This window comes from Methanosarcina sp. UBA5, from assembly GCF_002505485.1.
Taxonomy (GTDB): Archaea; Halobacteriota; Methanosarcinia; order Methanosarcinales; family Methanosarcinaceae; genus Methanosarcina.
The window spans coordinates 1-47,642 of sequence record NZ_DAVG01000085.1; the positions used below are offsets into that span (position 1 = coordinate 1).

The window sequence follows — 47,642 nt, forward strand, 5'->3', positions numbered from 1 at the left end:
CTGCAAATTATAACAACGGAATAAATAAGCACGAAAATATAGTAAGCAATATGTATATTCAGTCCACTGAGGAAACTCAGGGTGAGAGTTTGAGTATGTTTGCTCCAAGTTTAATACTTGTTGTCGTCGCCGGTGCAGGTATGCTAGTTTACAGAAAGAAGAAGCAGAGAAGAAAATGAGTAACATGCTGATTTACAGAAGGGAGAAACAGAGCAGAAAATGGACACACCTAGAGGAACAAAAACCCTTGGAAAATTAACTTTTGTAAGTTTTGAATGTAGTACAGCTTAGGCAGATATCCTGAAACATTCGGGGTAGTTTCAGGCTGCACTCGACCTTTTCGATTCTATCCGGATAAAGTGTGCAAGATGGTTATTAATCCCAGTCTTAGCCAATCTCCTTTCAAATTATCTCTTTCTTATTCATAGGAAGAGTAAAGATAAACGTGCTTCCTTTTTCTCCCTTTGATTCCACCCAGATTTTTCCTCCGTGAAGATCTACGAAGTTTTTAGCAATATAAAGTCCAAGTCCGGTTCCACCGTATCCCCTGGTTGTGGAAAGATCTGCCTGAATAAAAGGCATAAGCATCCTTTCATGATCCTCTTTTGACAACCCCACTCCGCTATCCGAAACTTTAATCTCGAGCATCCCTTCCTTTTTGAGAGCATTTACAGTGACCTTTTTCTTTTCAGGAGTGAGTTTTATAGCATTATTCATTAGGCTGTACAGGATCTGTCTCAGCTTTGTCCTGTCAGCCTGGACGTTCTCAAGGGAGGCATCGACCTTTACTTCTACACTGACTTTCTTATTCGAGGCAAATGAGAGAAGACTCATTCTTATCTCTCCTAGAAGGCTGGCAATATCTACATCCTCATAGTTAAGGTTCCTTTCCCCGGCTTCGAGCCTTGAGATATCAAGTAGGTTATTAATAATTTCCAGAAGGTTATTCCCGCTTATGAGAATATTACTTACATATTTTGATTGCCTTGTGTTAAGGGACCCGAAAGCCCCTTCTAGCAGCAAATCGGAGAAACCTATAACCGAGTTAAGGGGAGTCCGAAGCTCATGACTCATGTTAACTATCAGCCCGTTTTTGATCCAGGTTGGGGCATCTATATCTTTTTCCACTTTGGGAAAATTATTTTTCAGCTCTATTTCTTCTTCCAGACTTCTCAAACGCTCCCATTTTCCATTTCTTTTGGCAAAAACGCTGTTTTCCTCCATTAACTCAAGCAGGGCTCTACCTGAAAGTTCTTCAAGAGGAAGGGTATAGAGAAGTGTGACACTTTTATTATTTTCTAAAGCCACCGTTTCAATGGTCTTTCCACATATCCCGAGACAGGACTTAAGAGAATTTTCAGTATTTTTAATCTCAAAATTCACTCTAAATCCTGAAAATCCTCCAGAAAGGGTTTTCTTATATCCTTTTTCTGCGAGTTCTGTTACTGCTGACGCAAGAATAGTAAGATTTTCCGGGAACGGGTTAGCCGGCAGAATTTCTAACTGAGATGAAGTGAGATAACGCTCGACATCCACTCCTGCCTTCTTAAGTTCATTCTTTGCCCCTTCAATGGCCAGTTTATCCGGGGAAAACCATAAGCAATACTCTCCCCCTTCAATTCCTTCCTTAAAATAGGTAACAAGTAGTTCTATCAATCCTTCGACGTCCTCATACACGGCAGAGATCTGGTGACTCTGCGGAGCTTTTGAAGAAAATCCGGAGTCTTCGACAATATTTTTCCTCAAAATCTTTCCCCTCCATATTCTAACTGCGTTTCAATGTTATGCAACTGGTCTTGAATGGAGTATGAGACAGAGTCTAAAGAAGCAAATTTTAATGTTCAGCAATTTCAGGCGACTTAAGCGATTTAACCCATCTAAAGAGTTTAGGGCAACACAATCCTCTTTCTAAACTTATGACACTTATACATACGCTTCATTTTTTATATGTATATTACGAACATATATAAGAAATATCCTAAATAGCTGATACAGTTCTTTTAAAAGCAGTTATATATTTGAGAATTTAGTATTTATTGGGTTTTGGGAACCTTACGAGATGAAATCTTAGGAGATGAAATCTTAGGAAATGAAACCTTAGGAAATGAAACCTTAGGAAACGAAACCGTACGAAACGGAACAGTACGGAATACGTCTTAATTTTAAATATTCGCAAACATATTCTGTATTTCCCTACCGTATCTGAAGATTGAAGCTCGGCTTACTTGAAGTTTCAAACAGAGTCACGGCATCAAGGGTGGAAACTTCCCTACCATAGTATAATCTGCATTCAAACTTATAGTATAATCTTGCATTCAGACTTATAGTATAATCTTGCATTCAAACTTATACAGGGCATTTTTTCTCTGGATAATTATGTCCTAATTTATATATTGATAAAAACCGGAATACTAATTATGTATCTTGAAAATAACTGAAAATAGGATTTTTCGATTTAATCTTTGCCGGCAGAATTCGGTACTATTAATTTAAGTCGATGCCAGTATTGATCTGCGCAGCTTTGAGGAGGACTAAAATACGGAGATTGGAGAGAAAAAGGCCATTGGAGCCAGAGATTTTCTTTACCCTATGCCCATTACCCTCGTAGGGGCTTGTGTAAATGGAAAGCCGAATTACCTGACAGTCGCTTTTTGCGGAGTCGTACAGTCAATCCCTCCCATGATCGCGGTGACCCTGGGGAAAATGCACCATACAAATGAAGGAATAAGGGAAAACCAGTGCTTCAGTGTAAATATTCCTTCCCGGGATATGGTGGAGGTTACGGACTACTGTGGTATAGTCTCAGGAAAAAGGACCGATAAATCCGAAGTTTTCGAAACCTTCTACGGAAAACTTGAAAAAGCCCCAATGATCCGGGAATGTCCGGTGAATCTTGAGTGTAGACTTGTAGATATCTTGGATCTAGGAGGCGCGAGCGAGGTTTTCATAGGGAGGATTGTTGAAAGTTATGCAGAGGAAAGGTATCTCTGTAATAAAATTCCTGATATTGAAAAGATTAAGCCTATAGTTTTTTCCATTTATGATAATAACTACTGGGCAATAGGTGAGCACCTGGGCAAGGCCTGGTCTGCCGGGAAAAGATTTGCTGAGGACGATAAAGAAAAAAGAGCTGAAAACAATGAGCTGAAGGAAGATAAATCTCCTCGCAGGTGTGATTGGAAGGAAATAAGTAAAAACGCATAAGTGTAAAATTGGCCTTTTATCGAAAAGGCTGTTGGGAACATTCTCTTCAGCTCACAGATTATTTATTCAAGGGGAAAGGGGGATTAGTACGTGAAAATAATAGTATTCAGCGGGAGCCATAAGGGCAGGGAAGGAAACACTCTAATTATGGTAGAGGAATTTCTGAAAGGAGCAGAAGAAGCCGGGGCAGAAACTGAAAACATTTTCCTGATCGAAAAAAGAATTGAATATTGCAAAGGAAAATTTGAATGCTGGCTTAAGACCCCTGGAAGTTGCACAATCAGGGATGATATGGATGATCTGCTTCCCAAGTTTGTGGCCTCGGACATTGCAGTATTCGCATGTCCCGTGTATTTCGATAATATCCCGGCTGTTATGAAAAACTTCATAGATAGACTTGCTCCTGTGCTTTTGCCTCATTTTGAAGAAGACGAAATTGGGGAATACAGGCACTCAAAACGCTATGAAAAGCTTCCAAAAATCGCCGTGATATCAAACGCCGGGCTGCCGGGCCAGATAAACTTTGAGGTCGAAAGCCTTTTTTTCAAGCGGCTTGCAAGAACTTTTCACACTGAACTCATTGCGGAGATTTACAGAGGGGAAGGAGAAATCTTCAGGGGAAAAAGCAATATCATGCTAAAACCTCTCCTGGGAAAATATAAGAAAGTTCTTAGATGCGCAGGAAGAGAACTTGTAGAAAACCAGAGACTCTCCGAAAAAACAATCCGAGAACTCGAAAAATCAATTGTGCCTGCAAGCCTGTATATAAAATTCGGGAACGAAGAATGGGATCGGCTTTGCGAAGAAAACAAGCTTGAGTAAACAACTCTGTAAAAAAAGAAAAATTGCAAACTTTAGGTACGATCAAAATAAATTAAAAACAAGCCTTTTGAAAAAAGGCTTGACAGAAAACGTCTCAATATTTGAATTTGAATACCTTATTCCCAAACCCTATCGGCGTGATCAACCGGCGCAACGGTTGCAGAACAACGGTTGCTAAAAACCTTCTGGTTGTTTATTAATTAGTCTCCAAACTACCTTCGACAAGGTCTTCCATGCTGTGTTCCATGTAAGGGGCATTGCTCCTGTTGATCAGTTCCTGACAGATTTCTGCCGGCTTTCCGTCCATTGAAAGAGCTCCGTTATCAATCAATACAGCCCTGTGGGAGACTTCCCGAACAAAATCCATGTGGTGGCTCACAAGCACAATGGTTGTGCCAAAGCGTTCATTAATTCTTTTTAAAGAGTTTGTGACATCCCTGAGGGTTACAGGATCAAGGTCTCCGAAGGGCTCGTCAAGCATGAGGTACTCGGGAGATGTTGCAAGACTTAAGGCAATGAAAGCCCTTACATGCTCACCTCCGCTGATCTGATAAGGAGTTTTGTCAAGAATTTCCATTGGAAGGTCAAGGGCTTCAAATACTGGCCTTGCATAGGCATCAACATCAGTTATTGGGATCGTCGGAAAGAGTTCGAAATAGATGGTATCACTCAGATTCAGTTCCTGCAGTGCGGTTTCTTTCTCTTCTTCGGGCATGTCAGGTAGGCGGTATATGGTATCAAGGGTCTCATCCGAAAGCCCCATCTCCCTGGCTTTACCCCTTGCATATTCGATTGCACCCAGCTTTTTCATGCTTAGCCTGAACCTGATCTGATCCCTGACCGTTGAGTTCACGGACATAGAGAATTCCTGGTTCATAATACTCATAATCCTCCGGAGCTCCACGCGCTTTTTGCTATACTCGGTGACATCTACCCAGTCCCCATTGCAGAGATACTCGACGGTTCCGCTCTTAGGCTTTACAAGCCCTTCCATGAGTTTCATAAGGGTTGTTTTTCCAGCTCCCGATGATCCGATAAAAGCCAGAATTTCTCCCCTGTAAATGTCGAGAGAAAAATCTTTGATATTAAGGACTTCTCCCATCCTGATGATGGAATAACGTTTTGAAATTTCCTTAACCTTGATGCAAGCTTCTTTCCTCGCGGGTTCCGCAAGCTCTTCCTTTGGCTTCATATCCCTGAGGAAATTTTTAAGTACCAGAGACGGTTCTCCGTCGGCTGCAATTTTTCCATTTTCAAGGAAGATTAGCCTGTCGGCAAGATAAGCGTGAATTTCCGGCAGGTGAGAAACTACTATAATTGGGATATTCAACTTCTTTTTCAGGCTCTTTATTACATCAAGGACTTCCTGTTTTGTGTCGGGCCCGGTCATTGTAACGGGTTCATCGAGGAGAAGGAGTTTCGGCTTTGCGGCAAGCTGTCTTGCCATTACAACTCTTTGTTTTTCTCCTCCGCTCAGTAGATTGGTGGAATGAAGCGCCTTATCCTCCAAACCCACGAGTTTTAGATACTCCATTGCTTCTTTAAACAGCTCGTCGTAGTCATTAGCTACGCTGTGCGGAAGATATTCATTCTTTGGAAGGGCTTCATACCCTACTCGAAGGTAATTTAACTTTCTTATAATATTTTCAATAGCAGGCCCGTTCCAGAGCCCGAAGTTTCGCTGGAGGTGTATTGCGCTTACGCTCTTCAGAAACTTTTCCCCTTCAATCCCTGAAGCAGGCGTTATAATTTTTCCATCTACTTCTACAGTTCCCTCCTGAAAGGGCTCAACTCCCCGAATGATGCGTAACAATGTCGATTTTCCGCTTCCGCTTCGACCTGTTATCCCGAGAATTTCTCCATTCTCCACCGTGAGGTCAATATGATCCAGCACTCTTATCTTTTCGGAACGTACCTCATAATCTTTAACCAGGTTGGAAACTCTGAGCATAATCATACCTTTTAGTGTTAATCGCAAGTTAATGCTGATCCAAAATATGTTCTGCAACTCTGCCAATTACGCGTAATAATTTGTCTTTTTTCGCTGCAATTTTCGGATGCTTTTACGTCAGTAGAATTTATACTAAAATAGGAGTCAGATATTACCTTATAACTATTTATTACAATCGGCTGCTATAACTTGACTTAGACAGTCTTAAAAATAACTATGGAAAATCAAAATTCTCAGAGGCCTCGCATCAATTTAGAACTAAAAGAAGAGCTTTCTAGAATGAAAGAGTTACTTACTGCTTGATTTTATCGATTTTGGCCCTAAAGGAATATGATTAAGCAAATAAGCATACTTTATATCTTTTCGAGTGTTAAAGAAAAACTGTGTTCCGGAAAAAAATAACTTGAAAGAATAAGTAATTTAGAAGAACGGCAGAATTAAATAAGAATTAAATAAGTCTTAAATAAGTATATCACGCTTAAAAGCAGGCAGCACGTCCTGAATCTTATTTTAAGGGTTCATCTTTTTATGGCTGACACAAGCTCAGCCACTTTTGCAGTAACGTCCCTTACTTCTTCAAGAACGGTACCGGTAACTATCATATCCGCACCTGCCGATGCACAGAGTTTTGCAGCCTCTGCATCTCTAATACCGCCGCCAACAATGAGTTTGTTTTCCCCAAGCACTTGCTTGACAGCTCCTATCATCTCAGGATTGATAGGCTTGTCAGCTCCGGATCCGGCTTCAAGGTAGGTATAATGCATTCCAAGGTATTTGCCTGCGAGGGCATATACTGCGGCAATTTCAGGTTTCTTCCTGGGAATCAGTTTTGCGTCCCCTACCCAGCCAACAGTCCCTCCAGGTTCGACTATAAGGTATGCCATGGAGATAGGTTCTATCTGGCTCTTGTAGACAAGCGGAGCTCCCAGCACCTGGTTTGTGATCACATACCCTAGATCTCTTGAGTTTAGAAGGCTCATGAAAAATACGGCATCTGCATACCTGCTAAGCCCGGCTGAACTTCCTGGGAAAAGAATGGTGGGGACATCTACTTTTTCTTTTATCTTTATGACGGTTTCATCAAGCAGAGTTCCCGACGCTCCGGTTGAGCCTCCTATCATGATGGCGTCGGTGCCTCCCTTAACTGCTGCAAGGGCGATTTCAGCGGCTCGTTCAGGCGTTTGGGAAGCGGGATCGATAAGGGTAAGATGAACTTTTCCTTCTTGATCAATGATTTTCTGAAGGTGTGCTTCCACCTGCAAAAAAGATCATGCTCCCTTGGATTCCTTGGATTTTACCCGAAGAGCACTATAGCCGCATTTTCTGCAGCGGGTTGCCCTTATTGCATTCCTAGCATTACATCTCATGCAAATTTTTTTATTTAATAATCTTTCTTCTGCTTCTGGAAAACGACCCATTTTTGTCACCTGCTATTATTTTTCAATATTGATAAGGTATATAGCCCGCTTAATGGATGTTAAGGAATATAACGTTTTTCATCAAAAAAGTCCGCCTTTTATTGAGTTTGCAAGCTTCTTTTCTTATATTTTTAGAATAATCTTCGTTTTTCCTATCCTGCTAACTCAAAGCTTATTTATTGCTTAGGTTGTTTATTCTCTGCCCTGCATGCTTAAACCAAGACTGAAACTGTAATTAAGTTGACATTGGACTGCGGTAAAGTTAACATTGAAATTATATAACGCTGATAACCATTTACAGCTAAAATCGTTATTTAAAATTAAAATCGTTATTTAAAGCCAAAACGTTCAGGTCCTAAGTGTAATTCTAGGGTTAATTTAACTCTTTAGGGTTTATTTAATTTCTTGTCTTATAAATGGTGATTTATGTGTTGATTCATCCTATAGACTACCGGTATGGTACAGCAGAAATGAAACATGTGTGGAGCCAGGAAAACAGACTTGCCAAGCTCCTTCAAGTCGAGGCGGCCCTTGCCCGCGCCGAAGCGGATATGGGTTTGATCCCCGCAGATTCGGCTGAGATTATATCTGAAAGTATCTCTTCCGTAAAAGCCGAGAGAGTTGACGAAATTGAAGCCGAGATCCATCATGATATGATGGCTGTGGTCACTGCGATTTCTGAACAGTGCAGAGATGACGCTGGAAAATGGGTACATTTCGGAGCCACTTCAAACGATATCCTGGACACGGCAACAGCTCTCCAGATTAAGGATGCAATTGATCTTCTGGAAGATAAACTCAAAACTCTGCTCGGGGTTCTTGTTGACAAGGCCGAAGCCCACAAGCATACGGTCTGCTGCGGAAGAACTCATGGACAGATTGGGGTTCCGACAACATACGGACTGCGTTTTGCTATATGGGCTTCAGAAATTTCAAGGCATCTGGATCGTCTCCATCAGCTCACACCAAGAGCAACTGTAGGGCAGATGACAGGTGCAGTTGGGACCCAGGCTGCGTTTGGAAAAGCCGGGATTCTTATCCAGAAACTTACAATGCAGTACCTTGGAATCGGCGCTGTAGATGTTTCCAGCCAGATCATTCAGAGGGATAGGCACGCCGAGTTTGTAATGTGGATGGCAAACACGGTCACGACTCTGGATAAGATCGGTATAGAAATAAGGACTCTCCAGCGCAGTGAAATTGCTGAAATCGAAGAGAGTTTTGGAAAAAAGCAGGTAGGTTCATCTACCATGCCCCATAAGCGCAATCCTATAAAGTCCGAGCAGATATGTGGGCTTGCAAGGATTGTAAGAGCTATGGTCGAGCCCGAACTCCTTAACAATACCCTGTGGGATGAAAGGGATCTGACCAACTCTTCCTCCGAGCGGGTAGTTTTCCCTGAAGCCTGCGTGCTTACGGATCACATCCTTAAGCTCGGGATAAACGTAATTGAAAACTTGAAATTCTATCCTGAAAACATTCGGAGAAATCTGGAATTGCTCAAGGGCCTCAATATGGGAGAAGCTGTAATGATTGAGCTTGCAAAAAGAGGAGTAGGCAGGCAGGAAGCCCATGAGCTTGTGCGGACTGCAGCAATGAAAGCTCACGATACAGGACAGCACTTCAAAACAGTACTTCTGGAAACTCCTGATATTGCAAGATATTTAACTGCTACAGATATCGAAAGTCTCGTAAATCCCGACAAATATATAGGAACTGCAGTTGAACAGGTTGAAGTACTTGTTGCAAAACTTCGTGAAACTTATTCCCTCTAACTTACTTTCTCTAATCTTTTTTAATCTTTCGTTTTTTCAAGAGGTTACAGGAGGTTATTTTCTCTGGTTATCGTAATCTCCGTTTATTTTCGTGTATTTCCGTTTATTTCCACTTATTTCCCCCTTAATCTGCATAAGCTGTCTATTACCCTATATTTTTTTGATTCCATTGGAGGATTTAGAAGTCGCCTGACCAGAGACCCTTAGTATACTTTCTCATGCCTCTAATGCCTGTTGTAACGGTTTGAATATTTTAAAGTTTTTCCAGTTGAATTTGTCTGGAGGGCAGGTCTTTATGCACTTCTGGCAATGAGCACCTTCACAAAGATCAGTACCTATTATAATCCTGTTTTCCTCGTCGATTGTTATGGCATTATTTGGGCAGACTCTTATGCACTTTTTGCATTCAGGGCAGTCGACAAGCATAGTCATATATGTTCCGGATCTTTCCATTATATGTAATCCTTCGTCTCCAAGCACTGGAATGTCTTTCTTTACGCGTTTCTCAATGACAGGATTATCTATAGGGTCACCAAGGCCTGGAAGTCCTTTCTTTTTTAGATATTTCTTAAACATCTTGAAGGGCATACCTTCTTCCCAATAAGCAATTTCTAAAATATACGCATCCCGAAACTGTGTGGTAGTCGCAAGCATTATATGTGTGTCCGCCATCTGGTTTGCAATATCCTGGAGTTCCCAGAGTCTTTCTTCCGAAAGCAGGATTTCACGAGCAACTGCAAGTGAAGTATTTCCAAGCTGGCAAATTTTTCCTGTAGTGTATGGGATCAAGCCGATTTTCTGAGCTTTTGCAGCATCCATGTAAGTGCCTGCAGCTCCTGCCATATAAGCAGTATCAATATCTGTCAGTTCGATACCTGCAGTTGCACACAGTGTAATATGCCCTGCACGAATAGCCCCTATAGCTTTTCCGGCTTCTTTCAGATCTCTTTCAGAGAAATCCATCCCGTTTTGAAGGTGAATCAGTCCGTCTGGTGTCTTAACTTTGGGGATCTCTACAAGGTCGTGTTTGATTGCTTTCTCTATGAGGGCTATAACACCTGTACCTGTAATTCCTCTGGCTTCGATTATGCCTTTTTCAATGGTGTTTCCTGTTTTTGGATCTACAAGATCTCCGGGAATAACTTCCATCTCTTCATTTAATACGTAGTTTCTTAATGCCCCATCCTCAAATTCAAAATCTGAAATTGAGTGGGGAGACGCAAGGTTCCCATGTTTTATCTGCTGTCCTTCAAGGGCTGGACCGGTTGCTGCGCAGCCCGTGTAAATGATTTCATTTACTTTCAGCGCAATTGTTCCGTAATCCGTAGCAATTGAAATTTCGTCACTATCAAGCATTCCAGATTTTACTATCAGGGCTAAGGCGTCGGCCCCAACTTCATGTTTTATTGCAGGGGGAATTACAGCTTCGCAATTAAATTCTTCAAGCCCCGGAATTTCACTGCTATGTACAATCCTTGCGTTCCTATTCTGTTCCTTTATATCGTATTTCTTTTTCTTTCGTTCCCCTGCATAGGCCAAGTCCTCAATGCTAATCCCCTGAAAGATGGACATATGGATAGGGTTTCCACAGAGAGAAATTCTCTCCAGCTCTCCACTTTCTAAATCAAGATTCTGGAGCAGATTCTTCACCGCATTTATAGAAAGTCCGTGCGCAAGATCCTCCCCGTAGCGGATTGCGAAGTCCACATGGTTCATCACGTTAGCTCCTGGGAGAGGATTTCTTAAAGTTATTGCCGTTCTTTTAATTTCTTTAGTATCGAGGTTAATTTTCTGAGCTCGATATCCACTTGTTCCCAAGTCAACTGCAACCCCATATCTCATACAAACTCCCCTACTAGTACATTGATTCCAAAATAAGTTTCTTGTTTAGCAGGAAATTTATTAATCAACAGACCAATCAAAAACTAAGATTTTATGAACGTACTTTGGAGTCAAAGCACTAGTTCTCAATATTTTGTCGGGTATTTTGATTTACTATACTAGCCGTTTGAGATTTATATTACTATTTTGAAAAATGAGATATAAATAAGGTGGTTTGTCCCTCCCTATATATTTAAGACTCGACAATTACCTTAATACTTTTTTTCAGTTTTTGAAAAATAGTTCCATTCTCTTCGTTTTTTCATTTAAGGCCGGATAAACATTCCGATCTCATTACTAAAAAACAGACAGCGGGAGGAATATGACTGGCATATCTTTATATATTAAAAGTGTCCTTGTATAGCTGATGAGCTAGTCCGGGTAGCCCGGCGTTACCTGTAACCCGAAATCGCCGATATGCGGGGGACGAAGCCAAGGGAAGATGCGTCGAAGGGACTCCAGCCTGGATTCTCAACGGAGAAGCCCCGTCCTGCTTGGACGGTGCAGGTATGCGGGTTTGCTGGAGAGCAGGTCTTCATATCCTAACTGCGGAAACCGGTCGAGGCCCGGAAGGGAGCAGACTCACTGTGGGCAACTATCGCTTGCGGGGCTGCGGGGTGGAGAAGAGATTCCAGTCTCCTGGTATCTCCAAGATTCAGCAACCTGAGGTGTGCTCATCGCTCAACATATAAGGTGATTCAGAATACATCAGGTGACTCAGTTTTATGGCACAACTATTATACTTCTTGTAAAATAGTCTTTGTTAAACCCTTCGCCTGGAAAAGATTAAATACATAAAATGCGTTTAAGGGGACGCGCTTCTTAAAGTCCTTTGTGACGAGATAGCCAAGCCCGGTATGGCGCGGGATTGCTAATCCCGTGATGCTCTGCATCCCGGGGGTTCGAGTCCCCCTCTCGTCGTTTTTTATTTTAAAGTTTTATCTAAAGGGATTATTTCATCTAAAGAGATTATTTCCTTTAATTCTCTATTTATTTGTAGTAGCCTGCGTCTTATCTATTTGTAACAGTCTGTATCTGGATTTTGTACACGATTTCATTCGAACATGCTTCCAACCTGAATTATTAATTAAGGATTCACGGTTGTTACTATCTGAAACCATCACAATATTTTAAAATATCGGAAACCCAGATTTTCCTATCTTAACTTCATGTAGCATCATATTCAGTTTTTATTATTTTTGACAGTTTACTATATAATAACATTTATATTATTTAAAAATTAATTTATATTGATGGCAACGAATCTTTTAACCGACCTCCTGATCATCTTCGGACTTTCGATTCCTGTAGTTTTTACTTTCTCAAAATTAAAAATAGCTCCACTAATTGGTTTTCTGCTTGCAGGTATTCTTGCCGGACCTTTTGGTTTTGGACTTATTCAGGATATTGAAAACATTGAATTTTTGGCCGAAATAGGAGTCGTACTCCTGCTTTTTACTATAGGCATGGAGTTTTCACTACGCGACCTTTTACAGCTTCGTAGAATCGTAGTTTTTGGAGGCGGTTTACAGCTTTCCATAACTTCAGTTGTTGTTGCTCTTATATTCATCTGGCTTGGAAATTCCAGAGAATCTTCGATTTTCCTTGGGCTTTTAGTGGCATTAAGCAGCACTGCAATTGTCCTTAAACTCTTACAGGAAAAAGGAGAAATATATAGTCTTCACGGGCGAACTTCCTTAGGAATACTTATTTTCCAGGATATCGCTGCAGTAATAATTATTCTCTTGATTCCGGTTCTTGCAGGCATCCCAGGAACCGAGAAGTCCTTTTTCGAGCTCATCCTGCAGGGACTTGGGCTTATCGTGTTCACCCTTCTAAGCGCCAGATATGTCGTTCCTTTCATCATGTACCAGGTGGCAAAGACACGGAATAATGAGCTTTTTCTCCTAAGCGTTATAGCAATAGGGCTTTCTGTCGCCTGGCTGACCTCCATGGTTGGGCTATCTCTGGCACTGGGGGCTTTTCTTGCTGGCCTGATTATCTCGGAATCTGAGTATTCGGTTCAGGCTCTTGGGAATTTAATCCCATTCAGGGACATGTTCATGAGTATTTTTTTCATTTCAATAGGGATGCTGCTTGATCTCAATATATTAAGAGAACATCTGCTCCTGATCCTGACTGCTACTCTGGCTGTGCTGCTCCTGAAGGCTCTGGCAAACAGTTTGAGCACCTTTCTCATAGGTTTTCCTTTACATACAATGATTCTGGTTGGATTTTCCCTTTCACAAGTTGGGGAGTTTTCCTTTATTCTTGCAAAAGTAGGTTTTGCAAGTGGATTAATTTCCTCTCTTATGTACCAGGAATTTCTGGATGTGGCAGTGCTTTCTATGGTGCTTACCCCTCTGTTTATGAGTATAGGGTATCGAACTACGACTTTTGCTGACTTGCTACCTTTCCCCCCAATATTAAAACAGGGTTGGTACAGTAAATTTAAAGAAAACGAATCTGAAGAGAAACCTGAAAACCATGTAATTATAGTAGGATTTGGGATAAACGGTAGAAATGTCGTGACTGCTGCAAAAGCAGCTTCAATTCCATACATAGTAATTGATATGAATCCTGAAGTCGTACGGATAGAGAAACAAAGGGAAGAGCATATTTTTTACGGTGATGCTGCTCAGAATGCTGTGCTGGAACATGCCGGCATCCAGACTGCGAAATCTGTTGTCGTGACCGCAGGTGATCCTCCGAGCGCCAAAAGAATAATTGAAGCTGCCCAAAGGTTAAATCCGGAAATCCACATCATTGCCAGAACGCATTTCCTGAGTGAGCTGGACAAATTTTATGATTTTGGGGCAGATGAAGTCATTTCTGATGAGTTTGAAAGCTCAATAGAGCTTTTCACAAGGGTGCTTCACAGATACTTAGTTCCCAGCAGTGAAATCAATTCCCTGACTTCAACATTACGTGCTGACCATTATAAGATGCTTCGAAGTCCTGACATTCCCAGGAAAAAAATCTGCGATCTGGCTCTTGATTTTGCAGATGTGGAAATCCGGAGTATCAGGGTTGGAAAATCTTCAAAAGCAGCAGGAATGACTCTTGGGAAACTCAATCTTCGGAAGAATTATGGAGTGTCTGCACTTGCAATCTCACGTAGTCATAGAATAATTCCCGGACCTGAAGCTGGGACTGAAATTCTCGCGGATGATATTCTGCTTGTGATCAGCCCACCGGAAAATCTCGATGAGGTTAGAAAGCTTTTTGAGGATAGTGTGGAATGATACTCAATCCTCTTTTAATGTTTTTACGTATCGATATATAAAATCCTTAAGTCTTTAGTCGAAGAAATAAGCGTTAATTCTTATGCGTATACGCTTTCCTTTGCAGTTGATACATCAGTGCTATTAGAATCAAATCAGGGAGCGTCTATAGAATTCCTCTCTGTAATTACAGAGCGAATCATGAGCCATAATCTTAACAGTAAGCTAGATGAATAAGTAGAACAGTGGCTTCTATTAAGGGAGAAAGAATTGATGAGAGGCTCTTTAAGGAGCTTAACCAAAAATAACTTGGAGAAATAATGGAGCATATAACGGTTATAGATAGCCTGCTAACCATAAAAGAAAAGAAATTAAGCATCCAGAAATCTGAAAACGATGAAAGAAATTAGTACCTTAAACAGATTTGAGAATGTGAGGCTCTAAAGTGTTTGAAGTCCTTCTTGATATTCCTGCTCAAGCCTTTTTGAAATCGGCAGATGAAATGACTTACTCCAGGGTCAAAGAAACTCTTGGTGAGCTTGCCCTCGATCCAGTTCCACCGCGAGCAAAAAGAATAATTGAGAGTAAGGAGAAGCTTTTCAGACTGCGATCCAGGCATTTAAGGCTGCTTTATAGAATTAATTATGAAAACCAGACTCTGGTAGTCATAATGATTGAGCCTGTAAATCGTATGTATCGTTGAAGAGGGTAAGGATTTAAATTCTTCTTCCGTCAAGTGTTACAGCAGGAAATTAGAAAAAGTATCATGAGGCAAACACAAAATACAATTTCAACGTGTCTTAAGAAATTATCTTGCATAGTTAATAATATGCAAGACAAGTATAAATTATTTTTTCAAGTTTGCCTTTTAAAACTCAGGTGTTTTTGATTGATTGGATAAGAATTTTAAATTTGTGTATATGCTTCCGATTTTTACATAATTTTTATCATTGGTACTATGAGTTAGACTATATTTTACAAAGTAATTGGACTAAACAGTAGAACTCATTAACAATTTAGTTTATCTATTTTTCCCCACCTTCCACATATGTCCTTTCAACTTTCACAAGATTTCATGCTATCGTTTTTTCTGAAAATCGCCCTGGTTACTCAAACATGTATTTTTGAAATTTTCTAAATTTTCGACCTTTTCGCCTTCATTGAAAACTTCCACACCTATTTCCCAAAGCTTCAGTTGAGATGATAACTGCAGATTTTTGAATAATTTTCAAAAAATAATAACAAGAAAAATGTTATTTTTTGAAGACCTTTACGAAAAGTCAGCGTAACTATCTTTTATTATTTTCTTTTATGCAGAATACAGCTAGCAGGCTAGCAGGCTAACAACTCCACAAATTATTTCAAAACTTCCATTAATCATACTCCCTGCTCCTCAATTAATATTCCAGATGTACACAGATGTAGAATTTATTCACTAGTTTGCCCGCTATTATCCGTTAAAGGCGAGATGCGCTTTTAAATTATTGCCCTGTGAGAAAATGGATGGTATTTTTAGGAACATCTATAGAAAGTGGGTTTTTGTAAGTTTTTAACTTTCTTCTAATGAGTATATACTTTCTACCCATTCTGTATTGAAATCTTGCTCTTCTAGTTGCCTCTCTATCAACCTTTATCCGTGTACTCTGAACAACCTCTCGACAATATTATATAGTATAATAAACTATTTACAATATGTAAAGTTTGAGTTACATATTGTCATCAAAAGTATACAATTTGTACACATATACACACATAAATATGCTGAGAGAATTAGGTTTTCATTGAAAAATCTTTATTTATGGAGGTTCTGAAAATGAAACGCAAGCAATTCAAAATAATTAACTTTCTTACTACAATGGTTATGGCAGCTGCCATTGGTTTTTCGATTTCAATAGGAAATCCTGCAATTGCCATAGCTTCCTTCATTGGGGGCATAGCTGTCGTATACCTATCAAAACGCAGACTGGAAGATATTGTGGAAGATGAGAGAATTCGCCAGGTAAGTCAAAAAGCTTCAGGGATTACACTCCAGTTCATAATTCTCAGTTTTGCCATCGGGGGTACAGTCCTTGTAGCAATGAAGGATACTTATCCAAAATATACAGATTTTGGTTTTTTCATGTCATATGCAGCTTGTACGAGTCTTGTACTTTACTCTATCTTTTATATGTATTTTAATATGAAATCAGGAGGCTAAGTTGACGGTTGGAGTTTACATATTTCCAGATTACTGGAGTATCTCGTCAGACATCCGTTTACATTCGCTTGTGAAAATATGGAGTTTTCAATGAAAAATAATATTAAAGTTTACAGGGCAATACACGATCTTACTCAGGAAACCCTGGCTGAAAAAGTAGGGGTGACAAGGCAAACCATAAATGCAATTGAAAAAGGTAAATATGATCCTTCGCTTGAACTTGCATTCAAGCTTGCCAGGCTTTTTGGCGTCCGTATTGAGGATATTTTCCTCTATGAAGGCCGTGAAGCCAAAAATTCTGAAAGAGAAGATTGATTCGCTTAATTCTAAGAGAAAAGATTTATCGTTTAAATTTGAGAATTTTTAAGGTAAAATTTCCCAGACAATTTCGAATTTAATTCTTTTTCATTAAAAGCCGGCCTCATAAGATTTCTCCAGATAAACTTAGCTTTCCCGAATTCTCTGAGCAAGTAAACCCGGAGAAACGAAGCCATATAACCATTTTTTATTTTCGGGAAAACGAGAACTAAGAACTATGCAGGCTCTGAGTAAGTAAGCTGATTTTCCTTTCAGAAATTAACGGCATTATACCCCAAAAGCAATTTTAGTTTCTAAATATATTTATATGAAATGAAAAGATAGTTACAATTAACGGACATCTGTGGATGTACAGACCGCCAGTTTCTGCCATCAAACAAACTAACAAGTAAATAAGCAAGTTACAAAGAAAATAAGCAGGAGAAAAAATCTATGATACAATCTTTTATAGTGGAACATTATCTCAACAAGGATGTAGATGTTTACTGCGGTGGGCCTGACATTTTCAAGGGAAATGTAGAAGCTTGTGCCGATAACGTTCTGACTCTCAGTAGCCAAGGGAAACTTACCCATATAGCCATCGACAAAATAATAGCCCTCTGGAGCCAATAAGCTCAAAATTTCATATTTCAATTTATTCCTGTATTATAGAGGACAAATGGATTAAGGAAAGATCTTGCGGTCTTCTCCTAAACCTAATTAGCGCTGAGAAACCTGATTAAAGCTGGAAAATTCTCTGGAAAGCTAAATTTAGTGCCTTTATCTCCATAAAATAAAGGTTATTCATTAGCGAGCCAGAGTTCAATACGTGAGAAAATACCGAGGTGTAGAGAAATGCAGCCTTTTATCGTAGAACACCTTCTAGGCGAAGTCGTAGATGTTTACTGTGGAGGCCCTGATGTTTTTAACGGAAGGGTGGAAGCCTGCGCAGACAACGTGCTCACTCTCGAGCAGAATGGAAAGTACACGCACATAGCGATTGACAAGATAATAGCCATTTGGCGCGCTTAACTGATTAAACAGCTCGTCGAATAAAAAAGATACTGGGTCCTAGGCATATTAGGTCTTGGACGTACTGAACCCTGGACGTAATGAGTCCTGAGGTATTGAACCCTGGAAAAGTTCCGAAGCTTTTTAATACTTCGTCTTTTCCAGCAGTTTTTTAAATTCAAAAGGTGAAAAATTGGAGTAATCCTACCGTAGTGTATTTTGGATCTCGGGATCACTTATTGGTTTTCTTATCTCACGTTTTTCTGCAACTCTTTGCATGGGAAGCAATAAATTCCCTCATCAATTTTGCCCCAAGCATGGCGGTTTGCCCGGAATCATATTCGGGGGCGATTTCTACGACATCAAAAGCCATTGAGAAAGGAGCAAGCATCCTTATCGCAGTCCTTACATCCCGCGCACTCAGGCCGAAAGGCTCAGGCGTGCCAAGACCGGGGGCATAAGCCGGATCTATTGCATCCATATCAAGGGAAAGATAGAGCTGGCTGCAGTCAAGCCACTCGAGGGCTTCTTTGAGGATCTCCACCATGCCTATGGATTCCACATCATCAGCTGTATAATACTTCAGGTTGTTTTCCCTAGCAAAAACCCATTCTTCTTCCGGGCCGCTTCTTATGCCTATGGAAACAAGATTCTTCGTAACGTCATTGAGAATATTTCGGGACACACAGGCATGGTTATGCTTAAATCCCCTGTACTCTTCCCGGAGGTCAAAGTGAGCGTCCAGAACAATAACCCCGAACTCCTCTCCTGCGAGTTCGGCGCAAGCCTTCACCGTAGCGAAAGTCAGCGAATGCTCTCCGCCAAGCATGATGGGAAGCTTTCCATCACTCAGGAGATCTTTTGTAGCTTCGTAGAGGCTTTGCAGGGTCTCGTCAACCAAAGCTGAAGTTTCCAGATTTCCGGCATCATAGATCGGAAGATCCACAAGATCTATGTCGAAAGTCGGGTTATAACTCTCAAAATTCGCAGAGGCCTGCCGCATAGCATCCGGAGCCCAGCGGCTACCTGCCCTGTAAGAAGATGTATTATCAAAAGGCACGCCAAAGATAACATAACGTGCAGATTCATAGTCTGCAAGAGCATCTATAAAGGAATTGGGTAAAAACATACTTTAACCTGATATGAAATTATTTGCTTAAAAAAGAGTGGCTCAGGATCTTAACCTGAGTTTTCACATTAATCTCGAAAATTTATGTCCGTATATCGAGCTTGACCTTGCCAAGGGCTGTAATGTAAGAAATCTCTTCGCCCTCTTTGACCTTATCCTTGTACTCATCAGGAATTACGATCTCAAAGGTTGAGAAATCTCCCATGTCCATGAGTTGGGCAATGTCACCGGTAATCGAGATTACCTGTGCAGTTTTTCTTTCCACAATCGGGACGTAGACTTTGGTTGCAACTGAGCCTATGAAGGAGCGCTTCTGGCCGTCAAAGAGGCCAATAGCCTCTACCCTTGCCTTTGCGGCTCCGTGTTTTCCCGGCTTGGACTTGGTAATGCTCTTTATGACGCATGCTTCGTCATCAATGATTACGTATTTCCCTTCTTTGAGTTCCTTTACTTCTACCTGCTGTTTCATAACGATTCTCCCATACGTTTTTAGATATTTATAAATAAGCTGTAAACGCCATTCCGGATTTGCCGGAGACTTCCACGGCTCCGGTAAAGTAGTATAAGAAGGCTTTTCTAATTTTTAAGCCTGACTCTTATTTTATTCATATATTGCTTAAGATCTGCATAGAAAAACTGGAAAATATTCCGAGCTTTAGTTGCCTGCAGAGCTAATCTACAGATCGAGAACTAATACGATTAATTTATCCTTGACTATATAACGCTTGTGCGAGATTTTGCGTCTTTAGACTGGATTTCGAGAAAACTGCCTGAAATCTCCGGAAAATCCGGAGAAATCCAGGTTAAAGGAATACTGGATTAAAGGAAATATTGGATTTCAAAGAGAAAATCTTTTACCTTATATTACTTTTAGGAGCGTGCAGTAAAGCAAAAGTCCCTTAAAGCTTCCCTTTTTTTACAAGCATTTACATATTACATTTCACAATTCCTACTCCATACGCATCAATTTTCCGGTTTTCTTATTAAAAGCTGAGTCCAAGCTCCTCTAACTTCTCCGACCGGGGTACTCCTTCTTCATTCCATCCACGGTAATGGTAATATTCCTGAATTGCAGCTTCAAACTCCTGCCTTGGAAGTCCGTAACCTTTGTTCTCTCCCTCGTTTTCAAACAGTCTTTCAGGAAGAGTATCGTCTTTCCGGGTAAATCCTGCTTTAAGGTTATACATTCTCTCCAGATTATAGATTCTTTCTCCTATTTTCAGGAGATCTGCAGGCGATATCTCCATACCCGCGGCCGAAAGCAGGAGAGCCGAACCAAGCTCTTCGTTAAAGACAAAACCTGAGTAAGGGCAGAACACAAAAGAGTCCAGAACTGCAGTTAGGTTTTCAAACACCTGGAGTATGCCTGCTTTTCCTTTAAGGCTCAGACGGTTAAGACTTAAAGGCTTTCCAAGTACCTCAGGCCCGACCATAAAGGCAGTCAGATAGTCTCCCCCATGGCTGGAAGTAGCATAGGCCAGAGCCTGACCCCTTATCCCTCGCGGCTCAAAACCTCCGAGTTCGAGCCCCTTCACATCCATGCTCAAGTCTCTTCTCCCAAGACCTGATAAATATCGTCTGGCTCCGTTTCCGAACTTCGCTCCTTCCCCTATTTTCGAGAGCAGGAATTCAAGTCCATTAGCTTCGAGTACTCCTGCTTTGAGTTCTGCGCACGCCCCGAGCACGGAGCCTGCCGAGATAGGATCAAGCCCGTAATCCTTGCATATAGTATCAGCCTTAAGCACGGAATTCAGATCAGGATTTTCAAGGTTAAATCCAAAGGCCCAGATGGAGTCATAATCAGGCAAAATTTGCTCCGTTTCTGTAAACATCTGTCCTCTTTCTTTAATTCTCTTTTTACAACCCAGAGGACAGCCAGGGCAACTCTCATTTTCAAGCTTGAAAGCGGATTTGATATGCTCTCCTGAAAGCGCATCTGCAAAGGGAGTCTTCCTTCCGGAAAAGTTTCTAGTGGGGATAAGATTCATATAATCCAACAATTTTACAAGTGCAGACGTACCGTAATTTGCAAGGCCTTTGGAAAGTACGGGGCTTGCATCGAAAAACTTCCGCAGTTTTATCCCAAGTTCCCGGAATCCCTCAGGATCGGAAGGTAAAAGTTCTTTTTCCCCTTTCACAACAACGGCTTTGAGCATTTTTGAGCCGGCAACCGCACCCAGACCTCCTCTTCCGCTATGTATGGAATCAACAACAAAGGAGGAGATAAGAACCTGTTTTTCTCCTGCCCTGCCAATGCAGGCCACGCTGCCTTTGTTTTCAAGGGTTTCATTACAGGCTTTGACATTTTTTCCCCAGAGCTGTTCTGCGGGCACAATTTCAACGTTTCCTTCCGTGATTTCCACATATGAAGGCCTGTTTGCCTTTCCGGTAACTACCAGAGCATCAATTTCAGCTTTCTTGAGTTCTCTCCCGAAGCCCCCAGTGATGTTCCAGCTAAATACTGTGCCTGTTAGAGGCGATTTCGAGGTGAGGACTGCACCTGAAGCCATCGGGACAAGGCCTGAAAGAGGCCCGGAAGTAAATATTAAGGGATTTTCCGGACAAAGAGGATCAATATTCGCATCTGCAAGTTCGGAAAGCAATCTTACTCCAAGCCCTCGGCCGCCAAGGTATTTTCGAATTAAGTTTTCATCGGTCCTGACTGTACCTACCGATTTGGAACCAAGGTCTACATATATTGTTTTTCCTGTCCAGCCAGCCATATCAAGTCCTCTATCTTTCTTTCTCTGATCCGGTTTCGTAATTCTGTTTTTTTCTAACGATTTTAATTTCTATTTTTATTTCTGTGTCATGTCCCCCTGCTTCTGTAGGGGTATGACACTGAAATTTTCTCTGTTTTTTCAATTTAAAATTTATTTTTTGGAAACTGTAATATATCCAGACATTGTTTTGGTGTTAATGCCTTTAGCATTCTTTACTGTTAAGCTGACAGTATATTTTCTTGCTTTACTGTATGTGTGTGCAGGATTCCTGGCTGCTGAATATGTGCCATCTCCAAAGCTCCATTTCCAAGAAGTTGGACTATTGGCACTTTTGTCAGTAAACTGCACCTTCAAGGGCGCTTTTCCGGATACTGAGGAAGCTGAAAAAGCAGCAACCTGAGCTTTAAGAGGAGATATAACAGTTATATACTTTGTTTTAATTTCCTTATCTCTTCCATATTCATTAATTGCGGTATGTTTTACCGTATAAATCCCGGCTTTTGAATAGGTATGCTCGGGTTCTGTTCAGTTACCAGAGTAGATCCGTCTCCGAAATACCATTTCCATTCAGTTGGCGAGCCTGTACTTGTGCTGGCAAATTTAACTTTCAGTGGGGCTTTTCCAGACAGAGGGCTTGCAGAGAAAACCGCAACAGGTTTTACTGGGGCTGTCACTTTTATATAATTTGTTTTTATTTCAGTATCCTTACTTGCTGCATTAATTATATCTTGAAGATCTTAAAAGAGCCAGCCTTTAAGATAAAGGAATCTCACATATTATTGTATGAATCTGGAGAAACCTTACATCGTTTCTATTTATGCCGTTCTACGGAACGAGAAAGGCGAATTCCTACTTCTCAGGCGGTCGGAAAACTCTCACAGCAATCCGGGAAAATGGGATCTGCCAGGGGGAAAGCTGGTCCATGGAGAGCCCCTTGAAGAAGCAGTTGTTCGGGAGACCTGGGAGGAAACCGGGATTTCAATTGTTCCCGGAGAAATTGCAGGATATACTACCTTTGAGCTTCCGGAAAAAAAGGTGATTGCCGTAATATATGATGGGGGATATATCATTGCCGATGTAAAGTTGAGCCATGAACATTTGGAATATGCATGGAGCTCTCTTGAGCAGATTCTGGAAATGGATGCTCTTCCGGATCACTTCAAGGAATTCTTTAAAAGATTCGCTGCAGAAAATAAGGAACCTCCAGAGCTATCGATTTAATCTGGACTTATCGGTTCCTTTATGATTAATTTCTGTTTGAAGTTTTGAGAGTCCTTAAGATTAGTTTTACTTGAAGTACTTATCCTCAAGGTTTTTCCTTTTTTTCCTGCTGCGCTGCCAGCTTACCCCGATGTACAGGAAAACTGAAAGAGCTGAAAGAGCTGCCATACGCAGTACGTGACTGTATTTGCTCAAGAGGAGAGGGTTTATATCTTCTCTTTGCTCGTACTCAGGATACATAATATCCCGCCTGTTGCTGCTATGTCCCAGGCCCAAGGCGTGCCCGAATTCATGTTTTGCAATAGAAAGCATTGTAGTATCCCCATACTGGCGCCAGGCTTTACCCTGATAGTTTCCTACCTCAAGCACTATATCAACACTTACAAATCGACCATTTGATACCCTGGGGCTTGCGTAGCCAGCAACGCCTGGGGAAGCACCTTCGACATTCTCCAGATTTTCAACCCATTTTATCCTGATATCAGCTTCTTTCGAATTCACGTGTTTGAAAACAGGCGTGAATTCAAGGTTTCCATTTCCTCCTTTCTCCCAGTATTCCATAGCCTTTTCTATCTGTGCGTAATAGGTGGAACTGTAGTGTTCAGGTACACTTTTGTTTTCTACATATACAGTGATAGGAGAATGGTCCCATGGATGGTCTAAAAGTGTTTCTGGATCCGCTTCAGATGCTGCCGAAGCGATAGGTAAAATAAGTACCATCAATAACAGGGCAAAGGAAAACCTTATTCCATACATACCGTTTCGATTGATATAAACCGGCCTCCACACATGGTAACTGATTGTTCGACTCCGAAAACCCCATGTAATATTAGTATCAAATAAAATCTGTTACAGAAGTGCCATCAATTTTGGTAAAAAATGTTATAATTCTCATTCAAAAATTAGTTTCTTAAAAATTAAAGTAAGTCTTGATAAGCCAATCTACACTCACAAAAATTGCACTTAAATATTCCTTAAATTTGTCTGTTTAATCTAGAGTAGCTCTGGATATATCGCAAATCTCACAGTTCGGATCACGGCAATGTTTCTCTTTTTCCATCTCTTCCTCTTCACCTTTTTCGTCACCCGGAAATTCGGAAGCAAGAGCTCTCGTACTTTCGGCAAGTACTGCAGCATTGGAAATGGATGCTCCTATCATAATGGCAGAAAATATGCTTTCTTTCTTGATTCCCTTTCTTTTCGCGACTCTAATATGCATTTTCAGGCAATGTTCGCAGCGAAGGGCAGAAGCCACACCTATAGAAATGAGTTCTATTGTCTCCGGGTCGAGATTCTTGAATTCCCTCATTATGGAATTCTCATAGAGTGTTTTCGGGATGAAAATCTCCGGAAGGTCTTTCATGAAGTTCATAATATAGGGAATTTCACCATACTGATTCCGGATATCTTCAAGAAGTTCAGGAATAACTTTTTCAGGATCCTTTTTCAAAATTTCCACAATATCCTCAAGTTCCATATGAAACCACCCAGCATAATTAACGTGGAAACAGTATTCAAACGCCGTTTTCAGGGCCAGACTTTACACATAAAGGATAAGTGAACAGACACGAACCCAGTAAAAATGTAAAGTGGATAGCTTTTACGCAGCAGAACCCGGATCAATGTAAAGTGGATAGCTCTTACGCAATAGAATCCGGGTCAAATTGAAAAACCAACGTCAGACTTAGATTTGATTTTTATCAATATATAATTTTTCATTTTTGATTTTGAAATATCTGCAAGCTCGGAAAGGGTAACCCCTTCATCAAATTCCAGTTTTTCAAGTCTTTCGTGGAATTCATCATAAGGCAGCTTAACCCTGAGCCCGTTAAGCTGGAGAGTAAGTGGGGCAGGCGAAAGTACAGTTCGGATTTCTGAGACCTGGTTTTCAATCTCTTTCATAACTCTGGCAGGAAGCACTGCGAGGGGGTCTTTTGCCTGCTGTTTACGAATATTATCAGCAATCTTTCCAATCCCTTCGTTGAGTTTATCAAGGGCATTAACCTCCTCGGTTTTCCTTAACCTGTGAGAAGTCCTTCCGATATTCCCAACATAAAGATCTGCTCCAGGAACTTCCTCGGTCTTCAGGTCAGGTCCGCCTGTAACTACGATTGGGATTTCTATGCCTTCAAAGAGCTTTGGCTTCTTGTTTATTATGCAGTCACTGAAAGACCCGAATGTGAAAACTGCAATATCGTGTTCGTTGATAAGTTTCCTTTCGTAATCCATGGACAGAGATACTCTGCGCCCCATTCCTCTTGCAAGTCCTATCATGTTTGTGTTGGCTCCGGGATGGCGGAGATACTCTGCTACGTCACAGGCTGAATGCGGAAGATGATGAGAAGCAAGGGTCGGCGAAACAACTGCAATCTCAACTCCAGTCAGGGGAGCTTCTACCATCATCCCAAGCAGTTCGTCAGATTGTTTTTTTACTACCGGGACATCTTTTTCCGGAATAAGCATTATAAGGTTGACTTCAGTCCCTGTAACTACTTTCTGGATTATGTAACCTCCAACGTCTTCCAGCAACTCAATTAAAAGTCCATGCTTGTGGACGCCACCGGTATAAAGATAGGGTCGGAGTACAGCCATCTTACTTTTTCCCTCCTTTCGTCAGTTCTTCGAGCATCGCTCCTGCCTCTTCGATCCATCTATGTTTTAGTGCTTCCTCGGACGCCACAAAAATGAATTGGTTACCCTTATACAGGTGATACCTAACCCTGAAACCCTCTGGAGTGACACGGATTGCGAAATCAACAAGGTTTTCGTGAAGCCTGTGCCTGGGATCTGCAACCATCATATCTTTAAGAAAAGCGACTTCTTGCTCTGGCTTATCCGTACTTATGGCTACAGTCCAGCGGTCCGGCTGGCTGATGTTTGCTTTCCCGTAGCGTTCCCAGAGTTTTCCCAGTAATTCTGGAATATACTGCTCTTTTTTGATCGAAATTATTATCTCACGAGCAACCGGTTTTGCTTCCATGTCGGCAATGTCGATTGTTGTAACTCTGGTGCCCACATCCCTCAGGAGAATTGCCATCTGAAAAAGGGAATCTTCAGGTCTCAACACTACCTTTATTCTCCCTATTGCCGGAGCAAGCTTGAGACTTGCAAGGTTATCCTCAATAATTTTCCTGTAAAATTCCTGCTCCGAAACAATTGCGGACTCGACATCAAAGACCTCAAGCGAATCCATCTTTCACTCACTCCTCCACAAAGCCCGAAGCAAGCAAAGCTGCTCCTACTGCTCCTATCATGTGGGAATTTTCGGGAACAAGGACGTCAATCTTGAGAAGCTCTCCAAGGGCTTTTGGGACTCCTGCAATTAGTGAAGACCCACCCACAAGAATCAGAGGCTCTTTAACATCTACTTCCTGTAACTGCTGCTCATATATCTGTTCTACCACACTATAACACGCAGCGGCAGCCACATCTTCAGGAGTAGCCCCTTTTGCAAGGGAATTTACAAGGGATTGGGTTCCAAAGACTATGCAATAGCTGTTCATGGACACATTTTCGTGCATCCCTTTAACTGCCAGGGCTCCCAGTTCGGTAATATCTACACCAAGCCGTTTTGAGATCATCTCAAAGAAACGTCCTGAAGCGCCTGCGCAGATCCCACCCATTGTAAACATTCCGGGAATACCGTCCTGAACCGAGATTGCCTTGTTGTCCATACCGCCTATGTCAATAACTGTTGCACTGCCTTTTTGCTTATCAGCAAGGTAAACGGCTCCTTTTGAGTTGACAGTTATTTCTTCCTGGATAAGCTGGGCCTTTAAATGATTGCCTATAAGGAAACGACCATATCCGGTCGTACCCAGAGCCTGAATTTCTTCCCTGGAGACCCCGGCTTCTTTTAGAGCCTGTGAGTATGCTTCCTCAGCACTTTCAAGGACTTTTGTTGTGGGCACCCAGCCCTTGCCTATTATTTTGTTATCCCTCATTACCACGGCTTTTGTGGTTGTTGACCCTGAGTCTATTCCTGCAGTCAATCCGGTCTGAACTTCCCTTGTAAGAAGGTGCCTGCGCCTGACAATTGTAGTAAGAGCTTCCAGGCGAGTAAGAAGCGTACCTGCACTGGTGCTTTCGGTAAAAGAATAACTGATTACCGGAATGTTGGAGTGCTCATGGATGTATCTTCGGATCTCATTTCGTACAATGGCTCCTTCGGCACAGCGGAAACAGGTGGTAATAAAAACCCCTTCCGCATTTGTTATGCCTTCAACAACAGCCTTTGCCCGGGCCATCATAAGCCTCAGGTCTCCACTAGCAACCTCAAGCCCGAAATCTCTGCCTATAGTATCTATGGATGCAACATCAATTTCCGGATAAATAAATTTTGCATTTACTTTTGCCGCGGCTTCTTCAAATTCGGGCTGAACTCCGGCATACTCAGAGCCGCAAGATACCAGTGCAATCTTGACAAGTGCAGATTCTTCAGAGCTCATTCCTTGTCCTCCTTTTCTGCCGATTCTTTCCCTTTCGACTTTTCCCCGGTCTCAGGCTTTTCCTTAGGCAAAGATTCCAAAAATGCTGCTATTTTGTATACGAAATCGCGAGCTTCATCGTCGGATTCCGGATACTTTACCTCGAGCACAGGGACACCTTTTGAGCGGACCAGATACTTCGTCAGCTCATTTGTGCGGTTACAACCCACGCAGCCAAAGTCCGTGGGTGGGTTTTCAACTATAATTGCAGCTTCTGTTTGTTCTATAAGGGGACCTATCAGCGCCATCCTTCCCCTCACTCCAGCCGGTACTTCAATTGCAGCATATTTAAGCCCCAGTTTAGGGTCTTCAGGAGTAATATTTATAGGAGGAGAATCCAGGCTGAGGCTTGTAACTTTTTCTCGGATCTGGCTCATCATGGTAAGGGGTTTGTGCCCGAAACGTTCAACCAGGTCAGCCAGAATAAGACTATTTATAGGGTAAATGAAAACCTTTGCCAAAAAACTCACCTCGCAAGTTCCTCTTCAATAACTTTTTTCAGGTCCGAAGTTTTAAGCCTGCATTTCGTTTTGCGTTTTTCTTTTACACATTCCTTTGCTTCCAGTTCATCAAGTGCAGCCCCTATAGCAGGAAGCATCTCCACTTCTTCCCTCAAAAAATGGAATCCAGGTCGTGGACCTCCACCCCTGCTTGCGCGGCAGCGTCTTTCATCTCCTGGAGGGAATCCCCTATCCTTTACAAAAATATGATTTTTATCCAGCTGCCGGATTTGTTCAACCAGGGTCTGGACATCATCTTTGGCTCCTGATATGATAAGTCCAAAACAGGTCTCCTTTACGGTAACTGGAAACTCTGACTCGTAGATCTTCATAGCTGCATCTGAAGGCAGCACATTATCCGAACTGATTACAATGTACTTTGTAATCTCTTCCTTTTTTGTTTCCGTCATCTTTCGTCTCTCCTTAGCCTCGGGAGACTTCACCTTCGATAAACTTACTTGAGTGCACTCAATTATCTGGATTCATTAAAGCAGCCGTGGTATAATGAGTTGATTTCCCTTTCAGTAAGGTTTTAACCTGATACCAGCGAACCAATTTTCAGCTTGAATTCTTTATTATTCGGGTACTTATAAGGCTACTTATATGACTACTTAATTATCACTGATTACTACACTCATGTATATTACTTCTTTTATATATTATATTTATTATGTACGCCTTAGTAGTTATCGCTTTACTATTCATGTTTTTAAGCTTACTCGCGTACAATTTCAGTTACGTATATCGCATCTCCTTCTTTGACACCAAGAAGCTTTTCAGGATTTACTATCCGACCGACAATATTTGTTGAGGAAAATCTTTCTCCGGTGGGGCCGAAAAGCTCGTCGTCTCCAATTCTTATTCCTATAGTCCCCATTCTCTTTGCCGCCTGATTTGTGATCCCTATTTCTCCTCCGAGTACTTTGTCAGTTGGGGTATTTTCTGGAAGGATTTCCTTGTACTTCACGACTTCCTTTTCTGTCTTAAAAAGGTAGGCGTCGTCATATATCATATAAACAGGCAGTTTCCCAACAGTTTTTGTTTTAAGTTCAAGGCCATGGAGGAAGAAATCAACAGATTTCGGGGCTTTTTCAGCGTAAAGTTCAATCTCAATCAATTTATCTCTGGATACTGCATACGCAGTCACCTTTGCTTCTCCAAGGATCTCAAGGGTTGTTGGTGGGTCCTGACTGACAATTACGGCATCCTCTCCGGTATATCCGTCTTTTACCAGTTCAACCCCTATGGAAGAAAGTACGGGCTCGACCTCTTCAAAGCTGTGTCCCAGAAGCACTATCTGGGGAGGAAGACTCTCGATCGAAATTTTCTGTCCTTCTTCTGCGAGCTTAATGAGTTCGATACCTTTCGTTACCTGTCCTACAACCGAATGTACAAGGCTTGAAGGCCGCTCCTCTTTTGAAATATAAGTTCTGCCCAACCCATATCCGACTGTACGGACTGAAATTGCACCTTCTCGTCTCGGCTCGAAATTTTCATAAGGAGTAGGTTCTCCCTTCAGGCCATCATCCGAGATAAATGAGCTGGTAGTAACGTCTACGTTAAGAGTTCCTTCACGGGTAAGGGCATAGAAATGTTCTGCCCCTCTTGGAGCATTCCTGGAAAGCTCGACCTCAAAATAAGTAAATATGCTGTTTCCATCTTCAAGCAAAATAGAAAGATCAGTTGTACAGGTCTTTTCTGAGATTTGCTCCCATTCTATAATTGGCTCAATACCAAGAATTGTATCCTCTCTGGAAAGCCTGGATAAAATATTTCTTCCGGTCACAACTTCTGCAAAAACTCCATCTTTAGGAGTCCCATATTCTGCAGTATGTCTTTTAAGCGAAAAAATAAGATGAGTGTTATGGGGATCAAATCCTCCTGCCCCAAACATCACCTCAAACGCTTCAAAGCTCCCTGGTTCACGTAAAGGTTTAATTTCAGCTTCAAAGGGCCCGAAAGCCAGAGCTTCAGGACTTGCCCAATGGATGGATTTCCCTTCGTATTCTTTAAAATGTTCAGCCCATAATTTTCCTGAAGGCGATTCAGGATTTTTTATTTCTATCCTGAATTCTCCTCTGGGAGTATTGATAGCGTATTCGGTGACTGTTTCTGTCTTTTCCTCAGCGGCCTCTTTCAAAATTCCGACCGCTGTACCGGCTATATAAGGGGCTCTGGAAACTTTAAGGGCATCTCCAAGGGTAGAGCCTGCAAGTAAAGCATATTGTTGCCCGTTCACCTCTACGCTGATCTCATTACTCGTAATCGGCACCTCATTTAGTATTTTTCCATACTAAGAGGTGGCAGCATATTTATATCTCTTCTGCAGCTTTGACCCTTTCGTCTTCGGTGAGTTGAGACAATATATTCTTCGGTTCACCGATGTCCACAATCTTCCCGTTACGCATAAGTGCGACACGGTCACATATCTCGTTTACGAAATCGATATCATGAGAAACTACAACAAATGTTTCTCCTATATCCTCTCTGGCCTTAAGGATGGAGTTCGTCACCGATACTTTGGTAATCGGGTCCATAGTCCCTGTAGGCTCATCCATAATGACAATTCTTGGCTCCTTAATCAGAACCTGTGCAAGTGCAATCCTATGCCGCTCCCCTTCACTTAGCTCATCAGTCATTTGGGGTAAAATAGCTTTTGCCTTGTTTTCCTCAAAACCAGCAGCCTTGAGAGTGATTACGGCTTTTCTGACCCCAAGTTCAAAAGGCAGATCAAGGCTAATAGATTCGGTGAGGTTATCTATAACTGAGCTATGAGTATAAAGACCATATTCCTGGTGCAGGAACCCCATATATTTGGTTGCCCTTCCTTTATTTTCCACTCCTAGCTTTGTCATGTCTACCCATTCGTCTCCCACTCGAACCTCAACCTCTCCGGATGTGGGAGGTAATATTCCCATCAAAATTTTTGAGGTTGTAGTCTTGCCAGCTCCGCTCACTCCAACTAGCCCGAAAATTTCTCCTTCATTTACATCAAAAGAGATGCCGTCTACAGCTCTTACCACACCTCGATCAACTGAAATATAACGCTTTGAAAGGTCTCTTACCCTGATAATAGGTTCACCGACCATGACATTCTTTTCCTGCCTCACGAGGGATACACTTTGCATAAAGGTTGCAGAAACCTCAAGTGGATCCCCTTCTTTGATTACCTCTCCATTGTCAAGCAGGATAGCTTTATTCGCCAGCTGTTCAATAACTTCAGGCCAATGCGAAGTCAGGACCATGCTCATATTATAGTTCTTGACTGCCCTGATCATAGCATCATGAACCAGCTTGGCAGTCATGGGATCAAGGGTACCTGTGGGCTCGTCAGCTAACAGGAGCAAAGGACTTCTTACAAGCTGCCTTGCAAGCACAACTCTCTGTTTTTCTCCACCTGAAAGTTCTCTTGCAACATGCATCATGCGGTGACTTAGATTTACTTCTTCCAGCAGTTCGACTGCTTTTCTCATTGAGTCTTTTCCGGCATATCCGATTTCATTCAGGGAATTTATGACGTTTACAAGAACCCTTTCGTCTCCATAAAGGGCAAAGGTGCGCTGAAGCATTATAGCGATGCGCTTTGTAAGATCTCTCCTTACCGAGTCATAAAGGGAAAGTTTTATGAAATCAGCTTCGAAAGCTTCCAGCGATTCTCCACAGACCGGGCACTTCTGGCCTGTTTTACTGGGGCGTTCTATGTATCCGCATTTCGGACAGCGGGCTAGATGATAAATTACTTCACCTGAGATATTCTCAAAAGATTCTGTGCCGCGCAGTACATGCATCAGGATTGTTTTCCCGGATCCGCTTTTTCCCAGAACTCCAACGATTTCCCCTTCGTTGATAGTTAAGTTTACGTTTTTCAGGGCCTTATGACCGTCGAAATCTACGGTTAGATTTTTGACTTCAATAAATACTGGCATGGATTTTCCTCCGCAATTATGAGCTGCAATATTTTCTGGTGGCTCTTGCCTGCCTGGGCATATCGCTCAAGAGTGAAAAGCAATTACTATAGATAAATAATACAATAGTATAAACAACAAATATCACATACTTAATGAATTTCACACATTTGGGCAACAACTACTAAGAGTAAAGATTACATAAACATAACGCATTATTTTTTCACTGTTAACATTTAAAGCACATTTAAAGTAAAGTCAAGTTCATATGACGAATGCGCTTAGTCAGTACCTTAATCTCGTCCTGCTGTACTGACTTGATATGTTATATTGATTTGTCTTATTATACTGACCGTCGTGTTATATTGATTCCTTTATATAATAATTCTTTTAATATCCTAGTTACAGCGCTTTTACTACATCCACAACTTTTATAATATCGTCAATTATCACGTCTGCGGCTTCTCTTAGTTCTTTGGGCCTTTTGTCGCCTTGCTGCGTTGTCATTATCCCTACATCTGCTGCCCTGAACGCCAGTATGTCATTGATTCCATCCCCTACCATGAGTACTATTTTATATTTCTTTTTGAGTTCACGCACTATTTTTTCCTTCATTAGAGTGTTTGAAAAGGCAAAGACTCTCTCCTGGGGAATATTTATGAACTCAGCCAGTTGCATAAGGGCAAGCAAACTATCTCCGGATGCTATGTACGTATCAATTTTCATGGAATGGAGAGTCTGGACCGTTTGTAACGTGGTACTGAATACGTGCCCTCCTGTGCTAAGCACATACGGCACGCTTCTCGCTTGAGAGTCAACTATCAGGCCTGCTGCAAGGTAAAAAACATTCGGGCAGTGGGATGCAACTGCTTCCAGTACATCATGTACGTCGCCCATTCTTGGGGATGTCCCTCTTATGATATCACATGCAATTTCCGGAGTAAAGTTTCCTTTTGAACAGCTTATACCTATTGAAACTTTGTACTCTCTTATAAACTCAAATAGGGACATATCTTTTCTTGAGCGCAGGAGTGTATCACTTTCGGCGTTCAGAACTACAAGCCCACATCCGTTCTTTTGCGCGACAATAGCAGTGCTCTCTATGTTTTCAAGGATATTCCCGGTACTGGCTTCCTTTGCAACCCTGTACATATGTAGAAGAGTTCCGGCACTGTCAAAGACCACTGCAATTCTTTTGGACATATCAAGTGATTAAGCTGTTAAATAAAAAAATCTTTGCGAAAATTGGAAAATAAAATAATAATTTATAAAAATAAAAATATGTGAAGAAAAATTAACTTCACAGGATTGAGGCCCCTGAGATCAGGACACCAGCAAAGAAACCCAGAATTACTCCGGAATTCAAAAAGGGAAGACCTGCCTGCGGTTTACCTTTCATTACCTGGATGGAAAGGACTGCGTGTCCTATAAGCGTGCCCAAGATGGCTCCAAGGACTGGATATAAATTACTTTTCATGAAGACGTCTGCTGAGACTACCAGCAGAGTAGGCATAACCGCATCTCCGAGCCCCATGAAAAAAGCCTCATTCTTTTCTCCCTTTTTGAAATCTTCCTTTAAGAAAGAATACTTCAGGTGTTTTGGAATTACGAACATGATTGGAAGCTTCAGATCCATTATCCCCTCAGCCATATCTACCATATGCTTTGTTTTGTATACCGAGATAGCATCGTAGATTGCAAGAAGCAGCAGGAGTATTATTATGGGAACAATTGAGAGGGAAATTCCTATCAGGGCACTGACCCCGGCTGAAATACAAACTCCCACAATGTCAACTACGTACCATTCTGGATATTTATAGAGCAGCACTGTTATTCCTGTAGATAGCACCGCTGAGGCAATGGCTTCAAATCCTGAAAGAGGCGGAAGAAGGGTAAACAGGGCCAAGAATACGTAATAGAGAGTGCTTATTATGGCTAGGTAAATAGAGAGGCTGATTACCCATTTCATATTCTTCTTTAGTGCTATCAGGACAAAAAGGGTGAAACCCAGGATCATTACAATATAATATATGGAATTAGACACCTGGGTTGGGTCTTCAAAAGCCTGCATTCCACTACCTTCCATTGGAGAGGATAAAAAGAGTGCAAGAATCTGCACTATGAGGATCAGTCCTCCCATGGAAATAATAGGTAAATAATCTTTAATTGATTGTTCGATGGAACTCAAGTGCTAAACTCCTTAATTCTTAACAGTATGCCTTTTCTATTCCTTTATAACAGTATGCCTTTTCTATTCCTTTATTATATTTACTGTATTTCCATCTCCGACTTCTCTTGACTGTTTATATATAACTTTACCTGAGAGCATCTTGTCTTTTTGTATTCTTTTCAAAGCAGGCAATTTTCCGCGAAATTCTTTGGACATATCTCTAAAATGCTGGCTCTTTTTCCGCAGGAGCGATAATCAAAAGTACCAATCAAAAGTACCAATCAAAAGTACCAATCAAAAGTACCGAAATAATTCCATAAATATTAGCCTGTGAAAAAATTATATATTATATTTCTTTAAAAATAAACAAAATAGAAAAAAGTAAAAAATAGAAAATCGTAAAAATAGAAAAGCAGTAAATACTTTAAAGAATATTTCGCTTGATAATTTTGAAACAGGCGATATTACAGAAAGCTTGCGTATGCGGAACAATTTTACAGGTATGTTAGAGGTATACGATGGAGACTAGAGATACAATATTTCTTGTTGTGATGGTTCTGTCATCCTTTCTTCTATCCTTTGAGTGGCTTAGAAGGTTTGCATATAGACCAACAAATCCCTTAATTATTCTTTCGGTTATGATTCTGGTCGGAACATTAGCTGTTATGCTTATCTCCGTTAACAACAGGCTTCAGGAACTCGAAAACAAAATGGAAGCAAAGGACCGTACCCTCAAGGCCAACATGGAGAGTACGGAAATAAAGATTGAAGAACGGCTGAATGAGCTATCAAGCAAAGTTGATAATGCAGTTTACGAATTCAATCGCAGAAAATACCACTAATTTCATCTATAATTTTTGATTTTAGGGCCAGGATTTTAAGTTTCTATATTTTAAAAAAGCATAGTTTGAATCCCAAATTTTGCAAATAATCAAATATAATTTTTTTTATTTAAGAGAATTTAACAGTTTGGCAGTATGCCCTTTATAGGGCAGGAATCTTCTATATGAACTGGGTTAATTAAAAGAAAAAACGGCTCAAGTATTTTTTGAATAGATTCTCAAGCTTCATTCAGTTCTGAATTTAATTTATTAACATTTATCCTAATTTTAATCCTAATATATGTTAATTTCTCTGATTTAATTAATACCCAATTAAAGTATTTCGAGCACAGAATCCGTGACCCAGCAAACTATATATATTGGTTATTCTGTACTACAGAGGAATATCTGAAGCTTAACAATTACAAAATAATTAATAAGATATTCTGTATCGCAAGTTATTATTACTCAGAGTTAGTATTATTTGATTACTTGTGTAAGCAGGTAAAGAAGGAAAGCTATATGCACCTTAGTCTGGAACCGATTGGCATTATTACAAAGGTTGCAAATAAGTCGGAAATTTTGATTTATTCTGATTTTGAACAGGTCATACGGAATATCGTGTCCAAAATAGGAGAAGGAGCTGAGAAAGGACAGAAGCTCCTGGTCGTCCATAAAAACAACAACCAGAAACAGATGGATGGTCACCAGGTCCAGGTCACGAAAGCGACTTTACTGGAAAGAAAAGGTAATTTGCTGACAATATCCAAAATAGAAGCAAATGAAGATTCAGTAATCGATGTTCGACTTGACCTTACCGCTTGATTTTCTGAGGTATATGTAAAGGCTATAAAGCCCATTAAGTTCTCGTCTCTTTTCTCTTCTCTTACTGGATAGCTTTGATTGGACCTCAGGAAGGGCTAACATGGTTAAGTTCAAAATCGGTTAAAATCTACGACTTGGACTGGTATTCCATGGCTTTTCTGGATTCTATGATTGGATGAATTCCATGAATTGGAATGAAATCACATTAAATTTCTTTACTCATTTCCTTCTGAATAGTACTGTCTTTCAACAGTGTATATTCATCGACAAGTACCTCAGAATAACTCTGAATACGCGGTAAATATAAGACTTCAATACCTATAAAACGTATTGAGCAGTAAATCACATGATCATTGTAGAGCACCTTTGATATTGACTTGCTGTAAAGAGTTTTTGAAATTGATTTGCTGCAAAGCGTCTTTGATATTGAGCCGCAGTAAAGCATCTTGATATCGACTTCTCACATAACAGTTGAAAAATTAAAAAGTAGAAAAAACTAAAAAAGAAAGTAATGAAAGCGCTGAGGCTTTCTGGGAAATTTCAGATACTCGAGGGAAAATATGGGCACAGATATAGGCGACCTGCTCCAGAAAAGAAAAGTTGAGCTTTCAGATCTTACAGACCAGGTGGTTGCAATTGATGCGTTTAACACGCTGCACCAGTTTTTGAGCATTATTCGCCAGCGGGATGGAAGTCCTCTTGTCGATTCCGCAGGGAGAGTGACCTCCCATCTTTCAGGCCTGCTCTACCGGACAGCGAGCCTTGTAGAAGCTGGTGTCAAACCTCTTTTTGTGTTTGACGGAAAGCCTCCTGATCTCAAGTCTGAAACCCTGGACCGAAGGAAAGAAATAAGGGAGTCTTCTCGGGAAAAATGGGAGAATGCAAAAGCGGTAGGGGATCTTGAATCGGCTTATAAGTATGCTCAGGCTTCTTCGAAGGTAAACCAAGAGATTGTTGAAGATTCCAAATATCTCCTCGGCATTATGGGAGTTCCCTTTGTTCAGGCACCCTGTGAAGGTGAAGCCCAGGCTGCACATATGGTTCTCAAAAAAGATGCCAACTGCGTTGCTTCGCAAGATTATGATTCTTTTCTTTTCGGGGCTCCGATAGTTGTCCGGAACCTGGCTGTAACAGGAAAACGCAAGCTTCCGGGAAAGAATGTTTACATAGATGTCGAACCCGAAAAAATAGAGCTGGATGAGACTCTCGAAACTCTGAAAATTACGCGGGAGCAGCTCATAGATATCGCGATCTGTGTAGGCACGGATTATAACAAGGGGCTGGAAAAAATAGGCCCTAAAACAGCCCTCAAACTAATTAAAAAGTATGGGGATATTTATGCTGTACTCCGCGAAAAAAAGGCAGAAATTGAAGCTGTGGACCAAATAAGAGATATTTTTCTCCACCCTGAAGTAACGAATGATTACGAAATAAGATGGGGAAAAACTGACTCTGAAAAACTTCTCGAATTCCTCTGCGAGAGTCACGATTTCTCGGTTGACAGAGTGGGAAAAGCTGCAGAACGCCTTAAAGCCGCATCAGGAACTAGACAGAAAACTCTTGACCAGTGGTTTTAAGGAATTATCGGTTCAAACCCCCTTTATTTCTCAAATTTTTTCTTTCTTTATATACGTTTATCCCTAACTCTTCAGTCAAGGAGATATGAGACTGACAAGGACAAGCTGAACTCTTTCCAGAAAGAACACTCACTTGCCCAGACGCATGGAATTGTGAACCATGAATTTCTCTCCACATCCAGGGAACTTTATGCAATCAAATGGTCCTTTCTAGACTGATGGCCGCAGCTCTTTTTCAGATCCTTATTGTTGGGCTTCGGGAAATGTAGCCCTTCTCGTTGATACGATCCATAATTTTGGAGATGCCGCAACCGCAGTTCCTCTGTGCTTCGCCTTTTTTCTTTCCTGGAAAAAGCCGAATAAGTGTTTCACTTACGCTACGGCAGAGGATATTGCAGAACACAACGATTTTTCTTTTCACTCTCACTGAATCTGTAAGGCTTTCAAACTCGGGATATTTCTGCGCCGTGGTTTCTTGCCCTAGTAAGCATGACAGTCCCGCCAACGGAGTCATCAATCATTTTCTGGACTTCAGCCTGAAGCTGCCTGCCTTCGGATTTGTTGTCTACGAAAGAATATACTACAGGCCCAAAGGAGCTTACCCCGGCTCCGTAGCTCCGGTTGCGCATGAAAGAAGCGATATTTTTCACAAACTCAGGCCAGATAAGGTTCTCCCTTTTGTTAAAACCGACAGTTTGGACATGATTTACTGCAGCTCCGAAACTCTCTATGTCATCTTCTATTACGGCAGGTATCATCTGCATAAGCACGACATGGGAAATTTCCCTGACTTCTTCTATAGGGAGGGGGCAGAATTTCTTGAAGGTATCAATTTCTTCCTGGTCATGCATCCCCTTTTCATTGGGGATTGCAATCACCATGTCCCATTCAGGGAAATCCTCTCTGAAGAGCACTGGCCCGGAGGGCACTTTGCTGGCAGCTGATGGCATAAAACCACCTTTATCTTTGAATTTGTGTCCTCCGTCAACTATAAATCCGCCTTTCTCAAAAGCAGCTACTCCTATACCCGAAGTTCCTCCTCTTTTTACTGAAAGTGCAAGTTCTCTAACGCTCTTCCCAAGCCCATATAGTTCATTAACAGCCGCTGCCGCGGCCAAGGAAGATTGAGTCCCTGATCCGAAACCCACATGGGCTGGATACACTTCTTGTACATTGATCCTGATCCCTTTCCCTTCAGGAAGCAGGGATTCTGCAGCTCTTTTCATTCGATCGGCAAAACCCTGCAGACCTTCTATACTGACTCCATCAGCTTCTTCAGCCGTAATTCTTATATTGGGAGAGGAAAGGGTTAGTCCTGCTCCTCCATCGACTCTTCCGATCTCCGCATTCATATCAATAAGCGTCATATGAATTCGGCAAGGAGTGGTTATTTTGATCATTCCTGTTAAACTCCAAAACTACACTTAAAGTTTTATGACTTCCTAAGTCCTGTGCTTCTTTTATTGTAGCTGCTGGTATTTAATCCTTTAAAAATTATCTTTTATCTAATCTTAATTTCATAGAAATAAAAAATAACAAAAGAAATGAAGTATAAAGAAAGCAGAAACAGAAGGGAAAAATTATAGAAGGAAAAATTAGTGTTTCTGAAATTTCACATCGTTTTTATTATTCAATAAGTTCAGGTTGTTTTTCTCCGTCTTTAATTATTGTTTTATAATAAGGGATTCTCCTGTCATCTCCTCAGGCTTCCGGACTTTGAGGAGTTCCAGAAGTGTTGGTGCAAGATCGCACAGTTTTCCATTCTTAAGTGCTTTAATTTCATCATTCCCTACATAAATACACTTTACCGGATTTGAGGTGTGTGCGGTATGCGGTTCTCCCGTCGTCGGGTTTTCCATCTGTTCGGCGTTCCCGTGATCTGCAGTTATAATTGCTACACCTCCTCCTTCTTTCAGAGCCGCTGAAATTCTGCCCACGCAGTTGTCTACTGTTTCCACTGCCTTTACTGCGGCCTCAAAAATTCCGGTGTGCCCAACCATATCCATATTTGCGAAGTTAAGGATAATCACATCATACTTTCCTGCCCGGATCCTCCCTATCACTTCCTCCGTAACCTCATATGCACTCATTTCGGGTTTAAGGTCATAGGTAGCAATCTTTGGTGATGGGATGAGGCAGCGGTCCTCTCCGTCATAGCATTTTTCCTGCCCTCCATTCAGGAAAAAAGTCACATGGGCATACTTTTCGGTTTCGGCAATTCGAAGCTGGACCAGCCCCTGCTTGCTCAGGACTTCACCAAGCACATTTTCCAGCTCCTCCGGCGGGAAAGCTATAGGCAAATCCAGAGTTTCATCATACTGGGCCATACAGACATAGTAAACTTTGGGGTGTTTTTCTCTGGGGAAGTTCTCAAAGTCTTTATTTACAAAAGTCCAGGTAAGCTGCCGTGCTCTGTCAGGCCTGAAATTGAAGAAGATTATAGAATCATTATCCTTTATGACTGCCTCGGGCTTTCCTTCTGAGTCTGTGATCACAGTCGGTTTTACAAACTCATCAGTTTCTCCTCTTTCATAAGCTTCAGAAACTGCAGTTTCTGCATCAGGAGTTTTGTAAGGCGCAGCTCCCATAGTCAGGGCATCATAGGCAAGTTTTATTCTATCCCAGCGCTTGTCTCTGTCCATTGCGTAATAGCGCCCTGATATAGTAGCGATCTTGGCATTTCCGTTCTCCTTACAAAAAGCATCAAGTTCCTTTATGTCTTTAAGGGCAGCTTTAGGGGACACGTCTCTGCCGTCCAGAAAAGCATGTATATATACTTTTTTCAACCCTTCCTGCTGTGCAAGTTTGATAAGGGCATAAATATGGGTCATATAGCTGTGAACGCCTCCGTAGGAGACAAGCCCCATAAGATGCAGGCTTGAATCGTTGGCTTTGGCATTCGAAATCGCATCCAAAAAAGCCGGATTCTTGAAGAAGTCTCCTTTCCTTATGGAGAGGTTTATTCGGGTCAGATCCTGGTACACGATTCGCCCTGCTCCTATATTCAGGTGCCCGACTTCGGAATTTCCCATCTGACCTTCCGGAAGTCCTACAGCTTCTCCTGAGGCTTCTAAGAAACACCAGGGATATTCCTTTTCCAGCCGGTCAAGATTTGGAGTTCGGGCTGCCAGGACAGCATTTCCTTCTCTTACTTCCCTGTAGCCCCAGCCATCAAGAATAATGAGCATAAGAGGTTTTTTTGCTTGAGTCATATGAAGCAAATTCCACACCTGTTCATAAATAGCTTATTATGAAAATTCTTAACAGCCTATGTAAAATTTTTATATTATATATTTATAGTGTATTGAAAATATATTTTACTGTCCTTAATTATAAGTATTAACAATTACATATTTCTGAAATGTGAAAAATGGACCTCAAAAACAATTGATTATCTTGATGTAATCTTTATTGGAAGTTCAGACTAAATTTCCGGGTAACGGGAAGGAGGATTTAATTTTATGAGTCAAAATATTAAAGACGTCATGAGTATTCGTGACATAAAAATAACGGATTTATCCGCAAACCCTGCTCCTCTGGGTTTGACAGCTTTTGGAATGACGACTGTGCTCTTGAACATACACAACGCAGGCTTCTATCCAATGAATGCGATGATCCTTTCGATGGGCTTCTTTTACGGTGGATTAGCTCAGGTCATTGCCGGAATTGAGGAATGGAAAAAGGGAAATACTTTTGGGGCCACGGCTTTTACCTCATTCGGGTTCTTCTGGCTCAGTCTGGTAGGAATTGTTCTGTTACCTAAAGCTGGTGATAACTTTACAGGGTTGGCTGCAGCCTCATTCCCGTTTGCTGCATACCTCTTTATGTGGGGAGTCTTTACCACTTTCATGTTTATAGGCACATTGAAAGGTTCACGGGCTCTCTCCGTCGTTTTCCTAACTCTTGCAATTCTGTTCTTCTTGCTTGCAGCAGGAAACTATCTGGGTGACGCCGGTGCCGGAATCCTAAAGATAGCTGGCTATGAGGGAATCTTCACAGGACTCTCCGCAATGTACACAGCTCTTGGTCAGGTATTAAACGAAGCATATGGAAAGAAAATGGTTCCTTTATAATATTTGTAATCCTTTTTTTTGGGCTTTACTGCCCTCGATTTTAATTTTTTTCTGCTTATCAGAGCTTTCCGAAAAAGCTTTTATTTCCTGTAATGACTAAATTTTTCGTAAATTTTCATTTTTCCCTGGGTCTTAGACTTCTTTGGGGACATTTCCTTAAATAGGGGGAATAATTTGAATTATTTTTCCGACTTCCATCGATGCCGCCCGGCAGATTTATTTAATTTTGACTCTTCGCTGTTTTGAGTGAGTAGTTTATATCCATTTTTTACTATGGAAATAGCATGCTTAAGTTTAAAACTGGTTATTGTTGAAATCACAGTCAGGCTCGATGGTTTCATTTTGGCCGGACAACTGTATACATAAAATAATATTTGACCAGTTTAAAGAGAACTAAATTCCTTAATATTAATACTAAAATTGGCAATTATTTAAACATGTTTTGGGATATATCCCAATCTTTTAAGGAATAGGGAGAACATAGTTTCCTTCTAAAGTAATCGTTAGTTTATTCAGCTACTGTTCGTTCATTTCTCTAAATATAAATGACTCCTCATATCTTAGAGACATTGTAAAATCTTATACTGGATAAATAATATTTAAAAGTGCTCCAATATTATTTTTATGAGCTCCAATGTATTTTTCGGAAGTTTTGAACGTTTTCTCAGGTACAGACGAAAGAATGCCCCGGAACTTGGGAAAAAGAGTGCTACACTCGAACTCTTAAAAAGTTCCGTTTTAGTTGCGTTTTCAGGCGCACTACGAATTCATATTGCTTTCCTCCTGCTTCAGATTCATTCGAGTATATTCACCTGCATTGCGGGAGGACTCGTAATTTACAGCGTATATACACTCGATAGGGCTCTTGGCTCAGAAGAAGATATTGTAAATCGGAAAGAGTTAAGTGGATCAAGAAAAGAAATCGGGCTTGCAGCCTCTATGCTCACCTTCGTGATAGGAAGCTATGTACTGACAAAAGAAGGAATGCTCGCACTTGCATTCTTACCTCTCGTAACTGGCTTCCTTTATAGTAAAGGCATTAAAATCGGAAAATTCGCTTTGAAACTCAAAGGTGGACTTGGAGTCAAAAACTTTGTTGTAGGTCTCACCTGGGGGGCTTTTATTTCAGGGCTTGCAGGCAGCACCTGTAGAAGCATGCTCCCTATTGTTTTAGTTTTCACTTTCTTTGGGGTTAAGCTCTTTATCAATTCTGCTATATATGATTTCAAAGATGTCAAAGGAGATACTCTCGCAGGTCTCAAAACCCTTCCTGTAAGCCTTGGGGAACAAAATACCCGTAATTTCCTTCTCGGATTGCATCTGCTATCCCACCTGATTCTTGGTATTGCCCTAATTAATGGAGTTATTGCTTTTGAGCCTCTCATTATCCTTTACAGTTTTATATGCGGGCTGATCTGCATCCAGAATTATACAAAAACTGATGACGTGGAGATTACTTCCCACGAGTTAGAAAGAACAATTCTTGTGGATGGAGAATCAACCTCAATTGTTGGGCTGAGAACGATTGTAAATGCCTTCCTAGCATAAAACAGATTTAAAACAAGATTTATGCGGAAGTACGAGAGCAATGAGACAGGTAAAATATCCAGAAAAAGCAATCCAATTATCCGGAAAATTCCAAGAAAAAGTCCAGATCCTGCAATCCCGATTTCCGTATTCAGTTTTAAGGTTTCTTTCCAGAAACCTTCAATAAGCTTTATAGATTCTTTATTTCAATTGAGTTTTCTTTATAATACTTAAAAAGATCCTCACCCCATTTGATTGAAGACGAGTCAAAACCTATAAGGTCGTTTCGAGGATCAAAGGTTCCGTTTTTGAAAAAGAGCGAAAGGGATAGGAAACAGTCTGTTACAACAAAGGCTATTTTTGCGTTGTCGTATACATAGAAACCCGCGTGCTTGAATTTAAGGAATTCTTCAATCTCAGCACTATGCTCACTTTTTATTTTAAAAAATACATTCGGAGTAACAATTATTGAAACCGGAATATTTTTGCGAGCTAATTCCAGAAACATTTGGGGATGACTTGGAAGAAAAATGGATGAAAAGCCATAGAAGTTTGTAGAAGACAGTATGTTATCCTTAAATGCCTTATGAGTATCATAAATATGTTCCTGTTCATCTCTTACGACTCTGCACTCTTTAAGTTCCTGAATCCTGTTTAACAATATTTCAGGAATAGCAGCAAGGTCATGCTCTCTCCAGAAAATTTCGTTTGCTTCTATAGCTGTCAGGGTATCAAGTAGGGGCTTGTAATATATGGCTGAAACTTTTCCGAGAGGTGCCAGCCGATACATACCCTCCTGCCTGACAATCAAATTTGCGGCTTCCATTTCTTTAAGGCGAGGCAGGATTTCAGGTGACCTTACATCAAAATAATCTTTGATGTCAGAAAGAGTTCTTGGATTCTCCTGAAGTAAAAATAGAATATCCTTCCTTTTTTCTGAAAAGGTCAGAATGCTTAAGAGTCCGCTGGCTTTCACTTTTATCAACCTACTATTTTTAGTATGTTTTTGGAGTTAATCGGGGCTTAACGTCCAAAGTAGGACCTTTGCTTCTGGGTTACAATATATAAAATTTAAGCTTATACCCCTCTCATTTTTTAAACAGATTAAAGATTAGCAGTTCTACTCAGATATTATATCATTGCTAGAATGATATACGAATTCAATATATATTATCTTTTTCGAAAGTGTAAATACCATTAGCAATTTTTCTTTCCTATTAAGAATTTTACATATCAGTCTTCCGAAAGCATAATATAACTCTTTAAATAACATTTTCCAAAATTAGAAGAAATTGTATATGTCAATGATATCAGATTATTTTACTAATATAAGCTCAATATTGATTTCCCTGAAAATAGAATGAAAATGATAATTAAAAAATTAATATTTACCATTGAGAAAAGCAATAATTAATTTAAAAAAGTACGTAAGGATTTTAAATGAAAAGTGTATTCAATCGGAGGATAAATAAATTTTATCTGTATACTAACCTTTATACATTTCAATTTATTAGTAGCATCAGTTAATTTCAATAGAAAGGCAGTTGGATTTAACTATATGTTTCTAATTAGACCTAGCAGGTCTATGTGATCTTCTAAGAACTATAAAAGTAGCGATTTTCTGTCGCGATAAAGTAGAAATATTCTGCCAAATTTGAAATTATCATTTTTCTTCGATAATCAAAACTGGTGACAATTGAGTTTGAAAACTTTTAAAGTTAAACATGAATATAAAGTTAAACATGAATACTAAGATTCCCTTCACTGGGGCAGCATAGACTCCAATCCAATATATTATTCAGTTCCTGCTATGAGGACCAAGCCCGTGGATATTAAAAACACACCGCAGCTAAGTAAGAAGAAGCCCGAGAGTGATTCAGTCCGTTTTCCGTATCCCCCAATACAGCCGCTTCAGAAGTATGCTCCCATCTAACATATCCTGAAGCACGAACCGCTGGCTCCCGGGCAATTCTGTCACAATCCGCTACTTCGCTATTCAATCATACCCTTTCTCTCCAGCTCCATAATATAGTAATGAAATAAATTATTTTAAATTAATTATCCGAAAAATTACCTGTTAATGAAAAATAGTTCCGTGGAAAATATTTCAAAGCCAAAAAAGAACTGTATAGAAAAATGTAGAGGTATAGAAAGTCTTAACAAAGAAATTATTAAAAAGTAGAATATAGAGGAAAAGAATATTTCTGAAAACTAACACGAAAAAGTCCTGATCTGGCACAAAAATTAAGTACAAGAATTAATCTATAAGTAAAAGCTTTAACATGCAGTCCTGTAGGGTAGTGGTCAATCCTTCGGGCCTTTGGAGCCCGGGACAGCGGTTCGAATCCGCTCAGGACTATAAAAACATTTTTAATAGTTCTAATTAATCCTACTATTTTTCAAACTTATTTTCTCAAACTCTATTTTACTGCACACATTATATAATCAGCTATAATCAGCCATATTTTCCTGGATTCACATAGATGTAAAATAACAGAACATCTTTAACCATCAGTCTCATAGCCAAAGGAAGTGCAATTTCAATGTTTTACACATAGAAAGGTATCTCTTCGTACTCATTTTATCTACTCTCTTCACCCTCGTTCGCCTCCTCTCATCACTCATTTCCCTCTCTAATCAAAAACATCATTACTATTATCCTTACAAGAGGGTCTGCCTGCCAGAAACCGAAAAAAGTGGTTCATTGTAAGTCCCAACAGTAAAGGAATTGATAGGAAGATGCAAGTTAATGCTTCCTGTGAGTCAGCCACTAGCACTCCTCACGTTTTCTAATACGAAGTAAAGGCATAATAATCACTGAAAGAATGGGGATTATTACTCCTGTTAGTGAAGGATCAGGAATCTCTACGAAGATTAACTTCTTCGTAAACTCATAAAGCACGTAAGCTTCAAACAAGAAAAAAGTAATTGATACAAATTTTATGGCTTTTTTTCGCTTGTTCTCTCTTCATCTACTGGACATACTTCATGTTTACGAAGTCGCCAAATAAGGACAAGGTCCAAAAGAGATTCAACTATGCTACCCAGATCAAAATCTACCAAGGCTATACTTCCGGGCATTAGTGCCGAAAAATATAGATAAGATAGCCTCAAGAACATTATAAATCACAGTGAAATACTCAAGATTAAGAGCTTTTTTGGAAACATCACCCATCCATATGTTATCTAATCCAAAGCATAGAGAGTGTGTAAATACTGAGAATAAGTAAACGATCTATTCCACAACTGACTCTAAATAAGTATTATAAACCAATATATGACCCAGCAAGCAATATCATAGTATAATGATAGCAGCAAAACAACTCCATCGTAAAAAGTAACCCTATAACATCCATAAATTTTTAGAGATTATTGTAGTTATAAGCTCCTTGGGCAACTTAATAAGTTCCGAATATTATTTTATATACAGTTACCAATTAATATCTAGTGTATGATTATGGGTTGTGAAGGAAAGGCTAGTGACAAAGTTGTCGAAGGTTATATTTCAGTAACTGGCGGGAAAATATGGTATAAAATTGTAGGGGCAAATAGGAAAAAAATCCCTCTTTTGGTATTGCATGGTGGCCCTGGCGCACCTCACGACTATCTTGAATCCCTTGAAGCTTTGAGCGACGAACGACCAGTAATCTTTTATGATCAACTCGGGTGTGGCAACTCCGATAAGCCCAACGATACATCTCTTTGGACCCTCGATCGCTTTGTAAATGAGCTTGAACAGGTTAGAACCTATTTGTGTCTTGATAAAATGCACCTACTTGGCCAATCATGGGGAACTATGTTGGCTGTCGATTTTATGTTAGCTAAAAAACCGAAAGGTGTAATGAGCCTGATTCTCTCAGGTCCTTGCCTCAGTTCCTCGCGCTTCGCCTCAGATCAGAAACTCTATCTTTTGGAACTTTCGGATAATTTCCAAAAAATAATTAATGAGAGTGAGGTGTCTGGATGTTTTGGCTCCAAAGAATATCAAGATGCTATGAGGGCTTATTATAAGATCCACATCTGCCGCCTGGATCCCTGGCCGGACTGCCTAAACAGAACTTTGGAGAAATTAGGGCATGAAGTCTATGAACAAATGTGGGGTCCAAGCGAGTTCACAATCACAGGGAATCTAAAAAGTTATGAGCGAGTAGATTTGCTGAAGGAAATATCCGTTCCTACCCTTTTCACCTGCGGACGCTATGATGAAGCTACCCCGTCTACAACTGCATACTACCATAGCATGCTTCCAGGCTCTGAGATTGTTGTATTTGAAGGTGCCTCTCATGAACATCACCTTGAAAAAATAGGTGAATATCTTGAGGTTGTACGTAATTTTATAAAGAAAGTAGAAAATGGATAAATTTTCAACACTTTCTTTAAACCTTTATTCCACTAAAAAATCAAACTGTGCCCTTCAGGTTTTCCACGAAGTAATCAAAAATCCTGTGCAATAAATATTCATTCTCCGGGAAGTCATCATGGTTTGCATTTGGCACAATTAGCATATCGAATTTCTTATCTGCCTTTATCAATGCGTCAACGAGTTGCATAGTCTGGGAGGGGTGGACATTATCATCCATATCTCCTGTCACCAGTAAGAGATGGCCTGTCAGATTCCCTGCCTTTAATTCAGTGATCTGCTCAGTGTAATTGCTTACCTGAGGCATACCCTCGTATTTTTCTCCCCAAGATGCCGCATAATATCGGCTATCATAGTTGCCTGCTGATGCTACACCTACTTTATAGAACTCCGGGTAAGTGAGGAGGGCCTGAGCTGTCATAAAGCCTCCTCCCGAATGTCCATAAATTCCAACCCGGTCAAGGTCCATATAAGGCCGATCTCTGGAAAGCTGTTGCAAGACATTGACATGGTCAGCCAGCCCTCCAGCACTGCCAAGGTGGCC

The 47,642-nt window shown here is 40.7% G+C and carries 43 protein-coding genes, 2 tRNA genes and 1 other RNA gene; 20 read left to right on the top strand and 26 right to left on the bottom strand.

The window, feature by feature from the left end:
* Positions 1–402: 402 nt before the first annotated feature.
* Complete coding sequence (locus BP621_RS09350) at positions 403–1,746, bottom strand: ATP-binding protein (protein ID WP_292389359.1); 1,344 nt, start codon at positions 1,744–1,746, stop codon at positions 403–405.
* 843 nt (positions 1,747–2,589) lie between these two features.
* Between BP621_RS09350 and BP621_RS09355 the strand changes: the two genes are divergently transcribed.
* Positions 2,590–3,204: a flavin reductase family protein gene (locus BP621_RS09355; RefSeq protein ID WP_292389360.1), complete on the top strand. Its 615-nt coding sequence runs from the start codon at positions 2,590–2,592 to the stop codon at positions 3,202–3,204.
* Between the two features lie 90 nt (positions 3,205–3,294).
* A complete protein-coding gene (locus BP621_RS09360) occupies positions 3,295–4,026 on the top strand; it encodes a flavodoxin family protein (RefSeq protein WP_292389361.1) in 732 nt (243 codons plus the stop codon).
* A gap of 196 nt (positions 4,027–4,222) precedes the next feature.
* Here BP621_RS09360 and BP621_RS09365 read toward each other — a convergent pair whose 3' ends face one another.
* The 3 genes from BP621_RS09365 to BP621_RS09375 form a co-directional block, all read right to left on the bottom strand.
* Positions 4,223–5,977, bottom strand: a complete 1,755-nt coding sequence (locus BP621_RS09365) for an ABC transporter ATP-binding protein (RefSeq protein ID WP_292389363.1) — start codon at positions 5,975–5,977, stop codon at positions 4,223–4,225.
* Between the two features lie 518 nt (positions 5,978–6,495).
* Positions 6,496–7,239 carry a geranylgeranylglyceryl/heptaprenylglyceryl phosphate synthase gene (locus BP621_RS09370; protein WP_292389365.1) on the bottom strand — a complete coding sequence of 248 codons (744 nt, stop codon included), beginning with the start codon at positions 7,237–7,239 and terminating at the stop codon, positions 6,496–6,498.
* Between the two features lie 6 nt (positions 7,240–7,245).
* Complete coding sequence (locus BP621_RS09375; protein ID WP_011305703.1) at positions 7,246–7,395, bottom strand: 50S ribosomal protein L40e; 150 nt, start codon at positions 7,393–7,395, stop codon at positions 7,246–7,248.
* 428 nt (positions 7,396–7,823) lie between these two features.
* On the opposite strand from BP621_RS09375, the gene purB reads away from it, so the two are divergent.
* Positions 7,824–9,170, top strand: coding sequence for an adenylosuccinate lyase (gene purB, locus BP621_RS09380; protein WP_292389367.1), 1,347 nt, complete (start codon positions 7,824–7,826; stop codon positions 9,168–9,170).
* Positions 9,171–9,386: 216 nt separating this feature from the next.
* Here purB and BP621_RS09385 read toward each other — a convergent pair whose 3' ends face one another.
* Positions 9,387–11,012, bottom strand: coding sequence for a methylamine methyltransferase corrinoid protein reductive activase (locus BP621_RS09385; RefSeq protein WP_292389369.1), 1,626 nt, complete (start codon positions 11,010–11,012; stop codon positions 9,387–9,389).
* Positions 11,013–11,416: 404 nt separating this feature from the next.
* Between BP621_RS09385 and ffs the strand changes: the two genes are divergently transcribed.
* The 8 genes from ffs (at position 11,417) to BP621_RS09425 (ending at position 17,801) form a co-directional block, all read left to right on the top strand.
* Positions 11,417–11,731: signal recognition particle sRNA (ffs, locus tag BP621_RS09390), an RNA gene on the top strand.
* Between the two features lie 156 nt (positions 11,732–11,887).
* Positions 11,888–11,972: transfer RNA gene (locus BP621_RS09395), tRNA-Ser, on the top strand.
* A 332-nt stretch (positions 11,973–12,304) separates the two neighbouring features.
* Positions 12,305–14,296 carry a monovalent cation:proton antiporter family protein gene (locus BP621_RS09400; protein WP_292389370.1) on the top strand — a complete coding sequence of 664 codons (1,992 nt, stop codon included), beginning with the start codon at positions 12,305–12,307 and terminating at the stop codon, positions 14,294–14,296.
* Between the two features lie 424 nt (positions 14,297–14,720).
* On the top strand, positions 14,721–14,978 hold the full coding sequence (locus BP621_RS09405) for a type II toxin-antitoxin system RelE/ParE family toxin (protein WP_292389372.1): 258 nt from the start codon (positions 14,721–14,723) through the stop codon (positions 14,976–14,978).
* Positions 14,979–16,088: 1,110 nt separating this feature from the next.
* A complete protein-coding gene (locus BP621_RS09410) occupies positions 16,089–16,472 on the top strand; it encodes a DUF2178 domain-containing protein (RefSeq protein WP_292389373.1) in 384 nt (127 codons plus the stop codon).
* Between the two features lie 90 nt (positions 16,473–16,562).
* Positions 16,563–16,787 (top strand): helix-turn-helix transcriptional regulator, encoded by a 225-nt coding sequence (locus tag BP621_RS09415; protein ID WP_292389375.1) that lies wholly within the window; start codon positions 16,563–16,565, stop codon positions 16,785–16,787.
* A 435-nt stretch (positions 16,788–17,222) separates the two neighbouring features.
* A complete protein-coding gene (locus tag BP621_RS09420; protein ID WP_292389376.1) occupies positions 17,223–17,402 on the top strand; it encodes an MM0924 family protein in 180 nt (59 codons plus the stop codon).
* A 222-nt stretch (positions 17,403–17,624) separates the two neighbouring features.
* Complete coding sequence (locus BP621_RS09425; protein ID WP_292389377.1) at positions 17,625–17,801, top strand: MM0924 family protein; 177 nt, start codon at positions 17,625–17,627, stop codon at positions 17,799–17,801.
* A 232-nt stretch (positions 17,802–18,033) separates the two neighbouring features.
* Here the strand turns inward: BP621_RS09425 and speB are convergent, their stop codons facing one another.
* The 5 genes from speB to BP621_RS17085 form a co-directional block, all read right to left on the bottom strand.
* Complete coding sequence (gene speB / locus BP621_RS09430; protein WP_292389379.1) at positions 18,034–18,909, bottom strand: agmatinase; 876 nt, start codon at positions 18,907–18,909, stop codon at positions 18,034–18,036.
* 82 nt (positions 18,910–18,991) lie between these two features.
* The gene (locus tag BP621_RS09435) at positions 18,992–19,378 is read right to left on the bottom strand and encodes a translation initiation factor IF-5A (protein ID WP_292389381.1); all 387 of its coding nucleotides are present in this window, start codon (positions 19,376–19,378) and stop codon (positions 18,992–18,994) included.
* Positions 19,379–19,892: 514 nt separating this feature from the next.
* A complete protein-coding gene (locus BP621_RS09440) occupies positions 19,893–21,632 on the bottom strand; it encodes an aldehyde ferredoxin oxidoreductase family protein (protein ID WP_292389383.1) in 1,740 nt (579 codons plus the stop codon).
* Between the two features lie 150 nt (positions 21,633–21,782).
* Positions 21,783–21,980, bottom strand: a complete 198-nt coding sequence (locus tag BP621_RS17080; protein ID WP_349682064.1) for a PKD domain-containing protein — start codon at positions 21,978–21,980, stop codon at positions 21,783–21,785.
* 131 nt (positions 21,981–22,111) lie between these two features.
* A complete protein-coding gene (locus BP621_RS17085) occupies positions 22,112–22,306 on the bottom strand; it encodes a PKD domain-containing protein (RefSeq protein ID WP_349682063.1) in 195 nt (64 codons plus the stop codon).
* A gap of 109 nt (positions 22,307–22,415) precedes the next feature.
* Between BP621_RS17085 and BP621_RS09450 the strand changes: the two genes are divergently transcribed.
* Positions 22,416–22,853 (top strand): NUDIX hydrolase, encoded by a 438-nt coding sequence (locus BP621_RS09450; protein WP_292389384.1) that lies wholly within the window; start codon positions 22,416–22,418, stop codon positions 22,851–22,853.
* Positions 22,854–22,919: 66 nt separating this feature from the next.
* Here the strand turns inward: BP621_RS09450 and BP621_RS09455 are convergent, their stop codons facing one another.
* The 11 genes from BP621_RS09455 to BP621_RS09505 all read right to left on the bottom strand — a co-directional run bounded on the left by BP621_RS09455 (position 22,920) and on the right by BP621_RS09505 (position 33,933).
* The gene (locus BP621_RS09455) at positions 22,920–23,609 is read right to left on the bottom strand and encodes a matrixin family metalloprotease (protein WP_292389386.1); all 690 of its coding nucleotides are present in this window, start codon (positions 23,607–23,609) and stop codon (positions 22,920–22,922) included.
* A gap of 232 nt (positions 23,610–23,841) precedes the next feature.
* The gene (locus tag BP621_RS09460; protein ID WP_292389388.1) at positions 23,842–24,330 is read right to left on the bottom strand and encodes a carboxymuconolactone decarboxylase family protein; all 489 of its coding nucleotides are present in this window, start codon (positions 24,328–24,330) and stop codon (positions 23,842–23,844) included.
* Positions 24,331–24,512: 182 nt separating this feature from the next.
* Positions 24,513–25,445 (bottom strand): methanogenesis marker 7 protein, encoded by a 933-nt coding sequence (locus tag BP621_RS09465; RefSeq protein WP_292389389.1) that lies wholly within the window; start codon positions 25,443–25,445, stop codon positions 24,513–24,515.
* A 1-nt stretch (position 25,446) separates the two neighbouring features.
* Positions 25,447–26,046 (bottom strand): methanogenesis marker 17 protein, encoded by a 600-nt coding sequence (locus tag BP621_RS09470; RefSeq protein WP_292389390.1) that lies wholly within the window; start codon positions 26,044–26,046, stop codon positions 25,447–25,449.
* A 7-nt stretch (positions 26,047–26,053) separates the two neighbouring features.
* A complete protein-coding gene (locus BP621_RS09475) occupies positions 26,054–27,301 on the bottom strand; it encodes a methanogenesis marker 15 protein (protein WP_292389391.1) in 1,248 nt (415 codons plus the stop codon).
* Entirely contained in the window at positions 27,298–27,801 is a 504-nt protein-coding gene (locus BP621_RS09480) for a methanogenesis marker 5 protein (RefSeq protein ID WP_292389392.1), read from the bottom strand. The genes BP621_RS09475 and BP621_RS09480 overlap by 4 nt, the downstream gene beginning before the upstream one ends.
* A gap of 5 nt (positions 27,802–27,806) precedes the next feature.
* Positions 27,807–28,250: a methanogenesis marker 6 protein gene (locus BP621_RS09485; RefSeq protein WP_292389393.1), complete on the bottom strand. Its 444-nt coding sequence runs from the start codon at positions 28,248–28,250 to the stop codon at positions 27,807–27,809.
* Positions 28,251–28,555: 305 nt separating this feature from the next.
* On the bottom strand, positions 28,556–30,112 hold the full coding sequence (gene mmp3 / locus BP621_RS09490; RefSeq protein ID WP_292389394.1) for a methyl-coenzyme M reductase-associated protein Mmp3: 1,557 nt from the start codon (positions 30,110–30,112) through the stop codon (positions 28,556–28,558).
* Positions 30,113–30,152: 40 nt separating this feature from the next.
* Entirely contained in the window at positions 30,153–31,766 is a 1,614-nt protein-coding gene (gene atwA, locus BP621_RS09495; protein WP_292389395.1) for a methyl coenzyme M reductase system, component A2, read from the bottom strand.
* Between the two features lie 381 nt (positions 31,767–32,147).
* Positions 32,148–32,948: an HAD family hydrolase gene (locus BP621_RS09500; protein ID WP_292389396.1), complete on the bottom strand. Its 801-nt coding sequence runs from the start codon at positions 32,946–32,948 to the stop codon at positions 32,148–32,150.
* Between the two features lie 97 nt (positions 32,949–33,045).
* Positions 33,046–33,933, bottom strand: coding sequence for a presenilin family intramembrane aspartyl protease PSH (locus tag BP621_RS09505; protein WP_292389397.1), 888 nt, complete (start codon positions 33,931–33,933; stop codon positions 33,046–33,048).
* Positions 33,934–34,433: 500 nt separating this feature from the next.
* Between BP621_RS09505 and BP621_RS09510 the strand changes: the two genes are divergently transcribed.
* The 4 genes from BP621_RS09510 (at position 34,434) to BP621_RS17235 (ending at position 37,568) form a co-directional block, all read left to right on the top strand.
* Positions 34,434–34,757 carry a hypothetical protein gene (locus tag BP621_RS09510; protein WP_292389398.1) on the top strand — a complete coding sequence of 108 codons (324 nt, stop codon included), beginning with the start codon at positions 34,434–34,436 and terminating at the stop codon, positions 34,755–34,757.
* A 501-nt stretch (positions 34,758–35,258) separates the two neighbouring features.
* The gene (locus BP621_RS09515; RefSeq protein WP_292389400.1) at positions 35,259–35,561 is read left to right on the top strand and encodes a hypothetical protein; all 303 of its coding nucleotides are present in this window, start codon (positions 35,259–35,261) and stop codon (positions 35,559–35,561) included.
* A 560-nt stretch (positions 35,562–36,121) separates the two neighbouring features.
* On the top strand, positions 36,122–37,138 hold the full coding sequence (gene fen, locus BP621_RS09520) for a flap endonuclease-1 (protein ID WP_292389401.1): 1,017 nt from the start codon (positions 36,122–36,124) through the stop codon (positions 37,136–37,138).
* 286 nt (positions 37,139–37,424) lie between these two features.
* The gene (locus BP621_RS17235) at positions 37,425–37,568 is read left to right on the top strand and encodes a hypothetical protein (protein WP_394339298.1); all 144 of its coding nucleotides are present in this window, start codon (positions 37,425–37,427) and stop codon (positions 37,566–37,568) included.
* A 13-nt stretch (positions 37,569–37,581) separates the two neighbouring features.
* Here BP621_RS17235 and BP621_RS09530 read toward each other — a convergent pair whose 3' ends face one another.
* A complete protein-coding gene (locus tag BP621_RS09530) occupies positions 37,582–38,538 on the bottom strand; it encodes a beta-ribofuranosylaminobenzene 5'-phosphate synthase (protein ID WP_292389403.1) in 957 nt (318 codons plus the stop codon).
* A gap of 264 nt (positions 38,539–38,802) precedes the next feature.
* Positions 38,803–40,350, bottom strand: a complete 1,548-nt coding sequence (gene gpmI / locus BP621_RS09535; protein ID WP_292389404.1) for a 2,3-bisphosphoglycerate-independent phosphoglycerate mutase — start codon at positions 40,348–40,350, stop codon at positions 38,803–38,805.
* 249 nt (positions 40,351–40,599) lie between these two features.
* Here gpmI and BP621_RS09540 point away from each other — a divergent pair, with 249 nt between their 5' ends.
* Together BP621_RS09540 and BP621_RS09545 are read left to right on the top strand one after the other, a co-directional pair.
* Positions 40,600–41,211: an acetate uptake transporter gene (locus BP621_RS09540; RefSeq protein WP_292389405.1), complete on the top strand. Its 612-nt coding sequence runs from the start codon at positions 40,600–40,602 to the stop codon at positions 41,209–41,211.
* A 624-nt stretch (positions 41,212–41,835) separates the two neighbouring features.
* On the top strand, positions 41,836–42,759 hold the full coding sequence (locus BP621_RS09545; RefSeq protein ID WP_292389406.1) for a UbiA family prenyltransferase: 924 nt from the start codon (positions 41,836–41,838) through the stop codon (positions 42,757–42,759).
* A 169-nt stretch (positions 42,760–42,928) separates the two neighbouring features.
* Here the strand turns inward: BP621_RS09545 and BP621_RS09550 are convergent, their stop codons facing one another.
* Both BP621_RS09550 and BP621_RS09555 read right to left on the bottom strand, forming a co-directional pair.
* Complete coding sequence (locus BP621_RS09550; RefSeq protein ID WP_292389407.1) at positions 42,929–43,714, bottom strand: helix-turn-helix transcriptional regulator; 786 nt, start codon at positions 43,712–43,714, stop codon at positions 42,929–42,931.
* A gap of 856 nt (positions 43,715–44,570) precedes the next feature.
* Positions 44,571–44,738, bottom strand: a complete 168-nt coding sequence (locus tag BP621_RS09555) for a hypothetical protein (RefSeq protein ID WP_292389408.1) — start codon at positions 44,736–44,738, stop codon at positions 44,571–44,573.
* Between the two features lie 286 nt (positions 44,739–45,024).
* Here BP621_RS09555 and BP621_RS09560 point away from each other — a divergent pair.
* A tRNA-Gln gene (locus BP621_RS09560) sits at positions 45,025–45,097 on the top strand.
* A gap of 1,098 nt (positions 45,098–46,195) precedes the next feature.
* Positions 46,196–47,098 (top strand): proline iminopeptidase-family hydrolase, encoded by a 903-nt coding sequence (locus tag BP621_RS09565; RefSeq protein ID WP_292389409.1) that lies wholly within the window; start codon positions 46,196–46,198, stop codon positions 47,096–47,098.
* Positions 47,099–47,138: 40 nt separating this feature from the next.
* Here BP621_RS09565 and BP621_RS09570 read toward each other — a convergent pair.
* Positions 47,139–47,642, bottom strand: a 504-nt coding sequence (locus BP621_RS09570) for an alpha/beta hydrolase family protein (RefSeq protein WP_292389411.1), incomplete at its 5' end; no start/stop codon positions are given.

Coding starts and splice junctions, on each gene's coding strand:
- BP621_RS09545 (WP_292389406.1), top strand. CDS start 41,836: ATGAGCTCCAATGTATTTTTCGGAAGTTTTGAACGTTTTCTCAGGTAC.
- BP621_RS09435 (WP_292389381.1), bottom strand. CDS start 19,378: ATGAAACAGCAGGTAGAAGTAAAGGAACTCAAAGAAGGGAAATACGTA.
- BP621_RS09410 (WP_292389373.1), top strand. CDS start 16,089: ATGAAACGCAAGCAATTCAAAATAATTAACTTTCTTACTACAATGGTT.
- BP621_RS09540 (WP_292389405.1), top strand. CDS start 40,600: ATGAGTCAAAATATTAAAGACGTCATGAGTATTCGTGACATAAAAATA.
- BP621_RS09375 (WP_011305703.1), bottom strand. CDS start 7,395: ATGGGTCGTTTTCCAGAAGCAGAAGAAAGATTATTAAATAAAAAAATT.
- BP621_RS09510 (WP_292389398.1), top strand. CDS start 34,434: ATGGAGACTAGAGATACAATATTTCTTGTTGTGATGGTTCTGTCATCC.
- BP621_RS09450 (WP_292389384.1), top strand. CDS start 22,416: ATGAATCTGGAGAAACCTTACATCGTTTCTATTTATGCCGTTCTACGG.
- BP621_RS09440 (WP_292389383.1), bottom strand. CDS start 21,632: ATGGCTGGCTGGACAGGAAAAACAATATATGTAGACCTTGGTTCCAAA.
- BP621_RS09385 (WP_292389369.1), bottom strand. CDS start 11,012: ATGAGATATGGGGTTGCAGTTGACTTGGGAACAAGTGGATATCGAGCT.
- gpmI (WP_292389404.1), bottom strand. CDS start 40,350: ATGACTCAAGCAAAAAAACCTCTTATGCTCATTATTCTTGATGGCTGG.
- BP621_RS09565 (WP_292389409.1), top strand. CDS start 46,196: ATGGGTTGTGAAGGAAAGGCTAGTGACAAAGTTGTCGAAGGTTATATT.
- speB (WP_292389379.1), bottom strand. CDS start 18,909: ATGTTTTTACCCAATTCCTTTATAGATGCTCTTGCAGACTATGAATCT.
- BP621_RS09515 (WP_292389400.1), top strand. CDS start 35,259: ATGCACCTTAGTCTGGAACCGATTGGCATTATTACAAAGGTTGCAAAT.
- BP621_RS09500 (WP_292389396.1), bottom strand. CDS start 32,948: ATGTCCAAAAGAATTGCAGTGGTCTTTGACAGTGCCGGAACTCTTCTA.
- BP621_RS09470 (WP_292389390.1), bottom strand. CDS start 26,046: ATGGATTCGCTTGAGGTCTTTGATGTCGAGTCCGCAATTGTTTCGGAG.
- atwA (WP_292389395.1), bottom strand. CDS start 31,766: ATGCCAGTATTTATTGAAGTCAAAAATCTAACCGTAGATTTCGACGGT.
- BP621_RS09455 (WP_292389386.1), bottom strand. CDS start 23,609: ATGTATGGAATAAGGTTTTCCTTTGCCCTGTTATTGATGGTACTTATT.
- BP621_RS09355 (WP_292389360.1), top strand. CDS start 2,590: ATGCCCATTACCCTCGTAGGGGCTTGTGTAAATGGAAAGCCGAATTAC.
- BP621_RS09475 (WP_292389391.1), bottom strand. CDS start 27,301: ATGAGCTCTGAAGAATCTGCACTTGTCAAGATTGCACTGGTATCTTGC.
- BP621_RS09485 (WP_292389393.1), bottom strand. CDS start 28,250: ATGACGGAAACAAAAAAGGAAGAGATTACAAAGTACATTGTAATCAGT.
- BP621_RS09415 (WP_292389375.1), top strand. CDS start 16,563: ATGAAAAATAATATTAAAGTTTACAGGGCAATACACGATCTTACTCAG.
- fen (WP_292389401.1), top strand. CDS start 36,122: ATGGGCACAGATATAGGCGACCTGCTCCAGAAAAGAAAAGTTGAGCTT.
- BP621_RS09465 (WP_292389389.1), bottom strand. CDS start 25,445: ATGGCTGTACTCCGACCCTATCTTTATACCGGTGGCGTCCACAAGCAT.
- BP621_RS09420 (WP_292389376.1), top strand. CDS start 17,223: ATGATACAATCTTTTATAGTGGAACATTATCTCAACAAGGATGTAGAT.
- BP621_RS09460 (WP_292389388.1), bottom strand. CDS start 24,330: ATGGAACTTGAGGATATTGTGGAAATTTTGAAAAAGGATCCTGAAAAA.
- BP621_RS09365 (WP_292389363.1), bottom strand. CDS start 5,977: ATGCTCAGAGTTTCCAACCTGGTTAAAGATTATGAGGTACGTTCCGAA.
- BP621_RS09425 (WP_292389377.1), top strand. CDS start 17,625: ATGCAGCCTTTTATCGTAGAACACCTTCTAGGCGAAGTCGTAGATGTT.
- BP621_RS09530 (WP_292389403.1), bottom strand. CDS start 38,538: ATGATCAAAATAACCACTCCTTGCCGAATTCATATGACGCTTATTGAT.
- BP621_RS09400 (WP_292389370.1), top strand. CDS start 12,305: ATGGCAACGAATCTTTTAACCGACCTCCTGATCATCTTCGGACTTTCG.